A 56448-nucleotide genomic window follows, 5' to 3' on the forward strand; every position below is an offset into this window, starting at 1 on the left:
ATGGCAGCCGAGGAGATCGGCCTTCCCGCAACGTCAAGGAGATCCGCATGAACGCCAAACCCGTTGTCGTGGGCATCGATGGCTCGCCGGCCGCGGACGTCGCGATCAGGTGGGCGAGCGCCGAAGCCGCCTCGCTGCGCACCCGGCTGCGACTGATCAGTGCCGTCCCTCCTGGCGGATCCGCGTCCGAGACCGGCGACGTCGTCGACAAAGCGGTCGCCCTGGCCCGTGATCTGGCGCCCGGCGTGGACCTCGATCCACGGATCGAGCACGGCCGGCCATCCACGACCCTGGTGCAGGCGTCCCGTGACGCGGACCTGGTGGTGATCGGCAGCCGCGGTCTCGGCCTGATGGTCGGCGCCCTCCTCGGCTCGACCGGCCTCGATCTCGCCGCGAACGCCCGCTGCCCGGTGGTCGTCGTACGACCCGATCTCGGCACTGAGGCCGGCACCCGAGTGGTCGTCGGGTACGACGGGTCGTCCGCCGGCCAGATCGCACTCGACTTCGGCCTGGACTACGCCCGCCGCCACGACCTCGCCGTACGTGTCGTCGCCGCCCAGCCCGCGGGCACCGAGCTGCACCGGATCACGGAGGCCGAACTGCGGGAGGCGGTCCATGCGCGCGGTGGCCACGATGCCGAACTGATCCAGATCACCGGCCACCCCGCCGAACACATCCTTCGCCTCGCCGCCGACGCCGACCTGATCGTCCTCGGCGCCCGCGGCCGCGGCGGCTTCACTGGCATGCTCATCGGCTCCTTCAGCCAAACCGTCCTCCACCACGCCGACTGCCCGGTCGCCATCATCCCCGCAGCCGCGATCGGAGGCTGATCCTCGTGACCACCCAGTCCGCCACGTCCACCGATTCGGCCGGTGTCTACCGTGCGATCCATTGGGGTTTCGTCGCGCTGTTCGGATCAGGGGCCGTGATTCATTTCGTCCTGGCCCTGACAACCCCGCAGTCTTACCGTCCGTTCGCCGACGGAGCGCTCTTCGACTGGGTCTACCACGGCTGGCAGAACGTCTTCATGGCCCACCCGACGCTGTGGGCCTTGCTCCTCGCCGTGGCCGAACTGACCATCGCCGTACTCCTGGTCAAGAGCCCGCGCGCCGGTTACCTCGCGGTCATCGCCTTCCATCTCGCCCTGATGTGCTTCGGCTGGGGCTTCTGGCTCTGGTCCATGCCAGCCCTGTGCATAGCGCTCCCGGCGGCCCGGCACGCCTTCCGGGCCAGCCGGTAGCGCTCATCGCGTTGACCTGAAGACGATCGGCCGCTGGCGCTGTCGACAGACGTTCACGTCGACGGCGCCGGGGCGCGCGGTCAGCTGTGCAGGCGGATGTGTTCGTGGGTGACCTGTTCGATGTCGGACGCCGCGGCGTCCAGCAGTTCGTGAGCCAGGTTGGACAGCGCCCGCGCAACGGCGAGCTCGTCGCCGATCTCGGCGATGTCGGCGTCGTTCGGATTCCGGCGGGCGGCACCCCGGCCGATCAGATGCGTCTCGTCGTTCGTGTGCAGCCGGGCTTCCGCGTGGGTGGTCCGCTCGTCCTCGTGCTCGTCGATGAAGATCTCGACGCTCCAGTGCCTGCTCGCGATCATGATGCTCGCCCTCCCATCGATGGACCCCTGTAGTGCCATGGTCCGAAGGCGCCGGGGTCCGCGCCAGGGCCGTCAGGTCCACCTCGGCGGGAACTTGTGCCCTTCCGTGCGATCGCAAGCACGCGTGTGCTGGAGGTGCAGGAGACGAAGCCGATGCGGAGCAGCGGACCGATCGGCGTCCTGTCCACTGAGTCGGACGGCACCTGCGCTCAGTTCACCGGGACTCGGGCTCGGGCGGCGGCCGGGCTGCGCATGCTCGACAACGACGTACCGATGCCATAGGTGAGGAATTGCCCCTCGGGGAAGATCTCCACGATCCGGCAGTCGGCCAACCGTTCAGCCGGGACCAGCTTTGCCAGCTCCGGCAACAGCGACGCGATGTAGCGATGGCCGGACGGGTGAACGACGGCACGGGCGTGGAAGCTGATCGTGGCCGGCGGGATCGGAGCCAGCAGAGCCATCAGACCGCCACGCCGTACCGGCACCGTCACCGCGACCCGGCCGGTCGCCGGGATGTGCAACGCCTTCCAGCTGTCCGGCGCGACCGCGACGTACAGCCTGCCCTGGCCACTCGTGTAGACGACACCACTCGACCGAGGCTCGCCGTTCGGTGTCACGTAGCTCAGCACCGCGAACGATGCCTTGGCAATCTGTCGCCAGATCTCCTCCCTGCTTGGCTTCCGGCGATCTCCGTTGCCGATCGCAACCTTCTGCTCTGCCTGCCTAGCTGTCTTGGTCACCGTCGTTCCTCCTGTCTTCAGTGGTTGCCCCAGTGCCTGGACGATTCCCAGGCGCCGCAGCTGGCCTCACCACTTCCACTCGACTCCACGCTCCCGCTCGTCCCGCCTCGGCATCAGGGTCGATAGACCTGCGTTTGTCCGGCGTACGCCCTCACCAACCCCGGATGGGCCACAGCGTGTCCCGCCGTCTCAGGACCTCCGGCACTGGTTCGGGAGGCCCGGCGGCAGAGTCTGGCTGGGAGGAATGCCTTCCGCTCGCGGCGCGTCCCGCGGACCCGGGCTCGTCCGTAGCGGGTGAGGTTGCCGAGGGATGCACGGCCCTACCGTTTGGTTCGGGCTCGGTCACGGGAAGGACGCGCATGAGCGACGCCGTACAGGTCAAGAGTCAGGCCGGAGGGGTGCTCGCGGCCACGTGCATCTCGACGCTCGTGGTGAATGCGAACACCTCGGCGGTCAGTATTCTCCTTCCGGCCATCTCGGAGGACACCGGAACTTCGGTCGAGACGCTGCAGTGGGCGGTGACCGGCTACTCACTGGTCGGTGCCGCCGTGATCGTCACCTCGGGCTCGCTGGGTGACGTCTTCGGCCGCAGGCGTGTGTTCCAGCTGGGCCTCCTGCTGTTCGTGGCGTCGTGCGTGATGATCGCGCTTGCCGGGTCAGGAGGGATGGTGATCGCCGGACGCGTCATCCAGGGCGCGGCCGGGGCAACCATTCTCGCCTGCGGCCTGAGCCTGCTCACGGTCGCCAACGAGGGCGCCGCGCAACTACGGGCGGTGTCGCTGTGGGGGGCGGCCGCGGCGGTCGGCGCGGCCGCCGGTCCGTTGGCGGGCGGCGTGCTCGTCGAGGTCAGCGGGTGGCAGGGGTTGTTCTGGATCGACGCCGGAGTGGCGGTGCTCTGCATGGTGCTGACCGCGGCGACGGTGAGCGAGTCGAGGGACCCGGATCGACCGAGGACGATCGACTACGCGGGCACCGTGCTCATCGCGCTGACCCTGACGCCGCTCATCCTCGGGGTCACCAAGAGCAGCGACTGGGGATGGTTGTCCTTTGCCACCCTGGGTTGCTTCGCGATCTCGATCGCGGCCGGGTACGCGTTCATCGCCGTCGAGGGACGGGTCGCCGTTCCGCTGCTGGACCTCTCGCTGCTGCGCAACCGCGTCCTGGTGGGCTCGACCGTCGCGATTCTGATCGGTGCGGGCACGATCAACGGGCTGATGTACCTGCTCAGCCTGTACTTCCAGGATCCCGCCACCCTCGACTTCAGCCCGCTCGAGGCAGGCCTGGCGACGTTGCCGGCGACCGTCGGGCTCGTCGTCGTAGCGCCGTTCGTGCCGAAGCTGGCGGCGAAGTTCGGCGGCCGGCAGACGATCGGCGCCGGGTTCGCCCTCACCACGCTCGGATTCGTCATCGTGGGCTTCGTGGGCGCTTCGTGGATGTATGCCGCGTTCCTGCTGCCGCTGGTGTTCATCGCGGTGGGCATGGGGCTGTCCAACGGGCCCGCGTCGTCGGCGGCGACGGCGTCGGTACCGGAGAACCAGGTCGGCGGGGCCTCCGGTGTCTCCAACATGGCCCGGTACGTCGGAGCCGCGGTGGCCACCGCTCTGGCCGCCACCATCTACGGCACGGTGATCGGCAACCAGACCGCCGATGGCGAGTCGCAGGGTGATGCTCTGGCCTCGGGCCTGGCCGCGGCCTCGTGGATGATGGCGATCTTCAGCTTCCTCGGCGTTCTGATGGTGTTCGTGATCGGCCGGCACCGCGCGGCGACCGGGACGTTGCACGACGCCGCCGCAGCAGCAGCCGCGCACACCCACACCCTGCCAACCTCGGCAACCGCCGGACGAACCGGCGCACAGCAAGGCTGAAGGCGAAGCCCGTACCCGGGAGGACGCGATGACCACGACCCAGCCGACACCACCGGCACCCTTCACGGCCGAGGACTACTCGGCCCGGATGCGACGCGTCGTGGCCGACGCTGAGCGCGCGGGCCTGGACGGGCTCCTCATTTCCCCCGGCCCGGACCTGGTCTGGCTCACCGGATACCAGCCCACCGCCATCACCGAGCGGATGACGTTGCTCGTCCTGACCCCGGACCAGGAGCCGACGCTGGTGGTGCCGACCCTGGAGCGGCCGGACGCTGAAGCGGCTGTGGGCGCACCGAGCCTGTCGATCGTGGACTGGTCCGACGGAGAGGATCCGTTCGCGCGGGCCGCAAGCTACCTCGGCGAGACCGCGATCATGGGCATCGCGGACTCGGCGTGGGCGATGCACCTGCTCGGCCTGCAGGAGGCGGTGCCCGGATCCTCGTACCGATCGCTCACGCAGGGCCTGCCGATGCTCCGGGCGGTCAAGGACTCCGACGAGCTTGCCCGGCTGGATGCGGCGGGAGCCGCCGCGGATGCGACGTACGAGCAGATCCTGGGAGTGCGCTTCTCCGGCCGGAAGGAGACCGATGTCGCGGCCGATCTGGCCCGGCTGCTGCGCGAGTTCCGGCACGAGCAAGTCGACTTCACCGTGGTCGGCTCAGGTCCCAACGGCGCCAACCCCCACCACGAGGCGGGTGACCGCGTCATCGAGGTCGGCGACGCGGTGGTCCTCGACTTCGGCGGGCTGATGTACGGCTACGGCTCGGACACCAGCCGCACCGTGTGTGTGGGCGAGCCGTCCGCCGAGATTCGTGAGGTGCACGAGATCGTGCGACTGGCCCAGCAGGCAGGCGTCGAGGCGGTCCGGCCGGGCGTCGCGTGTCAGGAGATCGATCGGGCGGCCCGGAAGGTGATCACGGACGCGGGCTACGGCGAGCGCTTCATCCATCGCACCGGCCACGGCATCGGCACCACGACCCACGAACCGCCGTACATGATCGAGGGTGAGGAGCAGGCGCTGGTGCCCGGGATGTGCTTCTCCGTCGAGCCGGGCATCTACCTGACCGGGAAGTTCGGGGTCCGGATCGAGGACATCGTGACCGTCACAGGGGCCGGCGGTCGTCGGCTCAACAACACCGAGCGCGACCTCCGCATCGTCCAGTAGGCCCGGCGCATCCAGGCCGGAGGGCAGGATGAGGTTTCCCCGGCACGTCATCCGCCGAGGATGAGGCTCGGGCATCTGATGCAGTTCCAGACTGTGACCGGTGGCCTACTTACTGGGGCCCGGGGGCGGAGGCTCTCATGCACGCACAGGCAATACATCGAGGAAGGTCATGAGCGCCGCGGACGTGCCGGCCGACGGCGCCGAAGCCGTTGCCGCCGGACGCACGCGCGCCGCCAGGACCCAGTGGATCTCGTGGGTGGCGCTGGCGATGATGACGACGAGTTCGGTCGCCAGCCTCCGGGCGGCGCCGACGATGGCGGTCTACGGACTGGCCTGCGTCTTCCTGTACCTGCTCCCGGCCGTCGTGTTCCTGCTGCCCACCTCGCTGGTTTCCGCGGAGTTGGCGTCGGGTTGGGACGGCGGGATCTACAAGTGGGTCTCGGAAGGCATCTCGAAGCCGATGGGCTTCCTGGCCGTCTGGTGCCAGTTCGCGATGACGATCTTCTACTATCCGAGCCTCCTGGGGTTCGTGGCGAGCACCCTGGCCTACGTGTTCAACCCCGAGCTGGCCACTAGTGGTGTGTGGACCGCGGCGGTCATCATCGTCGTCTACTGGTCCGGGGTCTGGGTCTCCTCGCGCGGCACCAAGGGCGTGGCCGGCCTGGCCAGCGGCGGCCTGATCATCGGGACGCTGATCCCGGGCGTCGTCCTGGTCACCCTCGGCATCGTCTTCCTTGGCCAAGGCAACACCTCGGCCGCACCCATGACCGCCGACAACATCTTCCCGGCCTGGGCCGGCCTGTCGAGTCTCGTGCTCATCGTCAACAACTTCTTGTCCTACTCAGGCATGGAGATGAACGCGGTCCACGTGTCCTCGCTGAGGAAGCCGGCCAAGGAGTTCCCGAAGTCGATCTTCCTGGCCATGGGCCTGGTGCTCGCGATCTTCATCCTCCCCGCCCTGGCGATCAGCTGGATCGTCCCCGCCGAAGAGCTCTCCCTCACCGCCGGCGTCATGCAGGCGTTCGACGCGGTCTTCGCGAACTTCGGCTGGCAATGGCTGACTCCGATCGTCGGGATCATGCTGGTCACAGCATCGCTGGCCGGAATGCTGACCTGGCTGGCCGGGCCTTCGAAGGGCCTGCTGCTGATCTCCCGGCAGGAGGGCTACCTCCCGCCGTACTTGCAGAAGCTCAACAAGAACGGCGTCCAGCAGAACATCCTGGTCGTCCAGGGCCTGCTCACCACAGTGATCGGCCTCGCGTACGCGTTGATCCCGGACGTGTCGAGCGCCTACTGGATCTTCTCGGTGATCACCACGCAGGTGTACCTGATCATGTACCTGCTGATGTTCGTGGCCGCGGTCCAGCTGCGCCGCAAGGATCCGGACCACGCTCGTGGCTACCGGGCGCCGATGCTCGTCGGGATGTGTGGCGTCGGCTTCGCCGCCTCGCTGGCAGCATTGCTGGTCGGATTCATCCCGCCCTCGCAGTTCGAGTCCGGCAACTCCGGCGTGTACCTGCTGATCGTCGCCGGCGGCGCCCTCGGTCTCGGCCTGCTCGTGCCTTTCCTGTTCTACCGGCTGCGCAAGCCCTCCTGGAAGCAGCCTGAGCCGGAGGCGGTGACTCCGTCATGACCACGCCTGCCGAGACCCAGCCCGCACGCGAACGCTCGTGGATCTACATCACCGCCTGTGTCATCCTCGGCGTCCTGCTCATCGTGGGACTGCTCACCTTCCGGTCCCAGAAGCAGAGCAACGAGGCCAACCAGAAAGCCGATCAACTGATCGCCGCGCTCGCGGCCGCCGGGGCCCGTACCCCCGATCGTGACCAGATCGTCCGCGTGCTCGGGAACGACGGAGGCGCGACCTGCGAGAACCCGAACAACGCGCTGGGCCGGGCGGTCCTGTTCACCCAGCTCACCAACGGTGCCGCAGGCCCGGGGGCCAGGCCGGTCATCGTCGACAGCCGGGCGCTCAAGGGCCAGCTGCTCATCATCCAGATCTACTGTCCCGATGAGCTGAAGGAGTTCCAGGAGTTCGTCGACGACCTCAAGACCGACGACGTGGCGAGCGACTGACATGGACGACCTGCGGCAGCGCATCGCGGACCTGATGCCGGCGGCACGCGACGAACTCGCCGAGCTCGTCGCGATGCGATCTGTGGCCGACCCCCGCCAGTACCCCGCCGCGGAGTGCGAGCGCACCGCCCAGTGGGTGCTGGAGAGGTTCGCGGACATCGGATTCAACGACGCCCATCTCGAAGAGACCGCGGACGGCAGCATGGCGGTGGTCGGATCCAGGAAGTGCTCCGACGCGGGGGCTCCCACCGTGCTGCTCTACGCCCACTACGACGTACAACCCCCGCTCGACGACGCCGCCTGGCGGACGCCTCCGTTCGAGCTGACCGAGGTCGACGGACGCTGGTACGGCCGCGGAGCGGCCGACTGCAAAGGCAACATCGTCATGCACCTCGCGGCCCTGCGGGCTCTCGGGGATGGGCTCCCGGTCGACCTGAGGCTGGTGGTCGAAGGTTCCGAGGAGCAGGGCACCGGCGGCCTCGAGGCCTTTGTCCCTGAGAACGCCGACCTCCTCCGTGCCGACGCGATCCTCGTCTGCGACACCGGCAACGCCGCGGTCGGCCACCCGGCCGCCACCGTGAGCCTGCGCGGCATGGTCAACGTCGTCGTCACCGTTGAGGCCCTCGCATCGGAGGTCCACTCCGGGATGTTCGGCGGGCCCGCCCCCGATGCCCTTGCCGCGCTGGTGGCGATGCTGTCCTCACTGCGTGACGCAGACGGGAACACCACGATCACCGGGTTGGACAACACCCGCGCCTGGTCGGGCGCGCCGTACCCGCCCGACCAGTTCACCACCGACGCCGGGGTCCTCGAGGGAGTCTCGCTGCTCGGGGACGGCAGTGTGTCCGACATGCTGTGGGCCCGGCCGGCAGTGACCATCCTGGGCATCGACTGCCCACCGGTCGTCGGCTCGGCTGCCGCCGTGGTCCCCAAGACCGCGGCGCGGCTGAACCTGCGCATCCCGCCCGGCATGTCACCCGGGGTTGCGCAGAAGGCCCTCATCGACCACCTGAAGGCCGCCGCCCCGTGGGGAGTGCACGTCACTGTGGACGTCGAGGCGACCGGTGCTCCGTTCGAGGCAGCCACAGACGGCCCGGCGTACCGGGCGATGGCCAAGGCGATGCAGGAGGCCTATGGCCAACCGATGACACGTCTCGGACAGGGCGGATCGATTCCCCTGTGCAATGTGTTCGGGGAGACCTACCCCGACGCTGAGCTCATCCTGATCGGGGTCGAGGAGCCCCTGGCCCTCATCCATGCCCCGAACGAGAGCGTGGACCCGACCGAGATCGAAGCCATGGCCCTGACCGAGGCCTTGTTCCTCCGGCACTACGCCTCGATGAGCAGCTGAGACGTCGGCGGCGACGTGACCGCGTTCGACGTCGTGGTCGGCGTCGCTCGGCTCGCCCTGGCGTGCAGTGCCGAGGGCGTCGAGTCGCTGGAGCGCTCCGTCTCGAAGGCTGCCTCGGCCTACGGCGTCGACGTCGACCTGGTGGTCCTTCCCGAGCAGATGCTCCTCACCGAGCGGTCGTCCGGGGAGGTCGGTCGGGCGGCGGTGGTGAGGGCGGCCCCAGGGATCTTCCGGCTCGACCAAGTCGCCGCCCTCAAACGATTTCTCGTCCAGGCGCAGCGACAGCCGGTGGACCCCGACGAGGCCTGCCGTCGCCTCGACGCGATTACGCAGTCGAGGCCCCGTTGGCCCGCGTGGGCGCGGGTACTCGGCGTCGCGCTGTTCGCAGCGGGGTTCGCCCCGAGTGTTGTGGCGACCTGGGGCGAGGCGGGCGCGGCCGCCGTCCTGGGTCTGGTCATGGGCGTGCTGGTCGTCTTCACCGCCGGGCGTCCTCTGGAGGCGCTGCTCCCGTTCTTCGGCGCCTTCATCGTGACCACACTGGGGCTCACCGTACTGTCGGGCCTCGCCGAGCGCACGGGCGTGACGCTCATGGTGCTGCCGGCACTGTTCATAGTGGTCCCCGGCGACACCCTGTCCGCGGCCGCCGGGGAACTCCTGGGTGGCCGCCTCACCGCGGGCACGGTCCGTCTCGTGTTCGGGTTCCTCACGCTCGGCCTGATCGTGATCGGCATCGTCGCGGCGACCGGGGTCACCGGCAACGGAGACGCTCTCGACGAGACGCTGCCCCCACCGGAGCTCTCCTTCGTCATCGTTCTGGCCGGATGGGTGGTGTTCTCCGTGGGCCTGGTGCTCGCGTTCAACGCCGAACCCGGAGTGCTCGTCTGGCTGGTGCCCGGCGTGATCGGTACGTTCCTCCTCCAGCAAGGGGTCACCCGCCTCGCCGGCGCGGTCATCGGCACGCTCGTGGCCGGTGCCGTGCTCGGTGCCTGTGGCAACCTGATGGGCGCCCACCCCCAACGGCCCCCGCGCCTCATCCTGTTGCTGGGCGGGTTCTTCGTCCTCACCGTGGGCGGGGTCGGCGTCCGGGGCGCGACCGCGCTTCTCGGCGGGGACATCGTGTCGGGACTGCAGAACCTGGCGGACTTCGCCCTCCAGGTCCCGACCGTCGCGCTGGCGATCGCTGCCGGGGTCATCCTCAGCGACCATTGGCAACGACACAACCGACCCGCGGTGGCCTCCAACGCGTGAACCTACCTGTTCTTGTCGCCGTGGCGCCGGAACGGACCGACCATCCGAGGGCCCGCGAGCCGGGTCTCCAGTCGGCGCGCCTCACGCTTGAGCGGCCGCACGAGGTACTGACCGAGGATCACGCCCGCCGCGAGCGCGAGCGCGGTGGCGAGCGCGGAGGCCAACTGGAGGACGCCGTCCTTGCCCTCGGCAAGGAGGGCGAGTCCCCGGTAGATGTCCAGTCCCGGCAGGAGCGGCACGATCGCGGGAACCACGACGACGAGCGCCGGGACCCGGAAGCGATCTACAACGAGGTAGCAAACCGCGCCGATCGTGACGGCAGCGACAGCCGAACCCCAGGTCCGGCCGAGCTCGGAACTGTCAACGGCGAGCAGGACCCCCTGTCCGAGCGCGGCGACCAGGGCCACCGCTATCAGGGAGCGCGGCGGTGCGTACGACGCGAACGCGAAAGCCGCCGCGGCCAGGGCAGCGCCGAACACGGTAACTCCGGCCTCCGCCAGGCCGGCCGCACCGGGCGTGAAGGTGGTCAGGCCAACCCCGAGCATGTCGCCGACGGTGAGCCCGGCACCCACTCCGGCGATGATGCCCGCCGTGTTCAACACGCCTCCGATCAACCGAGCACTGGCCGTGACTGGGAAGCCGGTCAGGGCGTCCTGGGTGGCACCCATGATGCCGACTCCCGCCAGGAGCATCACGATCCCGGCGGTGACGACGCGGGACGGGTTCACTTCGAGATCCATGGCCGAGGCACCGACCGCGATGAGCGTGGCAACGAAGCCGCCCGCCGCATGCTGGTAGAACGCCGGGATGCGGCGCAGGGGCAACAACAACTGGGTCCCGTCGATCGCGCAGGCCGTCAGGAACGCGAGCAGGCATACGACCGGGCTGCCGCCCAGGGTGAGCGCGATACCGGTTCCCATCACACCCCAGCCGATGGTCACCGCCCAACGGCGTCGGTGGTGCCCGGTGGACACTATCCGGGCGACCCGGTCCCGAGCCTCGCCCTGAGTGACCTCGCCGGCGACGAGGCGGTTGACCGTCTCGTCGACCTCGATCAGGTTCGCGTAATCGACCGGGCGCCAGGACACCCGGCGAACCTGTATGGCGGCGGGCACGTCACGGGTCGGTTGGTGGCGCAGGGTCAGGTCCACGAACGTCACGTCCGCGCTCACGTGGTGCACCTCGCAAGCCTCGGTCACCGCCAGCATGGCGGCCGTCACATCGGCCGCGCCGGCCCCGGACGACAGGAGGACCTCGCCGATCCGCAGCGCCAGATCGAGCGCTTCGTAGACCTCTCGTCGCTCCGTCATGTCCCAGTCCGATCACGGCATCCCGAGTCACGCCACGCACGCTGGGCGCAGGACGGACGACAGCTGTCAGGTAGCCATCGTCGGAGCCTCGGGCCCCTGCGTCATCGTCCGGCACGAGTGATTGCGTCCGCGCAGACCCGGCCCTCAGTCAGGCTGTCGCGTGCCCCTAGATGCTCTACATCACAGTCGACGAGGCCGCAGACGGCTTCAGGAGGCTAGGACCAGTGGGGCGGGGGGATCAGGCGTGGCGGGAGCGTCGTACGGGCGTCGCCGCGTGTCGCGTTGATCTGCATCTGGGTCAGGAAGATGCTCCGTGCGAGGTAGGCGCCGCGTAGGTCGGTGTCCCGGAGGTCGGCACCGATCAGGTCGGCGGCTGTGAGATCGGCGCGACGCAGGTCGGCGCCACTCAGGTAGGCGCTGCGCAGGTCCGCGCCACGAAGGTCGGCGCCGCGCAGGTCCGCGCCGATAAGGTCGGCTCCGCGGTGGTTCATCGGTGTGTGTGAGACGCGTCCACGGACGAGCTCGCTGGTCCGCAGCAGCAGGTCGTTGATCCGTGAGCGGTGCGCAGACACATCGAGGTCTGCAAGCGATTCCGGGCTGCCGAGCGCTAGCCGTTCGGTGTCGTCGAGCGCACGCCTGAGTGCACCGCGGAGGGGAGGTGCTAGGACCAGGGCCTCGGTCAGGTACCAGAGCAGCTCATGCAGCAGCCGCACTACCGCGAACACCTCGAACATCTGCGCGCCCGAGTCCGCCGCCTGCCGCCAGTCACGGCCGCCGAAGGTCACCTGAGTGACCTTCTGGCCGGCGCCGAAGCAGTCGTACACGGTGCAGCCGGGGAAGCCACCGTCCCGCAGCCGCGCGTGGATGCCACAGCGGAAGTCGTGCTTCAGGTTCGGGCACGGTTCACCGGCCGGCTTGTCGATGGCGAAGTCGGCGGACGCGGTCAGCGCGAGCGCCACGCAGCACAGCCCGGCGCACTGCGCGCAGTCGGCGCGCAGGTCCGGGCGTCGTACGGGCTGGTTGGTCGCGGCCATCTCCCTGTCGAGGCTAGGGCGTGCTGCCGCAGATCGCATCAGCTGGGCCGGGCGCGTCGTCACGTCTGAGCAGCTGCATCACCTCTCGCGCACACGAAGCGGCCGTTGGATGCCCGGAGTCGATGGCGAGTTGGTAAGCCTGCTCCGCCCCGGCGATCCCATGCTCGCTTGACTTCATCAGGCAGCCCCCGCTCTCCGGCGCGACGCGCCATTATTCCTACGGTACAGAACACTGCAAAATAGACGACCGTGCGAACACGTTGCCGCTGGCAACTCAAGGACATTGGACTGAATCAATTGGATGATGTGCGATCCCAATCGGACTGCGCTGATCATGCCGGAACGAAATGCACGAGTCTGACTACACACCGGCAAGACGACGGCGGGCCTACGTACCGGGTGACCTGGCCGCTCAGGCCTGGGAGCCGGCCGGGTCGTTCGGGTGCTCGGCGAGAGGCGTCGTATCCGTCGTCATCCACTGGTCCATCGGCAGTGACTTGAGCAGCACCTGGAGCTGGTCCCCGTCATCGGCGCGCCACAGGCCGAGCGCCCGCCAACTGTCCGCCGTCGGCGGCAGCATCCACAGCCGGACGAGGTGTCCCTGGTCGGCGAGGTCGCGCGTCCGCTCGGCCTCGCGGGCCTGGAGCTCGGCGACCTCCTGCTCACTCGCGCCGTCGGGCACCGTGACCTCGAACGTCGTCAGGAACTCCTTGGCAGGTGCTTCGTAGGTCAAGCCGGGGTCGTTGGGATGGGCCGCCAGCGAACCCACGTGGTCGGAGCGCCAAACGCGCAACGGCATCGAGGCGAGGACAGCCTCCAGCTCCACCTCATCGGCGGCGGTGAACAGGCCGAGCGTGCGCCACTCCCCCGGCTGCAGAGGAGGACGCCACAGACGCAGCAGATGCCCCTGGCCGGCGAGCTCACTGGAACGTACGGCCTCACGACGACGAACCTCCCGAACCACCTCGTCCGCCGTTCCGTCCGGAACCTGCGTCGTCATCGTGACCAGATACTCCATCTGCGAACCTCCTGAGCTGCGGCACCGTCACGGTCAGTGTGAACCGGCATCACGTCCGAGACCACGACCGATCGGCTCTCTGCTGAGAGCCGCAGCCTCCCACCGCAGGCAGGTGGTTTGGCCGGCCGATCGGAGTAGCGGTGATGTCAGGCGTCGACCATGGGTGTGTCGGCGGAGACTGTGGTGAACGGTAGTGCGGCGACGCCGATGGCGAGCAGGGCGATGATCGCCATCTGCACGAGTTCGACGGTCGCGAAGGCGTGGGCCGTGTTGTGCTCTGCCCGGGCGAGATAGACGGTACCGAGGGTGGCGACGCCGAGCGCCAGGCCGCTTTGCTGCAGCGTGATCAGTACGCCGCTTCCGACGCCACCGAGATGGGTCGGGACATCGGCGAGCACGCTGCGGAACAGTCCGGCGAACAGCATCGACTGGCCGGCGCCGGCCAGGGCGAGTGGCAGGGCCATGGCCCAGAGACTGACGTGCGGCCAGCCGCGGACGACGACGACCACGAGTGCGGCGAGGCCGGCGAGCTGGATGATCGCGCCGATCGACAACGCGGCCCGGCCGAAGCGGCCGATCAACCTCGGTGCGAACACCGAGCCGAGGAAGAACAGCACCGCCATGGGCAGGATCGCCAGCCCCCCGTGCAATGCGTCGGCGTGCAGACCATCCTGGATGGTCAGGGCGAACACGAACATGAACGCGCCGAAGCCGATGCTGAAGGCAAACAGCATCGCAAGGCCGCGAGACATCGACGGCAGCCGTAGCAGGGATGGCGGCAGCAGCGGGATCTCGCCACGGCGCTCGGCGTGCTGCTCGACGACGAATGTGATGGCGCCGAGCACGACCGCCAGAGCGATCATCGCCCAGGTCCACCAGGGCCAGCCCAGCGAGTGACCTTCGGTGAGCGGGACGAGCAGAGCGGTCAGCGTCGCGGCGAAGAGCACGGTGCCGGGCAGATCGATACCGACGGGGTGATCCGAGCGGGTGTGAGGCACGATCCAGACCGCCACCACCAGCACGACCAGGCCGATAGGCACATTGACCAAGAAGATCGGACGCCATGAGGTGCCCGCGATGTCTGCGCTGACCAGCAGGCCGCCGACCAGTTGGCCGACCACGGCGGCGATGCCGGACGTCGCGCCGTACAGGGCGAGAGCACGCGCCTTGCGCTGGGGCTCGAGAGTGTGGTGGAAGGTCGCCAGCACCTGCGGAATGAGCAGCGCCGCGGTCGCACCTTGGACGATGCGGGCGGCGATCAGGACACCGACCGTCGGCGCGAACCCGCAGAGCGCTGATGCAACCACGAACCCGACGAGCGCACCAAGGAACACCTGACGGCGACCGAGGCGGTCACCCAGCCGGCCGCCGAGTACCAGGAGGGCGGCGTACGCGACGCCGTACCCAGCGATCACCAACTCCAGTTCGGACGCCGAGGCGTGCAGTGAGGTGTTGATGCTCGGCAACGCGACGTTGGTGATGAAGAAGTCCATGATCGGCAAGAACGCGCCGGCGAGCAGCAAGAACACACCGACCGGGTGCAGCCCACCGGACAGCGCCACCGCACGCGGTGACGTCGCGCCGGCCCGCCGGGGTGGAAGAGTGACGGCCACATCGACTCCAATTGATTATGTCTCGATAACTATTACGACAAGATCAGTATGTGCGCATAACTATGTGACGACAACCATCTATCCTGGAGATGTGACCAAGAACCCATCGCGGGCTGCGCGCCGCTCCCGCAGACCAGGCGCCGACGAGCGCTGGGCCGACCTCGCCGATCTGGCGCTGATCATCAGCCGCGAGATCCAGTACCGCGGCTACACCGACGATCAGACTGTCTCCCTGACCCAGTCGGAGGGCATCGTGATGCGGTACCTGCTCCAGGGCGAGGCCGCCGCCCCCAGCCAGATCGCCGCCGCCACCGGACTCCAGCGCACGAATCTGTCCACCACACTGCGCGGTCTCGAACGGAAGAGCCTCATCCAGCGGCAGGCCAACCCTGACGACGGCCGCGGCGTCACCGTCAGCCCCACCGAACACGGACGCAACAACTCCGCCCTCGCAAGACACGAGTGGGCGACCGCCGTCGGCGCGGCAGCCGACCACAACACCACCCACCTCGACGCGACCCTCACCCTCCTCACCGCTGTCAAGGACGGCCTCACGAGGACACGGCCATCAACGCCGTCCGCGCATCCACCGGCGTAGTCTCCGACACCGCACGACCGCCACTTCTTGTGGGACAGCAACGCTCCTGGTTGCTATTGGCCACTACGAGTCGTGCTGACACGCCGAGATCGCGGCCTGCCAGCGAGTTGGCGCGTTCGAGCGGGCGGATGTGTGTGAGGGGTGGCAGTGGAGCGCATCGCCATTCAGACTCGAAGCAATGGGCTGGTCACTAAGAGCGCCGACACCAACGGTTCAGGGCCAGCATGGGAGATCGGATGACGCAGCAACCATCGGCCAGAACCCCGCCACCGCTCGACGGCGTCGACACCACGGGCAGCCCGCATGCGCAATTCCTCTCGACCGAGCACTGGAGCTTGCTTGCCACGCGCAGCATGACGTGGAACGAGATCTTCAGCCGGACCGGCACCTATCTGACCGTCCTCTCGGCCACCGTCATCGCACTCTCACTGGTGGCGAACGCGTCCGGCTTCGGGCAGAGCTTCCGGACGTTCGCACTGCTGGTGCTCCCCGTTGTCCTCCTTGTCGGCGTAGGCACGTACTTCCGCCTGATCGAGGCGGATATCGAGGACGCCTGGCTGGTGATCGGCATGAACCGGCTACGGCACGCCTACCTCGAGCTCGCACCGGAGCTGGAGCCGTACTTCGTCGCCAGTCACCACGATGACGCGCCCGGGATGTTGAAGACCTACAGCTTTCGCAGCCGGGTCGGCCTGACTCACTGGCTTTCGGGATCTCCCGTCATCGTGGGCATCATCGACGCCGTCGTCACCGGCGTGCTGGCCGCGGTGATCTGCGACGCCGCCGACGCTGGAGCCACGCTTCGCACGATCATCGGCGTCCTCGCCGCCGTGGCGACCGTGATCCTGCTCGCCATCCTCGGCTACCGAAAGGTCCGCGAGGTAACCCGCAACTATCAGCCGCGTTTCCCCAGCTGACAACCCGGCCGACGTGGTCCCTCGGCGACGGGGGTGAAGGTCCGGCCTGTCACTGGCCGGCCAGGGTCGAGACGGCCGCGGCGACCTCCGCCGGGAAGTCCTCCTGGAGGAAGTGCTTGCCAGGAACCGTCGGAACGTCGTCGAGCCGGGCCGCGAGGCGAGCCTGTACGCCGTACGTCCGCAGCGGCAACGCCGTGTCCTTGCTGCCCCACAACAGTCCCACCGGACGGACGCCGGAGCCGAGTACGGCCTCATATCGCCGCCGCTTCTCGACGGTTCGCTCGAACGAGCGCATGATCCGCAGGAAGGCCAGGCCGTTGTCCTCCCTCAGAAGCAGACGCAGGTGCGCGTCGACGTCCGCGGTCGGCACATCAGGACCGAAACCGATCGTCCGCATCAACGTGCGAAACACCACCGGCGCTCGTGCAGTCGTCAGCCACGCACGCCCGAGAACGTGGTGGGCGAACGGCTCCATCATCCACGGCCGGCGAAAGGTGTCGACGGCAACGATCGTGTTCAGCAGCAGGATGGAGCGCACCCGGTCAGGCGCGGCCGCCGCGATCTCGAAACCGACCGGCCCGCCGATGTCATGCACCACGAGGTGCACCCGATCCAACCCCAACGCGTCGAGCGCAGAAACCGCCCACCTGCCAAGCCCGGTCCAGGAGTAGTCGAAGTCAAGCGGTCGCGCCGCCAACCCCAGACCGGGCAGGTCGAAGGCGATCCCGCGCAGCCCACGCTGCGCCAGCTCAGGCAATACTGCGCGGTACACGAACGAAGAGGCCGGTACGCCGTGCAGGCAGACGACCGGTTCAGCGTCCGACGCCCCGTGATCGAGGACGAAGCTCCGTACGCCGTCGGCCGTGAACTCCCGGCCGGCGGCCCGATGAGCAGCCAGAACCTCATCAACCGTCACAACCTCACTCTCCCACCGGTCAGACCAGGCTGCGTCGCCGGCCATCCCCGCCGGCATCAGGCGGTGGAGGCCACCGGCCTTCGCCTGGACCACGCGGTCGCCGCGGACGGTCCGGCCGGTCCACCGGTAGCCCAGCAGCACGCCACGCCTCGAATCCGCCGATGACGTCAGTGCTACGAAGCAGGCCGAGCCGGCGGAGGGACTGGGCGGCGAGGCTCGAGGCGTACCCGCCCTCGCACAAGATGATCCAGCGGATCGACGCGTCGACGGCCTCAGGGATCCGAGCGTCGCTGCTCGGATCCAGGCGCCACTCCAGATGGTTGCGTTCGATCACGATCGCGACGGGCACCTCACCAGCCGCCCGCCGCTGGTATTCAGGTCGGATGTCGACGATGTACGTGCCGGTCACGCCGATCGCTTCCAGCGCTTCGGCCGGTTCGAGCCGCGTCAGGTCGGCCCAGGCCGTGGCCAGGGTCTCCTCGATGCCCATCGCTCCCCCGTCTGCGCGGGCTCAACTGTGGAAGACGCCGTTCCGCTCCCTCCAGACCTCGGCGGCGACGGTCTTCTGTCCGTGGGTGTCCGACGTGTAGCTGAACCCGTCGTCGCTGTCGACGTGGAACCAGACGGAGGCGGGGCCTCTGACCACCGTTCCGCCGAAGTCGTTCGCATCGTCGTCGACCCGCTCGAGCTTGCCGCCGCCGTGCCACCTCACCTTCATGGTCAGGGTGCCGATCGCCACTGGTGGCTTGCGTTCCAGTGCGCTGATGGTGTCGTGGAAGTCCGGCAGGATGACGTCAGCGACGACGAACGACGCACGCCCGCGTGCGGGGTCGGCCGACACGTTGTCCGGGTGCAGCCGGTTGGTCCAGAACAACCCGGCTGCGGAGATCCCCGGGTTGAAGTCGCGAGTCTGTGTCTCGAAGGTGGGGTCGACCGACCCCTCGAAGACGTCGACTCAATAGAAGCCGAAGGTTCCGACGTTGCGCTTGCCGTCGAGGCCGATGAACGTGCCGTCCATGAACCGTACGTCGACCTCGAAGGCGTGGGCGGAATTGGCACCGGTTCCTCGCCCGTCGATGATCGTGGCACCGACGACTCCCTTGAAGTCGGTGATGGTGCTGGGCTCGCCCTGACCCACGAGGACCACGTGGAAGACCTCGCCGCCCGGTGTGAGCTGGAAGCCCCCGGGGATCGGTCGTGCCGCCGCGGTCGACAGCTGTCGGTGACGCTCCTGACCCGCAGATGCGGTAGGTGCCGTCAGCAAACCGCCGCCGACGGCGGCTCCGCTGAACCCGGCCGCTCCGAACAGGAGATCGCGTCGGCCGAACCCGTGGCGATGCCGCGGCGTCCGGTCCATCGTGGCGGTTCGCACCGCAGCGCTCCTCGGTAACATTCCGGCCACCCCCTCCGGTCGCTCGCTCCCGACGATACTCGCGTTCGCGGCGCTTGCGACCGGTGATCCACCAAGGTTTTTCGGGGCGCGGCGGCTCAACCACGCACGATGACGTCGTACTCGGTGCGCTCGACGAGCCGACCGATGATCGGGCTCCCGGGCACCTCCCCGGCGACCAGGAGCCCGCCGGACGTCTGCGCGTCGGCGAGCAGTAGCCGCTCGATCTCGGCGAGTGATCCGAAGTCGGTGTGGGGTTCGACCCACGCGAGGTTGCGGCGGGTGCCGCCGCTGACGTATCCGGAGGCCGCCGACTCGCGAGCTCCGTCCAGGTACGGTACGGCGGGCGCGTCGACGACCGCCGTGACACCGCTCGCCCGGGCGAGCTTGACAAGGTGGCCCAACAGCCCGAAACCGGTGACATCGGTCGCGCAGCGCGCGCCGGCCTCGAGCGCTGCCTGCGACGCGACGAGGTTCAGTGCAACCATCGCCTCGATCGCGTGCGGGAACACCTCACCTGTCCGTTTGTGGCGGTTGTTCAGCACACCCAATCCCAGCGGCTTGGTCAACGACAGCGGGGTCCCCGGCACCCCCGCATCGTTGCGTAACAAGCGATCCGGATCCGCCACACCGGTGACCGCCATCCCGTACTTGGGCTCCGGATCGTCGATACTGTGCCCGCCGCCGACATGACAGTGGGCATCGCGCGCGACCGCGAGACCGCCGCGGAGCACCTCCTTGGCGAGCTCGAACGGCAGGACGTCCCGCGGCCACCCCAGCAGGTTCACCGCGACGAGCGGCCGCCCGCCCATCGCGTACACGTCCGAGAGCGCGTTCGCGGCGGCGATGCGCCCCCAGTCATAGGGGTCGTCCACCACCGGGGTGAAGAAGTCCGCGGTCACGACGATGGCGAGGTCACCGGCCAGCCGTACGACCGCGCCGTCGTCGCCGGTGCCGAGCCCGACCAGCAGATCGTCGCTCAGCGGCTCGCCAAGTAGGTCGGCCAGTACGGCCTCCAACTCGCCGGGAGGAATCTTGCATGCGCAGCCACCACCGTGGGCGTACTGCGTCAGCCGGAAGATCCCTGTATCGGTAGTCATGGCAGCCACCCCCTGGTCGGCCTGGTCCGGTCTTCAGGCTAAGCCTCGAAACGTGGATCGCGACCACCGCTCGGTGGCCGGATGCCGGCGCTGCGAGATCTGTTCCGCGCCCGACAGCGGTCCGTATGCTGCGGGTGGAGGCGTCTGGGTGCCTGGTGGCCCTCGCGGTCTTCAAAACCGTTCGGAACCGAGGATCTCGGTTCGGCGGGTTCGATTCCCGTCCGCCTCCGCTGACTGTCCGCCGAACCGATGACGGCGACGGACACGCGCCGTACTGTCGTGGAATGGGGGACCCACGACGCTTGATCCCGCGCGTCGACGGGCTGCTGGCGGACCCCCGACTGGCCGAGGCGCAGGTCCGGCTGGGACGGGAACTGGTCCGGCAGGTGATCGCCGACGTCCAGAATCGAGCGCGCCGCGGCGAGATCGCGCCCGAGCAGGTGCACGACGCCGTCCTGTCCGCGTTGCCGCAGCGCGCCAGCGTACTGCGCCCGATCGTGAACGCGACCGGCGTACTGCTGCACACCAACCTCGGGCGTGCAGCGCTGTCAGTCGGTGCCGTCGAAGCGGTTGTCGCGGCAGCAGGGTCCGTCGACGTCGAGTTCGATGTCGACACCGGGCGCCGGGCTCGCCGCGGCAGACAGGTTCTCGATGCGCTCATGACGGCCGTGCCGGCGGCCGAATCCGTGCACGTGGTGAACAACAACGCGGCCGCGTTGGCACTCGCCGCGACATCACTCGCGGCGGGCCGGGAGATCGTGCTCAGCCGGGGCGAGATGGTGGAGATCGGCGACGGGTTCCGCATCCCGGATCTGCTCACGTCCACTGGAGCGCGCCTCCGCGAGGTTGGCACCACCAACCGCACCACTTTGCGCGACTACGCGGAAGCCGTCGGACCACAGACCGGATTCGTCCTGAAGGTGCACCCCTCCAACTTCGTCGTCACTGGCTTCACGGCCCAGGTCCCGGTGCGCGAACTCGCCACGCTGGACGCAACTGTGGTGGTCGACATCGGCTCAGGTCTGCTCGCTCCGGACCCTTCGCTGCCCGACGAGCCGGACGCGGCGAGCGCGCTTGCGGACGGGGCCGCGCTGGTGACCGCCAGCGGGGACAAGCTCCTCGGGGGACCGCAATGCGGCCTTTTGCTCGGTCTGCGGGCGTACATCGAGCAGTTGCGTCGCCATCCGCTCGCCCGGGCCCTGCGCGTCGACAAGCTCACACTCGCCGCGTTGGAAGCCACACTGCGAGGTCCACCTGCACCGATCGCGCGGATGCTGCACGCCGGTCCTGATGAGCTACGGGCCCGCGCCGAGTCCCTGCAGGCGGGTCTCGCACCACTCGGCGTCGACGTGCGGGCGGTGCCGAGCCAAGCCACCATCGGAGGTGGCGGCGCACCTGGACTGGTGCTGCCGAGTTCGGCGCTGAGCCTGCCGGTCGCGTTCGCGAACGTGCTCCGCGAACACGACCCCTGCATCGTCGGCCGCGTCCACGCCGGGCGGCTGCTACTCGATCTCCGCAGTGTCCCACCCGAGCAGGATCCGGTCCTTCACGACGCGATCGCGCTGGCCGCGCCGGCATGACATGCACGTCATCGCGACCGCCGGACACGTCGACCACGGCAAGTCCACCCTGGTCCACCTGCTGACCGGGATGGAGCCGGACCGCTGGGCCGAGGAGCGCAGGCGCGGCATGACCATCGACCTCGGTTTCGCCTGGGCCACCCTTGCCGGGGGCGCGACGATCGCGTTCGTCGACGTACCCGGTCACGAGCGCTTCCTCGACAACATGCTCGCAGGAATCGGTCCGGCTCCGGCCGTCATGTTCGTCGTCGCCGCTGACGAGGGCTGGAAGGCGCAGTCAGCCGAGCACCTCACCGCGCTGGACGCGCTCGGCGTCCGTCACGGAGTCCTCGTCATCAGCCGCTGTGACCTCGCCGCGCCGGAACCGGCGCTGGCCGCAGCGCGTCAAGAGCTGGCATCGACATCGCTGGAGGGAATCGAGTCGATCGCCGTGAGTGCAGCGACCGGTGCCGGCATCGACGACCTTCGCGCCGCGTTGTCGCGGCTGGTCGCGGCCCTCCCGCCGCCGCAGGTAGCGCGACCGGTGCGCCTCTGGGTCGACCGGGCGTTCACAATCCACGGCGCCGGCACGGTGGTGACCGGCACCCTTGCCGCGGGAACGCTCGCGGCGGGCGACCGCCTCGCAATAGCGCCCGGCGCGCACATCGCGCGCGTTCGCGGCCTGGAGTCGCTCAAGACTCCGGTGCCCGAGGCACGCGCCGTGGCCAGGGTCGCGGTCAACCTGCGACATGTACCAGTCAACGCGGTACGGCGAGGCAGCGCCCTGCTGACCCCCGATGCATGGGAGACGACGAATCTGATTGACGTCCGGGCCGCCGCGCAACTGCCACCACAGGTACTTGTCCATATCGGGTCGGCGGCTGTCGCTGCCCGGGTACGTCCCTTCGGCACGGACGTCGACCGACTGACTCTCGCGTCGCCACTGCCACTGTGGATCGGGGACCGGCTGCTGCTCCGCGACCCTGGGAGCCGGCGGATTGTCGGTGCCACCGTGCTCGACGTTCGACCACCCGAACTCCGTCGCCGCGGCGACGGAGCGCTGCGTCGTGCCGAGCTGGACTTGATGACCGGCCGGCCGGACCCGGAGTCCGAACTGCGTCGCCGACGCGTCGTGAGGGTTGCCGACCTGCGCCGGATGGGCTGTCCACCCCCATCGGGCGTCGCGCCGCTCGCCGGTGGCTGGCTGATCCACCCTGAGTACCGCGATGCCCTGCGGGCGCAGCTCGCCACCGAGATCGATTCCTATGCCGCCCTCCACCCACTGGAGCCCGGATTGCCGGAGGAGGACGCTCGCCAGCGACTCGGCTTGCCGGACCGTCGTCTCCTCGAGGCGGTGGTGAGCGCACCCATCGTCGCCGCGGACGGGCGGGTGCTGAAGGCAACGACCCGGGACAGTCTGCCCGCGGATGTGGCGTCGTCCGTCGAGGCGATCCTTGCCGAGCTGTCCGCGAGCCCGTTCGCCGCAGCCGACGCCTCCCGGCTCGCAGCCCTCGGCCTGACCCCGGCCAAGCTCGCGGCCGCAGTCCGAGTCGGATCGCTGCTGCGGGTCGCCGACGGTGTCTACCTCGCCCCGGACGCCCCAAGCCTCGCCGTACAGCGGCTGGCTGAGCTGCCGCAGCCATTCACCGTCAGCGACGCACGACGTGCACTCGCCACCAGCCGTCGCGTGGCCGTACCCCTACTCGAACTGCTCGACCGGGCTGATCTCACCCGTCGCGTCGACGACCTCCACCGCCGCGTCGCCGGCGAGCCTCAACCACCGCGACCTCTACCCGAGAGCATCTGACGCCAAAGTCGGCGCCTGCCCACCTGGCCATACGTCCTGCCGTAGCCGATCTCAGCCGTCCGCACCGGCATCGGGCCAGCCGGGGAAGGTGATTGCGGGCCCGCTCCCCCTGCCCCCTCCGGAGAGGGACGGGCCCGCAATCAGACGGTGGGTGGCGGGGATCACGCCACACTGGATCGATGCAAACGACGACGGCGCAGTTCGCGCAGAATCGATCGCTTGCTTCGGATCAAGGCAGTGAGCCGATCCGGATCGGCGGTGCACCGAGCCGCGCGCAACTCGGCCTCGACGGCGTGAAGAGTGGCGATCAGTTCGCGAACGGTACTGGTGTCATGATCGCGCATGGAGCCTCGCCAGGTCGAAAGATCGGCGCCCGGTTGTCTGAGGCTGAACCACTATGACCGCTGTAAGCGCTTCGATCAACCCCCAGTTCGAACAACTCGCCAGCACTGGACTGGGCGGCCGAGCGGTGGTACTCCGGAATGGTCAAGGAAGCCTCGTGACCGATCGCCGCAAGTTGTGGAGTGTCGGGCCGGCACCGCAGGACAGCCAGTCCGGGCCGGACCAGCTGGCCCATGCGCTGAGCGAACTGGCCCGGGACCTGCACCGCGCCGATGACCCCGACGACGTACTGCGGGAGGTCGTGCAGGCGGCGATGGACCTCGTACCTGGAGCACAGGCAGGCTCCGTGACCGCCCTCGTCGGCGGGAAACGCGCAGTACACAAGGCGGAGTCGGGCCCGCTGCCGGCGCGTGTCGACGCCGTCATGTCCGAACTCGACGAAGGTCCCTGCCTGGACGCCCTGCTGGGCCGTCGGATCGTCCGGGTCGACGACATGCGCCGCGAGCTGCGCTGGCCGCGGTTCGCTCCGCGCGCCGCCGGGCTGGGTGCACTGAGCATGCTGGCATTCCCGATGTTCGTGAAGGATGACAGCCTTTGTGCGCTCAACTTGTACGCCGACGAGGCTGATGCATTCACCGACGAGTCCGAACACGTCGGCAGGTTGCTCGCCGCCCACGCGGCCGTCGCCTACTCGGGAGCGCAGCGGGCAGAGAACCTGCTCGCCGCCATCGAGACCCGAGACCTGATCGGCCAGGCGGTCGGCCTCTTGATGGAGCGCTACTCGATCACCGCCAACCGCTCTTTCGACACGCTGGTCCGCTTCAGCCGCCAGACCAACCGCAAACTCCGCGACGTCGCCGCCGAACTCATCCGCGACGCAGAAGCCGGCGCTCACACCTAGCCCGCTCAGCGTCCCTACACTATTCAGCGGCAGCCCGACCCAACGCTTGATGGAACGCTCGGGGGTGGACCGGCTGTGCTGCGGCTTGGTCAGGGGAGAGTTCGCCGCTGGTCACGGCGAGGACGAGCTGGGCCACCGTGCCCACCTGCTCGGTGAATGACTCGACGAATAATCGGTCGGTGAGGTCACCGTGACCCGGAACGACCGGGCCATCGACAAGTCCGATGACCCGCCGCATGGTCCGCGGCCATTCCAGCGGGTAGCCATCGCGGTACCCGGGTGGTCCGTTCTCCTTCACCAGATCACCCACGAAGACGACTGAACAATCAGGGATCTCGACGACCAGATCGCCATTCGTGTGCCCCCTGCCCAGGTGGTGGAGACGGATCTCCCGACCACCGACCGAGACCACCAACTCGTCGTCGACCAAGTGATCGGGTGGCGTTATCCGCACTGCGCGAAGTGCTGCCTCCATGGCATTGAACGGCTCGGACGTCATCAACCGTTGCCTCATCGACTCGGCCGTCGCTGCCATGAAACCGGATGGCCCCAGATGGGTACATCGCCGAACTCGGCGTTCCCGAAGACGTGATCCCAGTGACCGTGTGTGCTGATCACTCCGACAATCGGCTCGTCCGACAGGCGGCGGATGTCGGCGATCAATTCCTCGGCGTACCTCGGTCGCCCGGGTGTCGACCACCAGCAAACCAGCTCCGCTACCGATGAGCCCTGCCGTAGACGTCAGGGTGTGCTGTTCTGTGGGGCCGGAGGTCCGGTGTGTTGAGGGGCCCAGTTGGACAGGAATCGCAGGGCCTCGGCGGCCGGGCTGTCGGGTTCGGCTGTGTAGGTGATGATCACCAGTCCGTCGCCGGTCAGTTCCATGGCTTCGCCGGTGAGTTCGAGGTCCCCGACGAGCGAGTTGTGGAGCCGCTTGACGGCGGTGCGATGGTACTTGACGTTGTGACGCGCCCACCGGGTCCGGAACTCCTCGCTTCTGGTGGCGAGTTCGCCGACGAGGTCGGTGAGGCTCTTGTCGTGAGGGTTGCGGCCTGCCTCGGCGCGGAGTGCGGCCACGGCGTCATCGGCGACGGTCTCCCAGTCCAGGAAGAAGCCTGGCGCGCGGTGGTCGAAGAACAGGAACTTGGCGACGTTCAACGGCAGCCGAACGCGGTCGAGGATCCCGTCGTACAGGACGAAGGCGAGGTCGTTGGCGGCGAGGATGTCGGTACGGGCGTTGCGGACGTACGCCGGCGTGGTGAGCGACTCGAGGATCCGAAGGACGCCTGGGCGCACCTTCGAGACCGCCGTACGCCGGGATCCACGGACCGGACCGGTGGAAGCCCGGGCGAGATCGAACAGATGGGCGCGCTCGGCGTCGTCGAGGCGCAGCGCTCGCGCGAGCGCCTCGAGTACCTGTTCGGAGACGCCGGCAAGGTTCCCGCGTTCGAGCCGGGTGTAGTAGTCGGCGCTGACGCCCGCGAGCAGGGCGACCTCCTCGCGGCGCAGCCCGGTCACGCGGCGCTTGTCGCCGAAGGTCGGCAGACCGGCTTGTTCGGGTGTCACCTTCGCGCGTCGGCTGGTGAGGAACTCCTTCACGTCCTCCTTGATGCTCACGCCTTCCACCGTACGGGCGGGCCCGTTCGCGGTGGGAGGGTCTGCTGGTACCCGTTACACCGAGGACTCCCACCTGCGATGCAGACAGGTGTTGGCTGGCGACATGGATCAGACCGTCACGTTGAACAACGGCGTCACCATGCCCATCATCGGCTTCGGCGTCTTCCAGATCCCGGACGACCAGACCCAGGCCGCCGTCGAGGCCGCGCTCGAGGCCGGCTATCGCCACCTGGACACCGCGGCGTCCTACGGCAACGAGGAAGCCGTCGGCGCTGCCATCGCCGCCACCGGACTCCCCCGCGACGACCTGTTCGTCACCACCAAGCTGTGGATCCAGCACGCCCCGGCGGGCAGCGTCGAGGACGACACCGTGCGCGCCTTCGACGCCTCTCTGCGCCGGCTCGGCCTCGACCACCTGGACCTGTATCTGATCCACCAGCCACTCGGCGACTACTACAGCGAGTGGCGAGCCATGCAGCGCCTCCACGCCGACGGCAGGATCCGGGCGATCGGCGTCTCGAACTTCCATCCCGACCGGCTCGTCGACCTGATCGAGCACAACGAGATCACCCCCGCGGTCAACCAGATCGAGACCCACCCCTTCCACCAGCGCACCGCCGACCAGGAACTGATGCGCGAGCGCGGTGTCCAGCTCGAGTCCTGGGGCCCGTTCGCCGAAGGTCGCAACAACCTGTTCACCGACCCCGTCCTCAGCACCATCGCCGAGGCGCACGGCAGATCGGTCGCGCAGGTCGTACTGCGATGGCTCGTCCAGCGCGATGTCGTCGTGATCCCGAAGTCGGTTCGTCCCGACCGGATGGCCCAGAACCTCGACATCTTCGACTTCACCCTCACCGATGACCAGATGAAGCAGATCGCGACCCTGGACGCCGGCGACAGCCTCTTCTTCGACCACCGCGACCCGGCCATGGTCAGCGCCCTCGGCAGCCGCAGAATCGACTGACGCCCCATGCACCCACAGCGACGCAGTGGCTCCCGCGGCCTACCGCGCCGGCAGCTGTTCCGATTAGCTCTGGCCGGCACCGCCGGAGCAGCACTGGGGGCCTGCGGCCCAGGACCCGAGCCCACTGCTGAGAACCCGCGAGCCGACGAGGGAGGACTACCCACGGTGCAACCGTCGACCGCGCCCACCACAAGCACCCGAGCCAGAGTGCTGGTCGCCTACTTCTCCCGTCCTGGCGAGAACTACAACAACGGTGGCCGTATCTGGCTGAAGGTCGGCAATACCGAAGTCGTCGCGACGATGATCGCCAACCTCGTCCCATGCGACGTCTATCGAATCGAGGCCGCCGAGCCCTATTCCGACAACTACGACGACACCGTCGCCCGCAACGTCCGCGAGCAGGACGCCGACGCACGCCCCGCAATCGCCAACCCGCTTCCGGCGATCGGCCAGTACGACGTCGTCCTCCTCGGCAGCCCGATCTGGAACGTCCGTGCGCCGATGATCATGTCGACCTTCACCGAAACGCTCGACTTCACCGGCAAGATCGTCCATCCCTTCACCACCTACGCCATGAGCGGACTCGGCACGACAGAGCGCGACTACGCCCGCTCCTGCGCCGGGGCCACCATCGCCGAAGCCCTCGCCGTCCGCGGCGAGCAAGCCCAACAAGCGCAACCGCAGGTCACCGAGTGGCTCCAGCGGATCGGGCTGCGCTGACGCCACCCGAGCAGGATCCAGAAAGGAACACCATGACCACCTGGCTCATCACCGGCTGCTCCACCGGCCTCGGCCGCGCCTTCGGCGAAGCCGTCCTCGCACACGGACACAACGCCGTCGTCACTGCGCGCGACGTCGCGAAGGTGCAAGACATCGCCGACAAGTACCCCGACACCGCCTTGGCCCTCCCGCTCGACGTCACCGACGACAACCAGGTCACCGAGGCGGTCAGCGCCGCCGAGACCCGGTTCGGCGCCGTCGACGTCCTCGTCAACAATGCCGGCTACGGCTACCGTGCCGCTGTCGAAGAAGGTGAGGACGACGCCGTCCGGCAACTCTTCGACACCCACGTGTTCGGCACCGTCCGCACCATCAAGGCCGTCCTGCCCGGCATGCGCGCCCGCCGCACCGGCACGATTGTGAACCTCTCCTCGATCGGTGCACGGATCTGCCCGGAAGGATCCGGCTACTACTCCGCCGTCAAAGCCGCGATCGAAGCCCTGACCTTGTCGCTGCGCAAAGAGGTCGCGCCACTCGGCATCACCGCGATGGTCGTCGAGCCGGGCGGGTTCCGCACCGACTTCGCCGGCCGCTCACTGACCCAGGCCGCCGTACCGATCGCCGACTACGCCGACACCGCGGGCAAACGCCGCAAGGAACACGGCACCGGACACGGCAAGCAACCTGGAGACCCGGCGAAGGCCGCCGCCGCGCTGATCCAGGCCGTCGAGTCCGATGCGCCGCCGTACATGCTGCTGCTCGGCAACGACACCTCCGACGGATTCCGCGCCGCCCTTGACGCCCTCCGCGCCGAAGCCGACGCGTGGGAAACCCTCAGCCGCAGCACCGACTTCGACGCCTGACCGAAAGAGATGATGACGCCCGAACCGACCCCGGCCCAACGAGCCATCGGTGACTTCGCACCCAAGCTTGTCGAACTCACCGACGACATCCTCTTCGGCGACGTCTGGAAGCGGACCGAGCTCTCCCCGCGCGACCGCAGCCTCATCACTGTGGTCAGCCTCGTCACCTCCAGCAGCTTCGAACAGCTCCCCAACCACCTGCGCCTCGCCCGTCAGAACGGCCTGACCGAGACCGAACTGAAAGAGGCGATCATCCACCTCGCGTTCTACGCCGGCTGGCCAAAGGCGATGTCCGCCATCCAGGTCGCCAAGACCGTCTTCGCCGAACACCAGTAACACCGATCGCTCGGAAGGCTGTCGCCGCAGTCAGGCCACAGGGCCGCGGTGCACGGCAGTCCAGACACGGCCTGTCTCCGTTGTGGCCAGGTGACCCAGCAGGATTGCGGCCGATCTGTCGAAGTCGACCGTACCGATGTCGGTCTGGCTGACAATGAACCGCCGGATCAACGGATCGTCGATCGCTGCAGGATCTACTCCAGCGAGCCAGGTCCGCAGTGAAGTGCCCATCCTCTGCACGCGCAGGGCGTTGACCGTGACACCGGTGCCGGTGAGCTCCGCGGCGAGGTTCACGGTATGTGCCTCCAGCGCAGCGGCACAGGCTGCGTAGATGTTTCCACCGGCCCACGAGGCCAGGTTGCCGATCACACCGCAGACGTTGGCGATCCGGCCCCAGCGGCGGCGGCTCATCGCTGGGATCACCACGCCGGCGAGGGTCACCACGCTGGCCACATTGATGGTGAGGGCACGCAGTACAGCCGCCGGGTCGAGGTCGGCGACAGGGCCGAGCGGTGTCACCGTCGCAGCATTGTTGACAAGGATGTCGACCTCGCCGAGCACCTGCTCGACGCCGTGGACGAGGCCCGGAATCGACCCAGGATCATAGAGATCAGCGGTGAACCCCTCCGCCTCGCCCCCGACCGCCCGTACAGCCTCCACCGTGGCGTCCGCACGAGCCCTCGACAGGGCAACGACCGCAACGGCGACGCCGGCGGCACCCAACTGCCCGGCAATCGCCCGTCCGATCGCACTGCCTCCGACGGTCACCATGGCAACTCTGCCGGCGAAGGGTCTTGCCGGATTCACGCCTGCGTACATGGTTGTTGGAGTCGCTACGACGCCCGGCTCTTACCTGTACGACGGTGATGCCTACAGCGGACGATCCGCAGAACCCGGCGGATCGCCGCCCTACTTCTCGTGGGCCGACTGTGCGTGCGCTCGGACCGAGTCCATCGCCAGCTCGAGTGCGGTCTGCATCGGTCCAGGATCGCGGGCCGCTTGGGCGAGAACATATCCGCCCTGGAGTGCGGCCATGATGCCCGTTGCCAGCGTCGGCGGATCGGCATCCTCAGACAGTGTGCCGTTGATCTTCATCCGCTCGAGCGCAGCGGTCAGCAGGGAGATCCAGGACGTCAGGGCTGCGTCGAGATCGATGCGGGCCGCCTCGTCCTGGTCGGAGAGTTCGGTCGACAGTGAGCCCAGTTCGCAGCCCAGCGCTCCACGGCGTGCTGTGACTCGCTGGAGTATGGCCCGGCGCCAGCGGTCGAGGCCACTGAACGAGTCAACCCTGCGGAGGTACTGTTCCTCACGCTCGAGCACCCGGCTTGCCCGCAGTGCAACGACCGCCTGGACCAAGGCGCTCTTGTCGCTGAAATGCCGGTAGAACTGTGACTTGCTGGTCCCGCTCGCCGCCGTCACGTCGTCGAGCGTGGTCGCTGCCGCACCCTTGAGGGACATCAACTCGTCGGCGGACGCAACGATCCGGGCTCTCGTGGCCGCGCCGCGGGCGGTCAGGCGGCGATCGAGCTCGTTCACTGTCTCGGGCACGCACAGAGCTTATCGGGGCCGGGCAACGATCGACGTGTAAGCACCTCGGCCGGGGCCGACACCAATCCTCGTGAGGAGCCGGCACGTCGCCGGCCTGCGGTCAGGAGGACGTGTGAGCGAGGTCAGCCGGGAGTATTACGGCAGTTACAGCGTGGACGACGAGGATCAGCTCCAGCCCTCCGACACGCTCGACGGGCGGGGGGTCTCCGACCTTCTCGACGAAGGCTACTCGCCCGCGGAGAAGTGGTCGGCCGGTGAGGGCTTCGGTACGACTGCCGCGGAGGCGTTGCGCGGTGAGACGTTTGAGCAGCGGCTCGCGCAAGAGGAGCCGGATATCGACCCGCGTGCCACACCGTCGGAGTATGTCGATGGCCCGGAGGTCGGCCGGGACCGTGCCGGTCGTCTCGTGGCTCCGGACGAGGGGTCGCACTTCGATTTCGAGGAGGAGCTCGTTGCGACCGACGTCGGGATCGACGCAGGCGCCGCGAGCGCCGAAGAAGCTGCGATCCACGTTGTGGACGACGAGCCGCTGGAACTCGATGAGGTCAACTGATTCGGAGGAGGGCCTCACAGCCATGAGAATCCTGATGAACGACTCGCAGCGCAACCTGACCGTGGTCGAGAACGACGAGCTGCGAAGGTACGAGCTGCTCGCAGCGGAAACGACGGTAGGGACCCTCGACTTCCGTGTCCTCGGCCGACGGCGTGTCCTGGGGCATACCGAAGTCACAGCGGATCAGCGGGGCCGTGGACTCGCCACGGCACTGATCAAGGCGGTCCTCGACCACCTCATCGCCGAGGGTGTCCGGATCACGAACTACTGCCCTGCGGTCGAGCGGTTCCTTCAGGGCCATCCGGAATACCTGGTGGTACTCGATCCGTCGCATCCACCAATCCAGCCCCGCTCCAAGTCGCAGGTAGACGAGCAACACCAGGAGGGCCGTTCCACCCCGCTGCAGCGGCTCGTGCAGGCCCAGCACGCCAGGCTCAGCGAGCTCGCCGCACGTTCTCAGGATCCGAACATCGACGGGTTCGAGAGACGTCGCATCACGGACCAGTTCGCAGCTGTGGCCGCACAGCATGCCGCGGCCGTCGCCGACGTCCTGCTCACTGCTTCCAGGACATCGTCCGGTGAGGACGCCGCGGTCCTTCTCCACAATCTCAAACAGTTCGAGCAGGCGCTCCGGGTACTCAAGGGCAGGGTGTACGGCGATGCGCGCTTTTTGAATCTCAGCACATCCGAGATCTGGCGAGAGACCGAACGGCTACTGGATGAGCACGACTCGTTGGAGACGAGAATCGTGTCCGGCCTCGAGCAACTCCATGATGCCGGCAGCGCCGCGGATCTGGCCCGGGCATTGGCGAAACGGCAGTGGAGCTCGCCGACCAGACCGCACCCCAACTCGCCGCATGCAGGTGTAGCCGGACGAATAGCACACCAGCTGTGGCGCATCGCCGACTCGACCTGGGACGAGCTGGAAGGACGGGGCCTTCCGGCCGAGCCGATGGAGCACGCGAATCGTCATTCGGCCTTCTCTCATTACCTGTTCGGAACGCCCGACGACGCCGATCTGACAGCCGGACCCGAAACCTCTCAGACTCACCGGGATCCCGGGAACCAGTAAGGGCGGCCGCCGTTCGGCACACGAACAAGGACATCCGGGTCAAGCCGGCCTGGCAGACATCAAGGGGAAGCTCATGAGTGGATACTTCGAAGACCGCAAGCTCATCGTGGTCGGTGGAAGCAGTGGCATGGGGCGACAGACAGCGGCGGACGTTGTCGCGCAAGGAGGCAAGGCCGTCATCGTCGGCCGTCAGCAGGCGAAGGTCGACGAGACGGTCGCCGAGCTCGGCAACAAGACAGAGGCCTGGGGGATCACTGCCGATCTGGCAGATCGCAAGCAGGTGGAGGACGTGCAAGCGCAGCTCGCGGCGGAGCATGCCGATGCGACGCTGCTGGTGAACGCGGCCGGATTCTTCATTCCCAGGGAGTTCCTCGACTACGGCGAGGAGAACTACGACGCGTACCTGGAACTCAACCGGGCGACGTTCTTCCTGACCCAGACCGTGGTGCGGGGTATGAAGGCTGCGGGCTCTGGTGGTGCGATCGTCAACATCGGCAGCATGTGGGCACATCAGGCGGTGGCGGCGACGCCGTCGACGGGTTACTCGATGGCGAAAGCCGGTCTGCACGCCCTGACCCACAACCTGGCCATGGAACTGGCGGCCGACGGCATTCGCGTCAACGCTGTGGCTCCTGCAGTGGTGGCCACGCCGTTGTACGAGGGCTTCATCCCCGCCGACCAGCTCGAGGAGACCGTGAAGGGATTCGACGGCTTCCACCCGTTGGGTCGGGTCGGAACAGCCCAGGACATCGCCTCCTCGATCGTCTTCCTCCTCTCCCCCGAGGCCAGCTGGATCACCGGGGCGATTCTCAACGTCGACGGGGGCGTGATGGCCGGGCGCAACTGACCCGACGACGGTGAAATCGTGAGGTAAGAAACAGGTCTGTCGCGGAGGCCAAGTCGTACGAGCGCGGACGCTGGACCGATCAGACGATCCCGAACGACGCCGCTGACGAGCGCTCGATCACGTCCCTGTGGAATGAGTGTGGAGTGCCCATGACGAGATTTCAGACCGTGTCCGCCGGCGGGTTGGAGGTCTTCTACCGCGAAGCGGGTAAGCCTGGATCACCGAAACTCCTGCTGCTGGGTGGATTCCCCTCCTCGTCTCACCAGTTCCGGAACCTCATGCCGGCCCTCGCCGACAGATTTCACCTGGTCGCGATCGACTACCCCGGCTTCGGGAACACCGAGATGCCAGATCCTGCGGAGTGGGACTACACCTTCGACCACCTCGCAGAGATCGTGGATGAGGCGTTGCTGGCCATCGACTTCACCGGACCGATGGGGCTGTACATGCAGGGCTACGGAAGTCCGATCGGTAACCGGCTGATCTCGCTTCATCCGGACTGGCTCCAGTGGCAGATCATCCAGAACGCCAACCTCTACGACGAGGGATTCACCGAGATCTGGGACAGGATTCGTCACGTCCTCTGGGCCAACCGCAACGCCGAGACCGAAGCGCCGCTCGAGGCACTCCTCGGGCCGGACACGGTGAAAGCGATCTACCTGGCCGGTCACCCTGATCCGACGAAGATCAGCCCGGACAACTGGAACCTGGATCTGCACTTCCTGGCGCGGCCGAACGCGCACCGGGTGCAGCTGGATCTCTTCTACGACTACCAGACGAACACCGCCCAGTACGCGACCTGGCAGGGTCGGCTGCGCCGTGACCAGCCCAAAACGCTGATCTTCTGGGGACAGGGAGACATCTTCTTCACCCCGGCCGGCGGAGAGGCGTATCTGCGCGATCTCCCCGACGCACAGCTGGTTCGCCTCGATTCCGGACACTTCGCGGTCGGGGACTGCCTGCAGGAGATCGTGGACGGGATCAACAGCTTCTACGACGAGACCGTCAGGTAGTCCCGGACTCCGACCTCTCCCCCGGCGCGTCACGCAGGAAGCGATGCAGTGCCGTCAAGACGTTGCTCATGCGATCTGCTGCTTCGGCAGGTAGCCGGCGTCGACCAAGGCGGTCCGCAGTTTGCGGCGGGCGTCGAACATCATCTTGTAGATCGCGTTGTGTGTCGCGCCGAGCTGATCGGCGAGCACATCAGTGGGCATCCCGTTCATCACCAGCGCGACGAAGACCGTCCGTTGCTTCGCCGTCAGCTTCTCGTCGACGGCGCGATGTACGGCGTTCATCAGATCCCGGCTCTCGGCCTGCGCCTCCGGCTCGATCCCCAGCCGGGCGGGAAGGCGGTCCCAATCCTCGTCGTCGAACGCGACCCCGGCCCGCTGCCAGAAGTGCCGGTTGACCTTGGCGGCCACGTCGAAGATCACGAACTTGTACGCCCAGGTGGTGAACTTGCAATCACCGCGGAACGTCTCGACCTTGCCGCAGATCGCCAGTAGGGCGTCCGCGGCGGCCTGGTGCGCAATGTCGTCCAACTCCGGCCCGACGAGGCGAAGCCTGGCCCCCCGCCGCCCGACCTCCGCCCTCGCGGCTCGCAGGAGAACCTCGTACAAGCGTCGGCTCGCAAGCTCGCGCCGATCTCCATCGCTGCTCAAGTCGCGAACCCAGGCACGGTTCTCCCGGGCCACCTCTGGGCAGACGACCCGTACCTGCGACAACGACTCAGAACCTTCGCTCTTCATGGATCTCCGGCGATCAACGCAACGTAGTGATCACAGGTCCGGCACGTCTGTGTCGAACGGTGAAACAACAACATGGACGATACAGTCCATTCGATACCTCGTCCAACCCAGCGAAGCATAGTGAGTCGGAACACATCATCCTCAAGTCCACTGTGACTTCGAGCACCGCATGGCTCGCCGCGCGACACCTGAAGACCTTTCATTAAATGGTCGATATCGTCCTATTCTCATCGTGCCAGACTAGGTCGTCGGCCGCGCGGAACTCGGAAGGTCGACCGGGCCGGCTGACACGAACATGCATCGGGGGCGTGGTACCCCGACCGTGAGAAGGGAGCTCGATGTCGCATGGACGAACTCGCGGCGATACGTGACGAGATCAGGAACCACGCCTCGAACGCGTGGGCGACGGAGCGTGGGTACGAACCGATCTACTCCGCCTCACCGCGATCGAAGATCGTTGTCATCGGCCAAGCGCCCGGCAGGCAAGCTCAGGACAGCCGGATCCCGTGGAACGACGCCAGCGGCATCAAACTACGGCAGTGGCTCGGCGTCACCGAGGCCCAGTTCTACGACCCGGACACGATCGCCCTGCTACCGATGGACTTCTACTACCCAGGCAAGGGCACCCACGGCGACCTCCCGCCACGCGCGGCCTTCGCGCCGTTGTGGCACCCACGCATCCTGCAGCTGATGACCGGACTTCGTCTCACCGTTCTCATCGGGAGCTACGCCCAGAAGCACTATCTGGGAACCAGCGCCAAGAAGAACCTGACCGAAACCGTCCGGGCCTATCGAGACTACGTTCCGGACCGGATCCCGCTGGTCCACCCTTCACCCTTGAACTTCAGGTGGCAGACAAAGAACCCCTGGTTCGAGACGGAGGTGATCCCCACTCTGCAAACGCTTGTTGCGGATGCTACCCACGACCGGCCACCTAGAAGCTACGCGTAGCGGCCCTCGAACGTCACACCATCACCAAGACCGGTGAACCTGAGCCCGACGATCCGCGTGTCCTCAACCATCCAGCGAAGCGCGTAGCAGGCTCGATAAGACGGCGGCCAGAACGAGCAGAACCGTCCGTGCTCATCGACGTACCACTCGCCTGCGCTGTCACCGCTTCGTTCGGAGTAGGTGGTCCGCCCGTCGATCGTGAAGACCTGAGTCGCACCGTCGACGTACACCAGCCGGCCGGCCGTCACCGCCTTCGGGATGTCGGCAGCGGCAACCGCTGTGTCGTCCTCGGCTCGGATTCCCTGCAACCTGTCGTTCATCGCGTCCAAGGCCTCTCATCCTGGATGACTTCATCCGCGGGATCCTCGCGCAGCAGGTTGTCGCGACCGTGAGAAGTTCCCGTCCCGGGGACGTGGGGATGGTGCAGGTCGAACGCGGGGCTCTCGGACCGGATCCGGGGCAGCCGCTCGAAGTTGTGCCGCGGCGGCGGCGACGACGTGGCCCACTCCAGCGAGCGGCCCCAACCCCACGGGTCGTCCACACCTACCAGCGGCGCCTTGCGTGACTTGTAGACGTTGTAGAAGAACGGCAGCATCGACAGACCCAGGACGAAGGATCCGACACTCGAGATCTCGTTCAGCGTGGTGAAACCCTCGTTCGCGCCGTACGACGCATACCGCCGCGGCATGCCCTCGACACCCAGCCAGTGCTGCACCAGGAACGTGGTGTGGAAACCGATGAACAGCAACCAGAAGTGCAGCTTCCCGAGCTTCTCGTCCAGCATCCGGCCCGTGAACTTCGGCCACCAGAAATAGAACCCGGCAAACATCGCGAACACCACGGTCCCGAAGACGACGTAGTGGAGGTGCGCGATCACGAAGTACGAGTCCGACAGCTGATAGTCCAGCGCCGGCGAAGCGAGGATGACTCCTGTGAGCCCGCCGAACAAGAAGGTCACCAAGAACCCGATGGACCACAGCATCGGCGTCTCGAACGACACCGAACCGCCCCAGATCGTGCCGATCCAGTTGAAGAACTTCACCCCGGTGGGCACCGCGATCAGGAAGGACATGAACGAGAAGAACGGCACGTTCACCGCACCGGTGACGAACATGTGGTGGGCCCACACGGTCGCGGACAACGCACCGATGCCAAGTGTGGCCGCAACGAGTCCCATGTAGCCGAAGACCGGCTTGCGGCTGAACACCGGCAGGATCTCGGTCACGATGCCGAAGAACGGCAACGCGATGATGTACACCTCGGGATGCCCGAAGAACCAGAACAAGTGCTGCCACAACAGCGGCCCGCCACTCGCGGCATCGAAGACGTGAGCCCCCAGGGCTCGATCCGCCTCCAGCATCAGCAGCGCACCGCCCAGGATCGGGAACGCGATCAGCACCAGCAGCGACGTCACCAGCACGTTCCAGCTGAACAGTGGCATCCGGAACATCGTCATACCCGGTGCCCGCATGGTGATGATGGTCGTCACGAAGTTGACCGCGCCGAGGATCGTGCCCAGACCTGACATCCACAGACCCATGATCCACAGATCCCCGCCGATGCCCGGCGAATGCGCAGCATCGGACAGTGGCGAGTAGCCTGTCCATCCCCAATCCGCCGCACCGCCTGGGGTAGCGAAGCCACCGATGGTGATGAGGGCGCCGAACAGGTAGAGCCAGTAACTGAACATGTTCAGCCGCGGGAACGCGACATCGGGCGCCCCGATCTGGATCGGCATGATCACGTTCGCGAAGCCGACGAACAGCGGGGTCGCGAACAGCAGCAGCATGATCGTGCCGTGCACGGTGAAGAGCTGGTTGTAAACCTCCTCGCTCACGATCTGCAGGCCCGGCCTGGCCAGCTCGGCCCGGATGATCAGAGCGAGAACGCCTGCCAGCAAGAAGAAGCTGAACGAGGTGATCAGGTACAGGGCGCCGATCCGCTTGTGATCGGTGGTGGTCAGCCACCCGGCCAGTTTCGTTCCGGGGTACGCCGTGGCCGACGACGTCTCCACATCCCTGAGCGCAGCCCGCTCGGTCGTCGTCATCGCGTCTCCCGCAGATTGTCGTGGCACCCAGAGTCAGTGGACGATATCGTCCATTGAACGCCTAAGGCAAGCGCGACAGATCCGTTAGTTGACAGAGGCTCACGAAACCGTAAGTGGACGATATAGTTCCCAGATGCCACACTCACCGACTCCCGACCCGAAGGTGAACGCAATGGCTGACCAGCAACTCCCCACACCGGTCGAGTGGCTCGACTCGCGTTTGGGCCTCCTCAGATCTGGTGCGAAGAAGGACGGGTCGGGAGGGCTGCGGAAGGTCTACCCGGAGCACTGGTCCTATCTTCTCGGCGAGGTCGCGCTCTACAGCTTCGTCATCCTGATCCTCACCGGCATCTTCCTGACCTTCTGGTTCAAGCCGTCGATGGCCGAGGTCGAGTACCAGGGTTCGTACAGCCTGCTCAAGGGCCTGCACATGTCGGAGGCGTACGCCTCGACCCTGCACATCTCGTTCGAGGTCCGCGGTGGTCTGCTGATGCGACAGATCCACCACTGGGCGGCGGTCCTGTTCATCGCCTCGATGATGGTGCACCTGCTGCGCGTCTTCTTCACCGGTGCGTTCCGCAAGCCGCGTGAGCTGAACTGGCTGATCGGCTTCGGGACACTGTTCCTCGGCATCGTCGAGGGCTTCATCGGCTACGGCCTCCCCGACGACCTGCTGTCCGGCACCGGTCTACGGATCACCAACGGCATGATCCAAGCGTCACCGGTGATCGGGACGTACCTGAACTTCTTCATCTTCGGCGGTGAGTTCCCCGGCGACACGTTCGTTCCGCGGTTCTTCACCGTTCACGTGCTTCTCCTTCCGGGTCTCCTGCTGGCACTGATCGCTGCCCATCTCTTCCTGATCGTGTACCACAAGCACACGCAGTGGGCCGGTCCCGGCCGCACGGAGCGCAACGTCGTCGGCTACCCGTTCTTCCCTGACTACGTCGCCAAGGCCGGCGGCTTCTTCTTCGTGAACTTCGGCGTCACCGCACTGATGGGCGCACTGATCCAGATCAACCCGGTCTGGCTCTACGGGCCGTACAACCCGGCCGAAGTCACCGCCGGATCGCAGCCCGACTGGTACATGGGCTGGCTGGAAGGCTCGGTCCGGATCTTCCCCGGCTTCGAGTCGCACTTCTGGGGCATCACGCTGAGCTGGAACCTGATCATCCCCGCGCTGATCATCCCGCCCGCCTTCGTCACCCTGGTCGCGCTCTATCCGTTCATCGAAAGCTGGATCACCGGTGACAAGCGCGAACACCACCTGCTCGACCGGCCGCGGGATGCGCCGACCCGGACCGGTATTGGCGTCGCCTTCATCGCCTTCTACGCGCTGCTGTGGATCGGTGGTGGTAACGACGTGGTCGCCACCCACTTCGGCCTCTCGCTGAACAGCGTCACCTGGTTTCTGCGGTTCGCGGTGATCCTCGGCCCGATGCTGGCCTTCTGGATCACACGGCGCTGGGCGATCTCCCTCCAGCGGGCCGACCGGGAGCGGTTGCTGCATGGTCTGGAGACCGGTGTCATCGTCCGGTCGCCCGAGGGCAAGTACACCGAGAAGCACCAGCCGATCTCGACGTACGAGGCGTACTCGCTCACCGCGCGGGAACGGGTTCTACCGCACGAACTCGGCGCGGAGACCGACGACAACGGCGGTCCGCGCCCCGCGCCGGACCCTGCGCACGGTGCGTGCCCGGTTGTCCCGGTTCTACTTCGCCGACGCGGTGCAGAAGCCGACCGCGCACGAGCTCGAGACCGCACACGCGCACGACGCCGACGAAATCCACGAGCTGACCGAGGACACGGAGACCTACCGAGAGGTCACCAGCGACACCCACGCAGTCAGCGAGTAACGGTCCTCCCGACCAAGGTGCGAATGGGCATCACTGCCGTCGTTCACGATGGAGCGGCTGAGGGCGTGCGCATCGCCTCAGCGATGTGCACGCCCTCGGATTCAAGGAATCAGGCCGCTGTGGTGCGCCGCGGAAGCACCCAGTCCGGGCGCACAAAGTGGCAGGTGTAGCCGGCCGGGTACGTGATCAGGTAGTCCTGGTGCTCGGGCTCGGCCTCCCAGAACGGCCCTGCGGGCTCGACCGTCGTCACGGCCCTGCCCGGCCACAGGCCTGACGCATCGACGTCGGCGATCGTGTCGCGAGCGACCTCGTCCTGCTCGGGAGTGAGCGGAAAGATCGCCGAGCGGTAGCTCGTGCCGATGTCGTTGCCCTGGCGGTTCAGGGTCGACGGGTCGTGGATCTGGAAGAAGAACGCGAGGATGTCACGGTACGTCGTCTGCGCCGGGTCGAAGACGATCTCGACCGCTTCCGCGTGCCCAGGATGATTGCGGTACGTCGCGTGATCGTTCTGCCCGCCGGTGTATCCGACGCGCGTGTCGAGCACGCCGGTCTGCCGGCGAATGAGGTCTTCCATACCCCAGAAACACCCTCCGGCGAGGACGGCTGTCTCAGTGCCCGGCTTGCGGGTGACCTGTCCGGTGTCGTGAATTCCACTGGTCATGATGCGTGCTCCTCCGTGCTGGTGGTGTCGGCCGTCTCGAACAGCGACCGGAACTCGCCGTACCCCTGCGCCTCGAGCTCGGAGACCGGGATGAAGCGCAGCGCGGCGGAGTTCATGCAGTACCGCTGGCCACCGGCGTCGACGGGGCCGTCACCGAAAACGTGGCCAAGGTGGCTGTCGGCTCCGGCGGACCGCACCTCCGTGCGGATCATCCCGAGCGACCCGTCCGTCTCCGTGCGTACGGCGTCAGCCACGATCGGCCTGGTGAAACTCGGCCATCCCGTGCCGCTGTCGTACTTGTCGGTCGACGAGAACAGGGGCTGGCCGGAGACCACATCCACATAGATCCCCAGCTCGTGGTTGTTCCAGTACTCGTTGTGGAACGCCGGCTCGGTCCCGCCCTTCTGAGTGACACGGAACTGGCTGTCGGTGAGGCGGCTGAGCGCCTCAGGAGTCTTTCTGTAGTCGTGTGACACGGTTTCTCCTCTTCTGGTGTCGCGACCTGTGCCGTCATTGGGAACAACACTGCAGAGAATGGTTTTGGTCCCGGGCTCCAGAGAACTCGCTGGTGACCGCGATCTCAGTTCGTACGGGTCAGGTCCGGAATATGCGCGCTGCGCGTCATCGTCGCCGCGTGTGCAGCTCGTCGTCCTGCAGAGCGGCCTACAGTCCGTCAGCATCGTCCACAGGCGGCGAGGTGCGGCGCCGATCCGGGAAAGTGCTCGGCAGCATCGACTCCGGCCGCGAGTAGCTCGGCACAGAGGTTAGTGGTTAGTTGGGCACGGATCTTACGGCGTGCATCGAAACGATCTCGCGGAGCCAGACGCCATCGCGTCCAGCGGTATCCCCCTGCGTGGTAAGACGTCGAGGGTGTGGTGCCGCCAACGCTTAACGAGCTGAAATCGCGTGTAGGCGAAGACTGGATACAAGGAGGTGCCGGATGAGGGCGATTGTGGTGACGGACAAGGCCGCGGGAACGGCCGGGATGACGCTGGCGGAGCGGCCAGAGCCGCCGGCAGCGATCAACGACGTCGTCGTTGAAGTTCATGCCTCGGGGTACGTCGCGACCGAGCTGGAGTGGCCTTCGACCTGGACCGATCGCGCCGACCGTGACCGAGCACCGTCGATCCCCGGGCACGAGCTGGCCGGAGTGGTCACCGCCCTCGGCTACGGCACGACAGGGCTGTCAGTGGGACAGCGGGTGTTCGGCCTCGCCGACTGGCATCGCGACGGCACCCTGGCGGAGTACGTGGCGATCGAGGCACGCAACCTGGCACCGCTCCCGGGCGACGTCGACTTCACGGTAGGCGCGAGCCTGCCGATCTCAGGGCTGACCGCCTGGCAAGGACTGTTCCAGCACGGGCGCGTCCAGGCGGGCCAGAGCGTCCTCGTGCACGGCGCGGCCGGCGCAGTCGGTTCATTGGTCACCCAACTCGCCCACGAGGCCGGCGCCTACGTCATCGGCACCGGACGCGCCGCCGACCAGAAAAAGGCCCTCGACTTCGGCGCACAGGAATTCGTCGACCTCGCCAACGACTCGCTCGAAGACGTTGGCGGAGTTGACCTGGTCTTCGATGTCATCGGCGGAGACATCCAGAGACGCTCCGCGGCGCTGATCAAGACCGGAGGGACGCTGGTGTCCGTCGTCGGCCCGGTCGAGGCGCGGCCGGCCGACGGCCTGGCGGTGGATTTCGTTGTCGAGGCCGATCGCACCCAACTGAGCGAGATCGTCCAGCGGGTGCGGGACGGGCGGCTGCGGACGAACATCGGCACCGTGGCGACTCTCGAAGAGGCCGTGGCCGCTTTCAATCCCACCGAGCGGAGCAAGGGAAAGACGATCATCCGCCTTCGCCCGTAGCCATACCTGGCGATACGGAGACAACGGTGCTGACGAGCGGCCGGCCGAAGGCCGTTCATCAGCACCGTTGAAGGACGAGACGTTCAGGAGTCAGGGAGCGATCTCGAGCTTGGTGATGAGGTCGTTCGCGAGGGTGAAGCGGTAGATGATGTCGACGACGCCGCCGGGGAAGTCGCCCTCCAGGTGATTGGTGACGACGTAGCGGGTGTCGTCGAACTTCTCGACGTGGCTGACCTCGACCGTGTAGGTGTACTCGCTGGTCTCGGTCTCCCGCCAGCGGTGGATCTCCTCGTGACCGGTGTAGGTCTTGCCGTCGTCGTCGATGACGGTGGCGTCGGTCGCGAAGGCCGACAGCAAGTCGTGAGCGTTCGCCTTGTGCTGGGGATCGGCCTCGCGCAGGTACGTCGTGATCGCGTGCGGCAGGTGCTTCGCCAGTTCGGCGGCGGTCGGATCGGGCGGGGTCTGAATGGTCATCAGGTTCCTTTCAAGGTAAGGCTGAAGGCAGCCAGGGCTAGGCCGGCGGGAGCGCTGTCTGTGCCATCCCAGGCATGTCGATGCAGTACATCCCGTGGCGTTCAGTGAGCATCAGCAGGATCGTGTCGCAGTCCCTGCAACGGGCCACCGTGCCGGGTCCTGACATGTACACCACCATCTCCGCCACGACTCCGGTGCGGCGACAACTCGTGCACTCGTATCCCGCGGTCGTCATGTCTCGCGCAAAGAGATCATGCATGACACCAGCCAGAGCATTGCCATCGAGAGTCCCCATCTTCGTCACACCCCTGTCCCGCCGAAGCGTTCGGTCCGGATCCGTGCCGCGTCGTACCCCAAGGCCACCAACCCGGCCGCCGCCGTCTCGACAAACGCTGTTGGTCCGCAGACATAGGTGAGCGGCTCCTCATCAGCTGCCCATCCGGCCGTGGACAAGAGCGCCGTGTCGATGCGTCCGCAGTACCCACGCCAGCTACTCGGAGCCTCACGAGTCAGTGTGATCGAGACATCGATGAGGTCGCAGGTCGCCATCTTCATGAGCTCCTCACGATAGATCAGCAGTTCGAGCGAGCGCGCCGAGCACAGCACGCGAACCGGCACGTGGCTACCGATGGCACGGTGATGCCGAAGCATCGACCGCAAGGGAACTACTCCAGATCCGCCGGCCACCAGGAACAACGGGCCACCGAAGTTGTCCCAGACGAAATGCCCGCCGATCGGACCACGGAACTCGAGCTCGTCGCCTTCTCGCAACTCGTCGACCAGATAGGGAGACACCTCACCGTCGTCGAGTCGCTCGACAGTGAGCGACAGGTAGTCGTCCTCCGGCGCCGACGCGATCGAGTAGCTCCGCTGCGTCTGATATCCATCAGGCGCTGTCAGCCGCACATCCACGTGCTGACCCGCACGGTGCCCAGGCCAATCAGGTACGGCGAGCGCGATGGTCTTCACCCGCGGCGTCTCGAAGGTCGTCGCGATCACCGTGCCGGTCTGCCACGTCAGTCGCCGTAGTAGCGCTGCTCTTTCCACGGGTCTCCATAGTTGTGATAGCCGAACATCTCCCAGAAGCCGGGCTGATCGTCGGTCCGCAGGTCCAACCCACGGATCCACTTCGCGCTCTTCCAGAAGTACAGGTGCGGTACCAGCAGACGCGCCGGCCCACCATGCTCCGGATCGAGCGGCCGCCCGTCGTACTCGTCGGCGATCCAGGCCTTTCCACCTCGCAAGTCCGCCAGCGGAATGTTTGTGGTGTAGCCGCCGTCGGAGAACGCCAGGGCATGAAGTGCCTGGGTCGGCACCGCATCGAGGATGGTGTCGAGAGAGACCCCCGACCAGGTCATGTCCAGTTTCGTCCACTTCGTCACGCAGTGGATGTCGACGGTGACCTTCTCGCGGGGCAACGCCTGGAACTCCGTCCACGACCACGAGACCGGCTTGTCCACGGCCCCACGGATCGTGAAATCCCACGTGTCCAGCTGCGTGAACGGGGTCGGCCCGGCCGACAACACAGGGAAGTCTCGCGTGACGTACTGGCCGGGCGGTACCCGCGAAGGGTCTGCGGCGCGCCGGCCCTGGAACCCTCTGGTGACAGCCATCAGGCCTTCTCACCAAGCTGCACACGCAACAGCCATTGCTGCTTCTCCAGCATCCCGACCACCCTGATCAGTACGTCCTGCGTCACCAGATCCGCCGCACCGACCGAGCCCAGCCGTGCACGGATCCGCTCAGCCACCGCCGCCACCCGCCGACCCAGCTCCCAGACCACTGCATGATCGGCCAGCGACCGCACCACGACAGGTTCGACACGTGATCCGGCCGCCACCGCCGAGCTCTGCCCATCCGGGACAAACCCCAACGTCACTGCACGCTCGGCGACGACATCCGCGAGTTCGCGCCACTGCTCGACCAACTCATCGAGGAACAGATGCACCCCATGGGCGGCCGCCCCGACCACGCTCCAGTGCAACTGCTTCCCGATGAGCGACAGATCGATCAGATCCTGCAGCACGAGCTGCAGCTCCTCACCAACCGCCGCCCGCTCGTTCGGATTGTCCAGCGGCGGCAACTGCACCGAGTTCGCAACAGATTCCATAGACATATCTCCCCTGTGTCACGGCCACCGCCCGACCTTTCCCCACCACCTGGACCAATCGCCAGCCAGCAGCTGGTCCGGGCCTGGGCGTCGTGCTTGTCGTTTCTGGTCGTAGGGAGCTGCAAGGATGGCGGGGTGGATCGCCGAATCGCGGGAGACGGTGCGGTTGGGCGTGCTCGTGTGCGGAGGCGCGGGAACGAGCGGTTCGTCGATGTACTTGGCGCGGCTGAGCACAATCTGCGCGATGTCGATGTCTCGTTCGGGCCGGGGCTGACCGCGGTCGTCGGCGTGTCGGGGTCGGGTAAGTCGTCGTTGGCGTTCGACCTGGTGTACGCCGAGGCGCGTCGCCGGTTCGTCGAGTCGTTGGCGCTCGGCGGCAACAGCGCGCGGGTTCCCGCGGCGAGGGTCCGGCGCGTCGACGGTCTGGGTCCGGCGGTGGCGGTTGCCCAGAACGTCCTCAACCGGAACCCAGCCTCGACGCTGGCGACGTCGGTCGGGCTGCACCCGTTCCTGCGGATCCTGTACTCACGGTTTGCCGAGGTCACCTGCCCCCACTGCCACGTGCCGGTCCGAGCGCTGTCCGCCGAGGAGCGCCTCACCACCGCGCTGGACCTGCTCGCCCACAACGACAGTCTCGACGTCGATGTCGCGATCGTGCGAGGGCTGGTGGGAAGTCACGCGCGTCTGCTGGACGGCATCCGAGGAGAGTTCGCCCACGTCACCGTCGACGGACGCCCGTGGACGGCAACACCCGCGCGGCTCGACCCGCTGCGTCCTCACGACATCGTCGTACGAGTAGCCACCCTTCGGCCCGACCTGCGGGCAGCCGAGGTCCGGGCCACCCTGGAGCGGGCCGATGCGTTGGGCCGACCCGAAGTGCTGCTCGGCGGTACGCCGGTCCTGCGGGCGCCGATCTGCCCGCACTGCGGCGCGTGGGTCCGGCCACTCGCGCCGTCGGCCTTCCGCGGTGACAACGACACCTCGTCGCATCGCATCGACGGGATCACGTTCCAGGAGCTGATCGGCCGATCGGTGACCGAGGTTCTCGAGTTCGTGCAGCGGCTCCCGTTCGGGTCGCGCGCTCGACGCATTCAGGAGGAGTTGCTGCGACGCCTGCGTCCGCTGCGAGAGTTGGGCCTTGGCTACCTCGCCCTCGACCGGTCGATGCCGACGCTGTCACGCGGCGAGGCGCAACGTACCCGGCTCGCTGTCGTGCTGTCGGGGCGTCTCGAAGACCTCCTGCACGTTCTGGACGAGCCGACCATCGGGCTGCATCACAGTGATCTTCGTCGACTGCTCGACGCCATTGCCGCCCTGCCGGGTCCGGTGCTGATGGTCGAACACGACCCGCTGGCTGTCGCCATGGCCGACGACGTCGTGGAGATCGGGCCTGGCGGCGGAGACGCCGGCGGACGACTGGTGTTCCAAGGCCCGCCCGCGGATCTGTGGAAGGCTGGTACGGCGTCGGGCACCGGCTTCTCCGCCGGCGCTCGTCGGCAGCGATCACGACGTCCGGTTGCCGCTGACCGGATCCGCGTCACCGGGGCGAGCCTGCGCAACCTCCGCGCCGTCGACTGCGAGATCCCGCTCGGATCGCTGACGGTGATCACTGGGCCGTCAGGAGCAGGCAAGACCACCCTGAGCCAGGAGGTGCTGTTGGCGTCCTTGCGCGAGCATGGCCCGGTCGGCTGCGCGAGATTCGACGCGCCGTCGACACGGGCTCGTGCGGTGGATCAGGCGCCGCTGGGCAACAACCCCCGGTCGAATCCGGCGACGTACACCAAGGTGCTCGACCGGATCCGCGACGTCTTCGCGAGCGAGACCGGACGCTCGGCATCGGACTTCACCTTCAACCGGGCCGAGGGCGCCTGCCCGGACTGTGAGGGGATGGGATCGGTGGCGATCGGCATGAGCTATCTGGCGCCGATCTGGGTCCCGTGCGAGGCCTGCGATGGCCGGCGCTACCGACCTGAGGTCCTCGAGGCGACCTGGGCGGGTCGGTCGATCGCCGATGTGTTGGCGCTGAGTGTTGACGAGGCCACCGCGATGTTCGTCGAGCACCCGTCGGTGACCCGCATCCTGGGATCCCTGCAGGAGGTTGGGCTGGGCTACCTGACGCTCGGGCAGCCGTCTCCGAGCCTTTCCGGTGGGGAAGCCCAGCGCGTGCGGCTGGCCCGCGAAGTGGCCAAGGCGCGGTCCGGCGACTTGGTGCTGCTCGACGAGCCCACAACGGGTCTGCACCCGGGCGACCTCGATCGATTGCTCGCGGTGCTCGACCGGCTGACGGACAAGGGCTGCACGGTGGTCGTGGTCGAGCACCAGCCGGACGTGATTGCCGCCGCCGACTGGCGCATCGACCTGGGGCCGGGCGGTGGTCCCGATGGTGGACGCCTGCAGCACTGCGGGCCGCCCGTTGCCGAGAAGCAGCCGCAGGTGCGGCCTCGCGCCAAGCCGCGCACCGACCGCCGGTCCAGCGATGCCGTCCGTGTGCGCGGCGCCCGCGCCCACAACCTGCAGGGCGTCGACGTCGATTTCGCCAAGGGCCGGTTCACTGTCGTGACGGGCGTCTCCGGTTCGGGCAAGTCGTCGTTGGTCCACGACGTCGTCGAGTCCGAGGCGACCAGGCGCCTGCTCGAGTGCCTGTCTGTCTACGAGCGCCAGTCGGTCCGCGAGGGACCGGAGGCTCCGGTCGAGTCACTGACCGGCCTGGGCCCGACGATGGGCATCGACGCGTCCGGCCTGATGTTCGACGCGCACGGGCCGGGCTTCTCCGTCTGGGATGCCGACCGGGTGACCGTTGGCCGGTCCACCGACCTCGACCGTCTGCTGGCCGTGATCATCGCCCGGGCAGGTGTCCGCACGTGCCTTGCCTGCGGCCGCGACACAGTACGCCGTACGTCGCAGAAGCCGGAGACAGCGTGGATCTGCGACGACTGCGGGACCACCGCGGTGCCGATCGAGCCGCGTCATCTGGTGGGGTCACCGGTGTCGACCTGTCCGCAGTGCCTGGGACTCGGGGTCGAGCGGGAGTTCGACTTCACCAAGTTGATCGTGGACCCGGACCTGCCCGTCTACGGCGGCGTCTTCGGCGGCAGTCTGGCCTGGTTCGGCACAACCCGCGGCGAGGAGCCACCGATGCGGTCACTGGCCGAGCGCTACCGGTTCGACTTCGACCGCACCCCCTGGAAGGCGTTGAGTGACGAGGCCCAACACGCCGTGCTGTACGGCGACGCGTTCTGGCGTGGGTTGAACGTGTGGGCCGCGAACGACGTCGGGGGCAAGGAGTCGACCGTGTTTCCGTGCCGGGAGTGCGGTGGCCGGCAGCTGCGTACGCCGTACCTGGCGATCCGCCTCCAAGGCCGCGGGCGGGATGAGCTCTTCTCGAGCTCGCTCGCCGATCTGGAGGCCGTCCTGACATCGATCGACGTACCTGAGGATCCGCAGGCGGCAGAGGCGCGGACCATCGCGCTGCGTCGACTCGCCTTCCTGCGTGCCGTCGGGCTGGGCTACCTCCAGCTGAACCGGACGACCTGGACGCTGTCGGCCGGCGAAGCGCAACGCATCAAGCTGGCGTCGGTGCTCGGCGACGGACTGGTCGGGATGACGGTCCTGCTGGACGAACCCTCAAGGGGTCTGCACCCCTCGGAGGTGACCGCCCTGGCCCGGACCCTGACCGAGTTGCGGGCCGCCGGCAACACTGTCATCGCCGTCGAACACGATCCGATCATCATCCGCGCGGCGGACGACGTGATCGAGATCGGCCCCGGTCCCGGCCGATCTGGTGGTCGCCTGGTCGAGCTGGACAGCCCGCAGTCGGTGACGCGGGCGGTTCTGGAAGGACAGGTAGCGGCGATGCACCGCGACTGCCGTCGGGAGCCGACGGGTTGGATGCAGGTCACCGGAGCACGGGAGAACAACCTCGACGGACTCGCCGTCCGCGTGCCACTCGGCGTACTCGTCGGCGTCTGCGGGGTGTCCGGCTCGGGTAAGTCGTCACTCGTCGTCGACACCATCGCGCTGGGCCTGACCCGGCCGAAGACCAACATTCCTGGCCGCGGCGTGATCCGCGTCCGGCCCGGCGATCACGACTCCATCGCCGGGGCGCCCAAACGAACGGTCGTGGCCGATCAGTCCCGGGCCGAGATCACCTCACCGGGGATGTTCCTCGGGCTGATCGGTGCCGTCCGCAAGGAGTTCGCCGCGAGCGAGGCGGCCGTGGAGCAGGGCATCACGATCAAGGATCTGACCTATCAATGCGACGCCTGCAAGGGCAAAGGGGCGTGGCAGCAGGACATGTCGTTCCTGCCGTCGGTGCCGCAGACCTGCGATGCCTGCGGCGGATCCGGGTACCGCCACGAGGCCGCCACCCTGCTCCATCGGGGCCGGAGCCTCACCGACATCGAAGCCCTCACGATCGCCGAGCTGGTCGACGAGTGGGGCGACCTCGACGCGGTACGCCGGGTGGGCGGGGCTGCCGTCGCACTCGGGCTGGGCTACCTCGTCGTACGCCAGCCGGGCTGGAGCCTGTCGGGCGGCGAAGCGCAGCGGCTCAAGCTTGCCAAGGAGTTCGCCCGTACGACGAAGTCGACCGCCCTGTACGTGCTCGACGAACCCACCGTCGGCCTCCAGGCCACCGACGTCGCGGTGCTCGTCCGCACGCTCGACACGCTCATTGCCGCCGGCAACAGCGTGCTCGTCGTCGAGCACGATCCGGCCTTCCTCGCCGCCTGCGACTGGCTCATCGAGCTCGGCCCGGGCGCCGGACCGGACGGTGGCCGGATCGTGTTCGAAGGCCCGCCCGACGAGTTCATCGAAGCCGGCACCGCCACCGCGCCCCACCTTGCCGGGGTGCTGCCATGAACGTCGGCACCCTGCTGCTCGGCGACCCGTCCCCGTCGCTGCGTTGGCGGGCAGCCCGCGAACTGGAGGGCGCCACCGACGACGACGCCGAGGTCAGCGCGTGGCGTAGCGAGATCGATCGGAGCGCGGAGCTCGACGTACTCGTCGAGCGGTTGGCTGCGGCCGGGCCTTATGTCGCGGGCTATCTGCTCTGTCAGTTGGCCTACCTCGGCTACCGCGGGCCTGCCATGGCGACCTCGGTCGAGAAGATCTTCGGCGAGCAGCAGCCGGATGGCTCGTGGTCGATTCCGCCTGCCGACGCCGGCCCGATCGAAGGTCCTCGCTTCATCACCATGCAGACGGTCGCACCGCTGCGCGGGATCGCCGCCGCCGGCTTCGCCGCTGATCCCCGTGCCGAGCATGCCTACCAGTGGCTCCTCGACGTCCGCCTCGAGGACGGATCCTGGCCGTCCGGCCCGAAAGCCGACCTCGGACAGGGCGGCCGCCCGACGCCGCCGGAGAAGGAGTACCGCCGGCTGCCCCGTGGGCTCGGTTGCCGATCGGCGACGACCGGCGCCGTCGCCTGCCTGGCGATGCACCCTGAGCGACGGCGATCCGACGTCGCCCGGATCGGCGTCGACCACCTCCTCGCCCGCGAGACCCGAGACACGTCGACCCTCGGGTGGGAGGTGTCCCGACTGGTCGGGCTTGAACGAGCGATGGGACAAGTGACGTTCTACGCCACGCACGACCTCGCCTTCCTGCTCGACCTAGCCTCCCGTTGCGGCGCCTCCCGGGTCCATGACCTCGTCGACTACCTGGAGACGCTGCGCGGCCCGTACGGCATGTGGCAACACCCCACCCATCCGCAGCTCGCCGGCTGGTTGTCTCTCGACCTCGAAACCAGCCTTCGCCGCCTCAAGGACGGTGATTGGATCGGCAACGAGGAACCCGCCATTTCTTCCCCGCGCAGCCCGCGCCGCTAGCGATGCGCTGGGGATCAGAGTTCGAGCCAGCCGAAGCCGATCTTCCAGTGGCGGCCGGCGCGCAGGTGATCGATCACGGCTCGCTGGAGAGTCGTCCGGCGGGGAAGGGTGGCAAGGTCGGTATCGGGTGAGGCCTGGAAGATGCGGGACAGGATGTCGGCGTCGCCGTCCCGCGTCTCGGGCGTCAGGTGGAAGCGGCGTTGGAAGCGGATGATGTTGGAGCCGGCCGGCAGGTACTCGGCGAGCTGCTCGTCGAGGATCCACGATCCACACCGCGCGAGCCGATACGTCTCCTCGGGGAAATGCCGGGCGAAGAACTCGCCGGCGAGGGCGAAGGAAGCGTCGCAGGCGGCCGGGTCCAAGGCTCCGGTCGGGGCGGCGTGCACCCCCAGTGCCGGATCGGACTCGTCGGACGGAAGCCCGGCGGCCCGCACCGCCGGGGCAAGGAATCCCAGGTCACCACGGTTGAATCCCAACCGGCCAAGCAGATAGATGCCCCCGCGGAAGTGCAGGTCGATCCAGAACGGCGCGTCGATCCCGCCGGTGCCGAGCCGTTGCCGATGGGACTCAACGGCGCTGCCAAGCGCCGCGAGCGTCGCCCAGGAGATGTCGTCCGGGATGCCACGTTGTTCGTGGTACGCGCGGACGGACGGAAGAACAGCGAGAAAGACGTACACGTAGAAGTAGCGACCCCAGCCGTCGGGCAAAGTCGGCCACGATCCACCCGGTCGAAACCCGCCGATATCTGCAACGGTCCGCTGAGCACAACGTCGTACCAACCAGGACAGTGCTGGATTGCGCTGCAGATCGGACAACCCACCGACGATCTCGGCCGCGTCCCGCGCCGGTACGCCGAGTCGAAGCAGAAGTGTCAGTCCGGTCTCGGCCGTGGGTACGTCGAGCTCGTCGCGAGGCTCACCGGCTCGCTCCAACTCCCCCAGCCACTTCACCAAGGCGGGATCATCCCCGAGGAACCCGGCCACCTCCTCGACACCGATAGTCATCGCACCCTCCGCCCTGCGCCGCCAACGCTCAGCCAATCGGACCCTAATCGATCAGCGGTCCGCGGTCTGGACCGGCGGGGAACGCTTGGTCCGGCGAGGCTTCGACAACTTGCAGGGCACGCACTTATTGCCGTGCGATGAGTCAGCTGCATCGATAGGGTGTCGCTTCGCGGACGGCAACGACCTGGTGGTGACCAATGGGCGTGAGAAACTACCTGATTGACGGCGGATCCGGCACCGGCAAAACCACGGTCTGCGACGAATTGCAGCGACGGGGCTATCAGGCTGTTCATGGCGACAGGGAACTCCGCGGTGCCCCGGAGCCAGGTGAAGACACCAGTAGCCGCGCATCCGACAGCCACCTACCGCCTCTCTGGGATCTAGCCAAGGTCAAGGGCTTGCTCGCCAACCAGGACGAGGCGGTGACGTTTCTCTGCGGTGGCTCCAGGAACTCTTCGGAGTTCATCGACCTTCTTGACGGTGTCTTTGTCCTTGAAGTCCACGACCTTGACACTGTGATGCGCCGGATTGATGAGCGCGTACTCGTCGACCCCAGCGACTGGGGCGGAAGGCAAGAGGAACGAGACATCATCAGGCGCCTGCACCACACGAAGGAAGGCATTGCTCAGGGACGTGCAATCGATGCCTCCGCACCGCTCCGACTTGTCGTCGACGAAATCCTTCGCCACATTCACTGACGCACGGGCCAGGCGCTCAACCGAACCGGGCCGACCCGACCACGCTCCGGTGCAACTGCTTCCCGATCAGTGACGGGCCATTACCGGCCACGGACGCTTCGTCCGAAGTGCTGACCCCAGGAGCCGGGTTGCCTAGCATGTGAAGCGGGGAGGCGTCGGATGGAGCGACGGATGATGGTTGGCCGGGCCCGGCCACTGGCTGAGCTCGACGCCCTGCTGGCTGCGGCCATCGACGGCCGCGGCCGGTCCGCGATCGTTCTCGGTGAGCCGGGGATGGGTAAGACGACGCTTGCGGAGGCGCTTGCGGATCGTGCTCTCGCATCAGGTGTCACCGTTGCCTGGGGCTGGTGTTCGGCCGCCGGCATGCCGCCGTTCTGGCCGTGGCGAAGGATTCTTCGTGAGCTGGCGCCTGAGCATCGGCTCGCCGGCGACGGGCCTGCCGGTCACGGCGCGGACGGACTGGGAGTGCTGCGCGGCGACGCCGGTGTCCGGGCCAGACTGTTCGTTTCGGTGATCGACACGTTGCAGAAGGTCTCCGGCGACGGTCCGGTCGTTCTCATCCTCGAAGACCTGCAGTGGGCCGACAGCGCCTCGTTGCTGCTCCTCCGTCAAGTCGTCGACGCGCTCCCCGGTCTTCGTGTGCTGCTCGTGGCCACCTGGCGTGACGAGCCGCCGAAGACCGGTGAGGATGTGCGGGCCGTTGTCCGCGATCTACCGACCGCAGTACAGCGAATCCGGCTCGACGGCCTCGGGATCGACGAGGTGGCGGAGTTGGTGACGCGGGTTCTCGGTGAGACCCCCGCAGACGAGTTGGCGACCATGGTGCACCGTCGCACCGGCGGGAACCCGTTCTTCGTGCGGGAGGTCTCCCGGCTGCTCGCGGCCCGGCCGGCGACGACCGGCGTACCCGATGGTGTGCGAGAGGTGCTCGCCCACCGGATCGCCCGCGTCAGCCAGGGCTGCCAGCAGATCCTGGAGGTTGCGGCGGTGGCCGGGAACGGTGCCGACGTTTCCCTCGTGATGGCCGTCGCCGGCGAATCGGCCGATGCGGTTCTCCTTCAGCTCGAGGAGGCTGCAGCCGCCCGGTTGCTGGCCGGGCCGCCCGTCGACAACCGGATCTGGTTCGCCCACGCGCTGGTCCAGGAGGTGCTGGAGACCTCGCTCGGTACTGCGCGGCGGGCCTCGTTACACCGAGCGCTGGCCGAGCAGCTCGAAGAGACAGCCGGAGACGACGGCGAGGCTGCGGGTGAGCTGGCCAGGCACTGGTCCGCCGCGTTCGGCCCGGACGCCGCCGAACGTGCCGCGGCATGGGCGCTGCGAGCGGCACGGTCGGCGGGAGACCGGATGGGCTACGAGCAGGCGGTCGATGCGTACCGGATCGCCCTGCGGGCTAAGGACATCGAGCGAACCAAGGTGATGCTCGAGCTGGGCGAGGCACAGATGTACGCCGGTGATCTCGAGGGCGCCCGGCAGACGTTCGCGCAGACCGCGGAACTGGCGCGGCGTAACGGACGTGCCAGTCACCTGGCGATGGCTGCGCTCGGCCTGGGCGCCGGCCTGAGCGGGTTCGAGGTGCCGCAGTACGACGAGCTGCAGACAGAACTACTCGAGGAAGCGCTGGCGTCGCTGCCGCAGCGAGACGGCGGGATGCGGGCTGCGGTGATGGCCCGGCTCTCGCTCGCCTATGCGGGGACCGACCGGGAGAGCGAGCGGCTCGGGCTGGCCCGCTCCGCCGTGGCGATGGCGGAACGAGTCGGCCATCCCTGTGTCGAGTCGGGTGCGCTGGCGGCGTACTGCGACGCCATCGCCGGCCCGGCCGAGCGCGACGAGAGGTTCGCCGCAGCCAGCCGGATGCTCGCGGTCGCCGAACGCGGGCACGATTCACCGTGTCAGTTGCTGGCGCGTCGCCTCCGCCTGGTGGCGCTGATGGAGCGAGGCGACTGGCCCGAGGTCGATGCGGAGATCGACGCCTTCGCTCGTACGGCGAACCGTCTCATGCTGCCGCTCTACTCCTGGTACGTCCCGCTGTGGCGTGGAGCGCGGGCACTGATGTCCGGCGACCTCGAAACGGCGGCCCGGTACGCCGACGAGACCGAGGCGATCGGGCGTCGGGCCGGCAGTGCCAACGCCGCACTCATGGTTTTCACCCTGCGCATGTGGACCCACCGGACAGCCGGCGTACTCCCCGCGGACTTCGTCGACGATATCGATGCGGCCGTCAAGACCGTGTCCGAGTCGTCCGTTGCCCTGGGCATGTTGGCCAGCTACCTCGCCGCGGCCGGAGAAGTCGACACAGCCGGGCGATACTTCGACCGGCTGATGAGCCGCGGCCTGGATGCGATCCCCGACGACTGCGAGTGGCTCGAGGGAATGTGGCACACCGGTGATGCGGCCATCGCCCTTGATCGTGGCGATGTCGCCGACGAGGTGGCTCGGCGGCTCGCGCCGTACGAGGGCCTGTGGGTGATCGACGGGATCGGCGGAGGCGTGATGGGCGTGACCGCACATCTCCTCGGCCGGCTGGCGGCGTTCCGCGGCAGGATCGGTGACGCGCGACGCCTGCTGTCCAGCGCGGTGTCGGCGTACCAAGGCGCCAACGCTGTCCCGTGGCTGAACCGAGCGGAGCAGGATCTGGCCGCGATCAGCGGAGCCGTACGACGGACCACGAGCGTCGAGGGAGTGTTCCGAAAGGACGGGCGAACCTGGCACCTGAGCTGGCGGGATGGCGAGGCAACTGTCCCGGATTCGAAGGGAATGCACGACCTGTCCGTGTTGCTGGGCCGGCCCGGTACGTCGGTGCATGTCCTCGACCTGGTTGCCGCTGCGGGCGGCCCGCCGCGGACGGCGGCCGGAGGGGACACCGGCCCGGTGCTCGACGGTATGGCCAGGGACGCATACAAGCGGCGAGTGGCCGAACTCGATACCGACATCGCCGAGGCAGAACGCGACGGCACAACTCAGCGGGTCGGCACACTCGTCGAGGAACGGGACTTCCTGGTCCGCGAGCTGGCCGCGGCCTACGGCCTCGGTGGCCGGGCGCGGACGACCGGGGACCCGGCCGAACGGGCTCGCAAGGCCGTCGCGATGCGCGTCGCGACCGCGATCAAGGCCATCCGCGAGGTCCACCCCGGGCTGGCGCGACACCTCGAGTTGGCCGTCTCCACCGGACGGTTCTGCGTCTATCGCCCGGAGGAAACCGCGACCTGGCACAGCTAGCCGTCAGTCGTGTGGCATCGCCACATCAGACCTGGCGCCTTCCTGGTAGAGGCGGCGCACCGGGCGCCGCGCAGCACCAGGGAGATCGCCATGAGCACGATGCTGGATCAGGTCGATGAGACCCCCACCCCATCCGCCGCCGAGGAGGTGTCCGGCCGCCTCTTCCTGCAGACGCTTGCGACGGCCGAACTCCTCAACATCTACCTCGGCGTCGAGCTGGGCTTCTATCGCTCGCTGTCGCAGGACGGGCCCGCGACGGCCGGCGTACTGGCTGAGCGATGCGGCGCCGAGGTCCGCTACACCCAGGAATGGCTGACTCAGCAGGCCGTTGCGGGACTGCTGACCATCAGCGAAGAGGCGGCGTTCAGCTTGCGCGACGGTGTGCACGAGGCGCTGGTTGACGAGACAAGTCCGTTCTATGCCGGCGGCATGGCCTACATCGCGCCGGCGATGGGGCGAGCACTTCCGGCACTGGTCGCCGCGTTCCGCACCGGGGACGGTGTGCCGCTCACGGCGTACGGCGCCGACGCGGTGACCGCACAGGAGGCGCTCAACCGGCCCGCCTACGAGAACTCGCTGATCGACGAGTGGCTTCCGCAGGTGCCGGACATCCAGTCCCGCCTCGCGGACAGCACCCGCCCGGCGCGCGTCGCGGACCTGGGCGCAGGCGTGGGCTGGGCGTCGATCCGGCTCGCGGAGGCGTTCTCGCACATCTCCGTCGACGGGTACGACCTGGACGAGGAGTCCATCGCCCGCGGCCGCCGGTACGTCGCCGAACGCGGGGTAGGCGGCCGGGTCGACCTCGAGGTCGCCGATATCACCCAGCCGCTCCCCCGCGACGGGTACGACGTCGCGTTCTTCTTCGAATGCCTGCACGACTTGCCACATCCGGTGGCGGCCCTCGAGGCCGCCCGGCGTGCGCTGGCACCCGGCGGCT

At 67.7% G+C, this 56448-nt stretch carries 56 protein-coding genes, 1 tRNA gene and 1 pseudogene (1 of these 58 only partly in view); 31 read left to right on the forward strand and 27 right to left on the reverse strand.

The genetic code is table 11. The features are described from left to right. Together AB0I34_RS34705 and AB0I34_RS34710 are read left to right on the forward strand one after the other, a co-directional pair. Positions 1-830: universal stress protein (locus tag AB0I34_RS34705; RefSeq protein WP_360453447.1), on the forward strand; the 830-nt coding region annotated here is incomplete at its 5' end. 5 nt (positions 831-835) lie between these two features. Continuing rightward, positions 836-1240, forward strand: a complete 405-nt coding sequence (locus AB0I34_RS34710) for a hypothetical protein (protein ID WP_360453450.1) — start codon at positions 836-838, stop codon at positions 1238-1240. A gap of 80 nt (positions 1241-1320) precedes the next feature. Here the strand turns inward: AB0I34_RS34710 and AB0I34_RS34715 are convergent, their stop codons facing one another. Then, positions 1321-1596 carry a DUF1876 domain-containing protein gene (locus tag AB0I34_RS34715; protein ID WP_360453453.1) on the reverse strand — a complete coding sequence of 92 codons (276 nt, stop codon included), beginning with the start codon at positions 1594-1596 and terminating at the stop codon, positions 1321-1323. A 209-nt stretch (positions 1597-1805) separates the two neighbouring features. After that, the gene (locus AB0I34_RS34720) at positions 1806-2336 is read right to left on the reverse strand and encodes a pyridoxamine 5'-phosphate oxidase family protein (RefSeq protein WP_360453456.1); all 531 of its coding nucleotides are present in this window, start codon (positions 2334-2336) and stop codon (positions 1806-1808) included. A 359-nt stretch (positions 2337-2695) separates the two neighbouring features. Here AB0I34_RS34720 and AB0I34_RS34725 point away from each other — a divergent pair, with 359 nt between their 5' ends. The 6 genes from AB0I34_RS34725 to AB0I34_RS34750 all read left to right on the forward strand — a co-directional run bounded on the left by AB0I34_RS34725 (position 2696) and on the right by AB0I34_RS34750 (position 10041). Then, a complete protein-coding gene (locus AB0I34_RS34725; RefSeq protein ID WP_360453459.1) occupies positions 2696-4201 on the forward strand; it encodes an MFS transporter in 1506 nt (501 codons plus the stop codon). A gap of 28 nt (positions 4202-4229) precedes the next feature. Further along, on the forward strand, positions 4230-5366 hold the full coding sequence (locus tag AB0I34_RS34730; RefSeq protein WP_360453462.1) for an aminopeptidase P family protein: 1137 nt from the start codon (positions 4230-4232) through the stop codon (positions 5364-5366). 169 nt (positions 5367-5535) lie between these two features. Beyond that, positions 5536-6999, forward strand: a complete 1464-nt coding sequence (locus AB0I34_RS34735) for an APC family permease (protein WP_360453465.1) — start codon at positions 5536-5538, stop codon at positions 6997-6999. Then, a complete protein-coding gene (locus tag AB0I34_RS34740) occupies positions 6996-7442 on the forward strand; it encodes a hypothetical protein (RefSeq protein WP_360453468.1) in 447 nt (148 codons plus the stop codon). The genes AB0I34_RS34735 and AB0I34_RS34740 overlap by 4 nt, the downstream gene beginning before the upstream one ends. 1 nt (position 7443) lies before the next feature. Then, positions 7444-8793 carry a dipeptidase gene (locus tag AB0I34_RS34745; protein WP_360453471.1) on the forward strand — a complete coding sequence of 450 codons (1350 nt, stop codon included), beginning with the start codon at positions 7444-7446 and terminating at the stop codon, positions 8791-8793. A gap of 15 nt (positions 8794-8808) precedes the next feature. After that, positions 8809-10041 carry a threonine/serine exporter family protein gene (locus tag AB0I34_RS34750; RefSeq protein ID WP_360453474.1) on the forward strand — a complete coding sequence of 411 codons (1233 nt, stop codon included), beginning with the start codon at positions 8809-8811 and terminating at the stop codon, positions 10039-10041. Between the two features lie 2 nt (positions 10042-10043). Here the strand turns inward: AB0I34_RS34750 and AB0I34_RS34755 are convergent, their stop codons facing one another. From AB0I34_RS34755 to AB0I34_RS34770, 4 genes are all read right to left on the reverse strand, one after another. Next, positions 10044-11351 (reverse strand): threonine/serine exporter family protein, encoded by a 1308-nt coding sequence (locus AB0I34_RS34755; RefSeq protein WP_360453477.1) that lies wholly within the window; start codon positions 11349-11351, stop codon positions 10044-10046. A gap of 215 nt (positions 11352-11566) precedes the next feature. Further along, positions 11567-12385 carry a pentapeptide repeat-containing protein gene (locus AB0I34_RS34760; protein WP_360453480.1) on the reverse strand — a complete coding sequence of 273 codons (819 nt, stop codon included), beginning with the start codon at positions 12383-12385 and terminating at the stop codon, positions 11567-11569. Positions 12386-12797: 412 nt separating this feature from the next. Then, entirely contained in the window at positions 12798-13403 is a 606-nt protein-coding gene (locus AB0I34_RS34765; protein WP_360453483.1) for a muconolactone Delta-isomerase family protein, read from the reverse strand. Between the two features lie 146 nt (positions 13404-13549). Then, the gene (locus AB0I34_RS34770; protein WP_360453486.1) at positions 13550-15016 is read right to left on the reverse strand and encodes an MFS transporter; all 1467 of its coding nucleotides are present in this window, start codon (positions 15014-15016) and stop codon (positions 13550-13552) included. Positions 15017-15107: 91 nt separating this feature from the next. Here AB0I34_RS34770 and AB0I34_RS34775 point away from each other — a divergent pair, with 91 nt between their 5' ends. Both AB0I34_RS34775 and AB0I34_RS34780 read left to right on the forward strand, forming a co-directional pair. Continuing rightward, positions 15108-15614 (forward strand): MarR family winged helix-turn-helix transcriptional regulator, encoded by a 507-nt coding sequence (locus tag AB0I34_RS34775; RefSeq protein WP_360453489.1) that lies wholly within the window; start codon positions 15108-15110, stop codon positions 15612-15614. A gap of 236 nt (positions 15615-15850) precedes the next feature. Then, positions 15851-16531: a hypothetical protein gene (locus tag AB0I34_RS34780; RefSeq protein ID WP_360453492.1), complete on the forward strand. Its 681-nt coding sequence runs from the start codon at positions 15851-15853 to the stop codon at positions 16529-16531. A gap of 49 nt (positions 16532-16580) precedes the next feature. On the opposite strand, the gene AB0I34_RS34785 is transcribed toward AB0I34_RS34780, so the two are convergent. The 5 genes from AB0I34_RS34785 to selD form a co-directional block, all read right to left on the reverse strand. Continuing rightward, positions 16581-17447 carry an alpha/beta fold hydrolase gene (locus AB0I34_RS34785; protein WP_360453495.1) on the reverse strand — a complete coding sequence of 289 codons (867 nt, stop codon included), beginning with the start codon at positions 17445-17447 and terminating at the stop codon, positions 16581-16583. A 19-nt stretch (positions 17448-17466) separates the two neighbouring features. Continuing rightward, entirely contained in the window at positions 17467-17937 is a 471-nt protein-coding gene (locus AB0I34_RS34790; RefSeq protein WP_360453498.1) for a rhodanese-like domain-containing protein, read from the reverse strand. 21 nt (positions 17938-17958) lie between these two features. Further along, positions 17959-18321, reverse strand: coding sequence for a hypothetical protein (locus tag AB0I34_RS34795; RefSeq protein ID WP_360453500.1), 363 nt, complete (start codon positions 18319-18321; stop codon positions 17959-17961). An 81-nt stretch (positions 18322-18402) separates the two neighbouring features. Beyond that, on the reverse strand, positions 18403-18819 hold the full coding sequence (locus tag AB0I34_RS34800) for a hypothetical protein (RefSeq protein WP_360453504.1): 417 nt from the start codon (positions 18817-18819) through the stop codon (positions 18403-18405). A gap of 116 nt (positions 18820-18935) precedes the next feature. Next, the gene (gene selD / locus AB0I34_RS34805) at positions 18936-19937 is read right to left on the reverse strand and encodes a selenide, water dikinase SelD (RefSeq protein ID WP_360453507.1); all 1002 of its coding nucleotides are present in this window, start codon (positions 19935-19937) and stop codon (positions 18936-18938) included. Between the two features lie 136 nt (positions 19938-20073). On the opposite strand from selD, the gene AB0I34_RS34810 reads away from it, so the two are divergent. The 5 genes from AB0I34_RS34810 to AB0I34_RS34830 all read left to right on the forward strand — a co-directional run bounded on the left by AB0I34_RS34810 (position 20074) and on the right by AB0I34_RS34830 (position 24546). Next, positions 20074-20168: transfer RNA gene (locus tag AB0I34_RS34810), tRNA-Sec, on the forward strand. Positions 20169-20221: 53 nt separating this feature from the next. Continuing rightward, positions 20222-21517, forward strand: coding sequence for an L-seryl-tRNA(Sec) selenium transferase (gene selA / locus AB0I34_RS34815; RefSeq protein ID WP_360453510.1), 1296 nt, complete (start codon positions 20222-20224; stop codon positions 21515-21517). A 1-nt stretch (position 21518) separates the two neighbouring features. Next, positions 21519-23303, forward strand: a complete 1785-nt coding sequence (selB, locus tag AB0I34_RS34820) for a selenocysteine-specific translation elongation factor (RefSeq protein WP_360453513.1) — start codon at positions 21519-21521, stop codon at positions 23301-23303. A gap of 179 nt (positions 23304-23482) precedes the next feature. After that, positions 23483-23704, forward strand: a complete 222-nt coding sequence (locus AB0I34_RS34825; RefSeq protein WP_360453516.1) for a hypothetical protein — start codon at positions 23483-23485, stop codon at positions 23702-23704. Between the two features lie 98 nt (positions 23705-23802). Continuing rightward, complete coding sequence (locus AB0I34_RS34830) at positions 23803-24546, forward strand: GAF and ANTAR domain-containing protein (protein ID WP_360453518.1); 744 nt, start codon at positions 23803-23805, stop codon at positions 24544-24546. 19 nt (positions 24547-24565) lie between these two features. On the opposite strand, the gene AB0I34_RS34835 is transcribed toward AB0I34_RS34830, so the two are convergent. The 3 genes from AB0I34_RS34835 to AB0I34_RS34845 all read right to left on the reverse strand — a co-directional run bounded on the left by AB0I34_RS34835 (position 24566) and on the right by AB0I34_RS34845 (position 26160). Continuing rightward, positions 24566-25045 (reverse strand): MBL fold metallo-hydrolase, encoded by a 480-nt coding sequence (locus AB0I34_RS34835; RefSeq protein ID WP_360453521.1) that lies wholly within the window; start codon positions 25043-25045, stop codon positions 24566-24568. Positions 25046-25056: 11 nt separating this feature from the next. Continuing rightward, positions 25057-25209, reverse strand: a complete 153-nt coding sequence (locus AB0I34_RS34840; RefSeq protein ID WP_360453524.1) for an MBL fold metallo-hydrolase — start codon at positions 25207-25209, stop codon at positions 25057-25059. Positions 25210-25287: 78 nt separating this feature from the next. Further along, positions 25288-26160, reverse strand: coding sequence for a helix-turn-helix transcriptional regulator (locus AB0I34_RS34845; protein WP_360453527.1), 873 nt, complete (start codon positions 26158-26160; stop codon positions 25288-25290). A gap of 103 nt (positions 26161-26263) precedes the next feature. Here AB0I34_RS34845 and AB0I34_RS34850 point away from each other — a divergent pair, with 103 nt between their 5' ends. From AB0I34_RS34850 to AB0I34_RS34865, 4 genes are all read left to right on the forward strand, one after another. Further along, complete coding sequence (locus AB0I34_RS34850; protein WP_360453530.1) at positions 26264-27124, forward strand: aldo/keto reductase; 861 nt, start codon at positions 26264-26266, stop codon at positions 27122-27124. A 207-nt stretch (positions 27125-27331) separates the two neighbouring features. Further along, complete coding sequence (locus tag AB0I34_RS34855) at positions 27332-27844, forward strand: flavodoxin (protein WP_360453533.1); 513 nt, start codon at positions 27332-27334, stop codon at positions 27842-27844. Positions 27845-27876: 32 nt separating this feature from the next. After that, a complete protein-coding gene (locus AB0I34_RS34860) occupies positions 27877-28707 on the forward strand; it encodes an oxidoreductase (protein ID WP_360453535.1) in 831 nt (276 codons plus the stop codon). Positions 28708-28719: 12 nt separating this feature from the next. Further along, a complete protein-coding gene (locus AB0I34_RS34865; protein WP_360453537.1) occupies positions 28720-29043 on the forward strand; it encodes a carboxymuconolactone decarboxylase family protein in 324 nt (107 codons plus the stop codon). Positions 29044-29073: 30 nt separating this feature from the next. Here AB0I34_RS34865 and AB0I34_RS34870 read toward each other — a convergent pair whose 3' ends face one another. Together AB0I34_RS34870 and AB0I34_RS34875 are read right to left on the reverse strand one after the other, a co-directional pair. Next, a complete protein-coding gene (locus AB0I34_RS34870) occupies positions 29074-29814 on the reverse strand; it encodes an SDR family NAD(P)-dependent oxidoreductase (protein WP_360453540.1) in 741 nt (246 codons plus the stop codon). Between the two features lie 138 nt (positions 29815-29952). Next, positions 29953-30591 carry a TetR/AcrR family transcriptional regulator gene (locus AB0I34_RS34875; RefSeq protein WP_360453543.1) on the reverse strand — a complete coding sequence of 213 codons (639 nt, stop codon included), beginning with the start codon at positions 30589-30591 and terminating at the stop codon, positions 29953-29955. A 112-nt stretch (positions 30592-30703) separates the two neighbouring features. Between AB0I34_RS34875 and AB0I34_RS34880 the strand changes: the two genes are divergently transcribed. The 4 genes from AB0I34_RS34880 to AB0I34_RS34895 all read left to right on the forward strand — a co-directional run bounded on the left by AB0I34_RS34880 (position 30704) and on the right by AB0I34_RS34895 (position 34076). Further along, the gene (locus AB0I34_RS34880) at positions 30704-31144 is read left to right on the forward strand and encodes a DUF5709 domain-containing protein (protein ID WP_360453546.1); all 441 of its coding nucleotides are present in this window, start codon (positions 30704-30706) and stop codon (positions 31142-31144) included. Positions 31145-31166: 22 nt separating this feature from the next. After that, a complete protein-coding gene (locus AB0I34_RS34885) occupies positions 31167-32216 on the forward strand; it encodes a GNAT family N-acetyltransferase (protein ID WP_360453549.1) in 1050 nt (349 codons plus the stop codon). 73 nt (positions 32217-32289) lie between these two features. After that, positions 32290-33063, forward strand: coding sequence for an SDR family oxidoreductase (locus tag AB0I34_RS34890; RefSeq protein WP_360453552.1), 774 nt, complete (start codon positions 32290-32292; stop codon positions 33061-33063). Between the two features lie 149 nt (positions 33064-33212). Further along, positions 33213-34076, forward strand: a complete 864-nt coding sequence (locus AB0I34_RS34895; protein ID WP_360453555.1) for an alpha/beta fold hydrolase — start codon at positions 33213-33215, stop codon at positions 34074-34076. A 66-nt stretch (positions 34077-34142) separates the two neighbouring features. On the opposite strand, the gene AB0I34_RS34900 is transcribed toward AB0I34_RS34895, so the two are convergent. After that, a complete protein-coding gene (locus AB0I34_RS34900; RefSeq protein WP_360453558.1) occupies positions 34143-34724 on the reverse strand; it encodes a sigma-70 family RNA polymerase sigma factor in 582 nt (193 codons plus the stop codon). Positions 34725-35156: 432 nt separating this feature from the next. On the opposite strand from AB0I34_RS34900, the gene AB0I34_RS34905 reads away from it, so the two are divergent. Beyond that, positions 35157-35762 carry a uracil-DNA glycosylase family protein gene (locus AB0I34_RS34905; RefSeq protein WP_360453561.1) on the forward strand — a complete coding sequence of 202 codons (606 nt, stop codon included), beginning with the start codon at positions 35157-35159 and terminating at the stop codon, positions 35760-35762. On the opposite strand, the gene AB0I34_RS34910 is transcribed toward AB0I34_RS34905, so the two are convergent. Both AB0I34_RS34910 and ctaD read right to left on the reverse strand, forming a co-directional pair. After that, entirely contained in the window at positions 35753-36082 is a 330-nt protein-coding gene (locus AB0I34_RS34910; protein WP_360453564.1) for a hypothetical protein, read from the reverse strand. The two genes, AB0I34_RS34905 and AB0I34_RS34910, sit on opposite strands and share 10 nt — an antisense overlap. After that, positions 36079-37809: a cytochrome c oxidase subunit I gene (ctaD, locus tag AB0I34_RS34915; RefSeq protein WP_360453567.1), complete on the reverse strand. Its 1731-nt coding sequence runs from the start codon at positions 37807-37809 to the stop codon at positions 36079-36081. Before ctaD ends, AB0I34_RS34910 begins: the two co-directional genes overlap by 4 nt. Before the next feature lie 172 nt (positions 37810-37981). Here ctaD and AB0I34_RS34920 point away from each other — a divergent pair. Beyond that, positions 37982-39665, forward strand: a pseudogene (locus AB0I34_RS34920) (cytochrome bc complex cytochrome b subunit). 109 nt (positions 39666-39774) lie between these two features. On the opposite strand, the gene msrA reads toward AB0I34_RS34920, so the two are convergent. Together msrA and msrB are read right to left on the reverse strand one after the other, a co-directional pair. Next, positions 39775-40326, reverse strand: a complete 552-nt coding sequence (msrA, locus tag AB0I34_RS34925; RefSeq protein WP_360453570.1) for a peptide-methionine (S)-S-oxide reductase MsrA — start codon at positions 40324-40326, stop codon at positions 39775-39777. Next, positions 40323-40802: a peptide-methionine (R)-S-oxide reductase MsrB gene (gene msrB, locus AB0I34_RS34930; RefSeq protein WP_360453573.1), complete on the reverse strand. Its 480-nt coding sequence runs from the start codon at positions 40800-40802 to the stop codon at positions 40323-40325. The genes msrA and msrB overlap by 4 nt, the downstream gene beginning before the upstream one ends. 464 nt (positions 40803-41266) lie before the next feature. On the opposite strand from msrB, the gene AB0I34_RS34935 reads away from it, so the two are divergent. After that, positions 41267-42184 carry an NADP-dependent oxidoreductase gene (locus AB0I34_RS34935; RefSeq protein ID WP_360453576.1) on the forward strand — a complete coding sequence of 306 codons (918 nt, stop codon included), beginning with the start codon at positions 41267-41269 and terminating at the stop codon, positions 42182-42184. Positions 42185-42274: 90 nt separating this feature from the next. Here the strand turns inward: AB0I34_RS34935 and AB0I34_RS34940 are convergent, their stop codons facing one another. From AB0I34_RS34940 to AB0I34_RS34960, 5 genes are read right to left on the reverse strand one after another with little or no spacing between them, the layout of a single operon-like run. Beyond that, complete coding sequence (locus AB0I34_RS34940) at positions 42275-42658, reverse strand: nuclear transport factor 2 family protein (protein ID WP_360453579.1); 384 nt, start codon at positions 42656-42658, stop codon at positions 42275-42277. Positions 42659-42695: 37 nt separating this feature from the next. Continuing rightward, positions 42696-42953, reverse strand: coding sequence for a DUF6510 family protein (locus tag AB0I34_RS34945; RefSeq protein ID WP_360453582.1), 258 nt, complete (start codon positions 42951-42953; stop codon positions 42696-42698). A gap of 5 nt (positions 42954-42958) precedes the next feature. Beyond that, on the reverse strand, positions 42959-43705 hold the full coding sequence (locus AB0I34_RS34950; RefSeq protein WP_360453585.1) for a ferredoxin reductase: 747 nt from the start codon (positions 43703-43705) through the stop codon (positions 42959-42961). Continuing rightward, positions 43675-44271 (reverse strand): sulfite oxidase-like oxidoreductase, encoded by a 597-nt coding sequence (locus AB0I34_RS34955; protein ID WP_360453587.1) that lies wholly within the window; start codon positions 44269-44271, stop codon positions 43675-43677. The genes AB0I34_RS34950 and AB0I34_RS34955 overlap by 31 nt, the downstream gene beginning before the upstream one ends. Continuing rightward, on the reverse strand, positions 44271-44768 hold the full coding sequence (locus tag AB0I34_RS34960) for a DNA starvation/stationary phase protection protein (RefSeq protein ID WP_360453590.1): 498 nt from the start codon (positions 44766-44768) through the stop codon (positions 44271-44273). Before AB0I34_RS34960 ends, AB0I34_RS34955 begins: the two co-directional genes overlap by 1 nt. 180 nt (positions 44769-44948) lie before the next feature. Here AB0I34_RS34960 and AB0I34_RS34965 point away from each other — a divergent pair, with 180 nt between their 5' ends. Next, positions 44949-49628 carry an ATP-binding cassette domain-containing protein gene (locus AB0I34_RS34965; RefSeq protein ID WP_360453593.1) on the forward strand — a complete coding sequence of 1560 codons (4680 nt, stop codon included), beginning with the start codon at positions 44949-44951 and terminating at the stop codon, positions 49626-49628. Beyond that, the gene (locus AB0I34_RS34970) at positions 49625-50593 is read left to right on the forward strand and encodes a hypothetical protein (RefSeq protein ID WP_360453596.1); all 969 of its coding nucleotides are present in this window, start codon (positions 49625-49627) and stop codon (positions 50591-50593) included. The genes AB0I34_RS34965 and AB0I34_RS34970 overlap by 4 nt, the downstream gene beginning before the upstream one ends. A gap of 14 nt (positions 50594-50607) precedes the next feature. Here AB0I34_RS34970 and AB0I34_RS34975 read toward each other — a convergent pair whose 3' ends face one another. Continuing rightward, positions 50608-51597: an acyltransferase domain-containing protein gene (locus tag AB0I34_RS34975; RefSeq protein WP_360453599.1), complete on the reverse strand. Its 990-nt coding sequence runs from the start codon at positions 51595-51597 to the stop codon at positions 50608-50610. Between the two features lie 203 nt (positions 51598-51800). Between AB0I34_RS34975 and AB0I34_RS34980 the strand changes: the two genes are divergently transcribed. From AB0I34_RS34980 to AB0I34_RS34990, 3 genes are all read left to right on the forward strand, one after another. Then, a complete protein-coding gene (locus tag AB0I34_RS34980) occupies positions 51801-52295 on the forward strand; it encodes a nucleoside kinase (RefSeq protein ID WP_360453602.1) in 495 nt (164 codons plus the stop codon). Between the two features lie 159 nt (positions 52296-52454). Next, positions 52455-55511, forward strand: coding sequence for an AAA family ATPase (locus AB0I34_RS34985; protein ID WP_360453605.1), 3057 nt, complete (start codon positions 52455-52457; stop codon positions 55509-55511). Positions 55512-55601: 90 nt separating this feature from the next. Further along, positions 55602-56448 carry the 5' portion of a methyltransferase domain-containing protein gene (locus AB0I34_RS34990; protein ID WP_360453608.1) on the forward strand. The gene runs 254 nt beyond the window's last position, so only the first 847 of its 1101 coding nucleotides appear in the window; its start codon is at positions 55602-55604; its stop codon lies off the right edge, out of view.

Origin of the sequence: Kribbella sp. NPDC050281 (genome assembly GCF_040655855.1) — a bacterium.
Lineage (GTDB): Bacteria > Actinomycetota > Actinomycetes > Propionibacteriales > Kribbellaceae > Kribbella.

What these genes read in the sequence shown, in the direction of transcription:
- AB0I34_RS34745 (WP_360453471.1), top strand. Translation starts at nt 7,444, where the DNA reads ATGGACGACCTGCGGCAGCGCATCGCGGACCTGATGCCGGCGGCACGC.
- AB0I34_RS34910 (WP_360453564.1), bottom strand. Translation starts at nt 36,082, where the DNA reads ATGAACGACAGGTTGCAGGGAATCCGAGCCGAGGACGACACAGCGGTT.
- AB0I34_RS34870 (WP_360453540.1), bottom strand. Translation starts at nt 29,814, where the DNA reads ATGGTGACCGTCGGAGGCAGTGCGATCGGACGGGCGATTGCCGGGCAG.
- AB0I34_RS34835 (WP_360453521.1), bottom strand. Translation starts at nt 25,045, where the DNA reads ATGACGTCCGAGCCGTTCAATGCCATGGAGGCAGCACTTCGCGCAGTG.
- AB0I34_RS34825 (WP_360453516.1), top strand. Translation starts at nt 23,483, where the DNA reads ATGCAAACGACGACGGCGCAGTTCGCGCAGAATCGATCGCTTGCTTCG.
- ctaD (WP_360453567.1), bottom strand. Translation starts at nt 37,809, where the DNA reads ATGACGACGACCGAGCGGGCTGCGCTCAGGGATGTGGAGACGTCGTCG.
- AB0I34_RS34735 (WP_360453465.1), top strand. Translation starts at nt 5,536, where the DNA reads ATGAGCGCCGCGGACGTGCCGGCCGACGGCGCCGAAGCCGTTGCCGCC.
- selA (WP_360453510.1), top strand. Translation starts at nt 20,222, where the DNA reads ATGGGGGACCCACGACGCTTGATCCCGCGCGTCGACGGGCTGCTGGCG.
- selD (WP_360453507.1), bottom strand. Translation starts at nt 19,937, where the DNA reads ATGACTACCGATACAGGGATCTTCCGGCTGACGCAGTACGCCCACGGT.
- AB0I34_RS34890 (WP_360453552.1), top strand. Translation starts at nt 32,290, where the DNA reads ATGAGTGGATACTTCGAAGACCGCAAGCTCATCGTGGTCGGTGGAAGC.
- AB0I34_RS34975 (WP_360453599.1), bottom strand. Translation starts at nt 51,597, where the DNA reads ATGACTATCGGTGTCGAGGAGGTGGCCGGGTTCCTCGGGGATGATCCC.
- AB0I34_RS34765 (WP_360453483.1), bottom strand. Translation starts at nt 13,403, where the DNA reads ATGGAGTATCTGGTCACGATGACGACGCAGGTTCCGGACGGAACGGCG.
- AB0I34_RS34760 (WP_360453480.1), bottom strand. Translation starts at nt 12,385, where the DNA reads ATGGCCGCGACCAACCAGCCCGTACGACGCCCGGACCTGCGCGCCGAC.
- AB0I34_RS34790 (WP_360453498.1), bottom strand. Translation starts at nt 17,937, where the DNA reads ATGGGCATCGAGGAGACCCTGGCCACGGCCTGGGCCGACCTGACGCGG.
- AB0I34_RS34860 (WP_360453535.1), top strand. Translation starts at nt 27,877, where the DNA reads ATGACCACCTGGCTCATCACCGGCTGCTCCACCGGCCTCGGCCGCGCC.
- AB0I34_RS34945 (WP_360453582.1), bottom strand. Translation starts at nt 42,953, where the DNA reads ATGGGGACTCTCGATGGCAATGCTCTGGCTGGTGTCATGCATGATCTC.
- msrA (WP_360453570.1), bottom strand. Translation starts at nt 40,326, where the DNA reads ATGACCAGTGGAATTCACGACACCGGACAGGTCACCCGCAAGCCGGGC.
- AB0I34_RS34935 (WP_360453576.1), top strand. Translation starts at nt 41,267, where the DNA reads ATGAGGGCGATTGTGGTGACGGACAAGGCCGCGGGAACGGCCGGGATG.
- AB0I34_RS34940 (WP_360453579.1), bottom strand. Translation starts at nt 42,658, where the DNA reads ATGACCATTCAGACCCCGCCCGATCCGACCGCCGCCGAACTGGCGAAG.
- AB0I34_RS34740 (WP_360453468.1), top strand. Translation starts at nt 6,996, where the DNA reads ATGACCACGCCTGCCGAGACCCAGCCCGCACGCGAACGCTCGTGGATC.
- AB0I34_RS34850 (WP_360453530.1), top strand. Translation starts at nt 26,264, where the DNA reads ATGGATCAGACCGTCACGTTGAACAACGGCGTCACCATGCCCATCATC.
- AB0I34_RS34955 (WP_360453587.1), bottom strand. Translation starts at nt 44,271, where the DNA reads ATGGCTGTCACCAGAGGGTTCCAGGGCCGGCGCGCCGCAGACCCTTCG.
- AB0I34_RS34895 (WP_360453555.1), top strand. Translation starts at nt 33,213, where the DNA reads ATGACGAGATTTCAGACCGTGTCCGCCGGCGGGTTGGAGGTCTTCTAC.
- selB (WP_360453513.1), top strand. Translation starts at nt 21,519, where the DNA reads ATGCACGTCATCGCGACCGCCGGACACGTCGACCACGGCAAGTCCACC.
- AB0I34_RS34865 (WP_360453537.1), top strand. Translation starts at nt 28,720, where the DNA reads ATGACGCCCGAACCGACCCCGGCCCAACGAGCCATCGGTGACTTCGCA.
- AB0I34_RS34960 (WP_360453590.1), bottom strand. Translation starts at nt 44,768, where the DNA reads ATGGAATCTGTTGCGAACTCGGTGCAGTTGCCGCCGCTGGACAATCCG.
- AB0I34_RS34715 (WP_360453453.1), bottom strand. Translation starts at nt 1,596, where the DNA reads ATGATCGCGAGCAGGCACTGGAGCGTCGAGATCTTCATCGACGAGCAC.
- AB0I34_RS34725 (WP_360453459.1), top strand. Translation starts at nt 2,696, where the DNA reads ATGAGCGACGCCGTACAGGTCAAGAGTCAGGCCGGAGGGGTGCTCGCG.
- AB0I34_RS34780 (WP_360453492.1), top strand. Translation starts at nt 15,851, where the DNA reads ATGACGCAGCAACCATCGGCCAGAACCCCGCCACCGCTCGACGGCGTC.
- AB0I34_RS34730 (WP_360453462.1), top strand. Translation starts at nt 4,230, where the DNA reads ATGACCACGACCCAGCCGACACCACCGGCACCCTTCACGGCCGAGGAC.
- AB0I34_RS34905 (WP_360453561.1), top strand. Translation starts at nt 35,157, where the DNA reads ATGGACGAACTCGCGGCGATACGTGACGAGATCAGGAACCACGCCTCG.
- AB0I34_RS34985 (WP_360453605.1), top strand. Translation starts at nt 52,455, where the DNA reads ATGGAGCGACGGATGATGGTTGGCCGGGCCCGGCCACTGGCTGAGCTC.
- AB0I34_RS34755 (WP_360453477.1), bottom strand. Translation starts at nt 11,351, where the DNA reads ATGACGGAGCGACGAGAGGTCTACGAAGCGCTCGATCTGGCGCTGCGG.
- AB0I34_RS34970 (WP_360453596.1), top strand. Translation starts at nt 49,625, where the DNA reads ATGAACGTCGGCACCCTGCTGCTCGGCGACCCGTCCCCGTCGCTGCGT.
- AB0I34_RS34885 (WP_360453549.1), top strand. Translation starts at nt 31,167, where the DNA reads ATGAGAATCCTGATGAACGACTCGCAGCGCAACCTGACCGTGGTCGAG.